This window comes from Xanthomonas sp. GPE 39 (assembly GCF_000963005.1).
GTDB lineage: Bacteria > Pseudomonadota > Gammaproteobacteria > Xanthomonadales > Xanthomonadaceae > Xanthomonas_A.
Genome location: NZ_JZHZ01000007.1, coordinates 775042 through 832712, shown reverse-complemented (window position 1 = coordinate 832712; position 57671 = coordinate 775042). Strand labels below are relative to the sequence as shown.

The following is a 57671-nucleotide window of genomic DNA, read 5'->3' as shown; positions in this document are numbered from 1 at the left end:
GCAGCCGGCAACTGGCCGCACCGTTGAGCGAGGAAGACGCCATGGTGCAGAGCATGGACGACGCCAGTCCCGCCAAATGGCATCTGGCGCATACCACGTGGTTCTTCGAACGCTTCGTATTGTCGGCCGACCCCGCCTACCGCCCAGTGGACCCGCAGTGGGATTACCTTTTCAACAGCTACTACCAGAGCCTCGGTCCGGCGCACGCACGGCCGCACCGCGGCCTGTTGTCGCGCCCATCGCTGGCGCAGGTGCTGGACTATCGCAGCGAGATCGAAACGCGCGTGTTGGCACGGCTGCAGCAGGGTGCGCTCGCACCGCAGGCACTGCAAGCGCTGGAATTGGGCTTGCAGCACGAACAACAACATCAGGAATTGCTGCTGACCGATATCAAGCACGCGTTCTGGCGTAACCCGCTGGGGCCGGCATACCGTTCGGATTTGCATATCCAGCGCGCACCTGCCACCAGCTTGCGCTGGGTCCAGCGCGACGAGCAGATCTGCATGATCGGCGCCCCGGCTTGGCCGGCGCATGCGGACTTCGCCTACGACAACGAGTCGCCGCAGCACCGCGTGCTGGTGCCGGCGCACGCGCTGGCCAGTCGTCCGGCCAGCAACGCCGAGTACGCCGAATTCATCGCCGACGGTGGCTATCGCAGCATCGGCCTGTGGCTCAACGACGGCTGGGCGCGGCGCGCCGCCGAGGACTGGCAGCGGCCGCTGTACTGGCACGCCGACGGCGTGCGCGAGTTCACCCTGGGCGGCTGGCGCGAGCGCGATCCGCATGCACCGGTATGCCACCTGAGTCTGTTCGAGGCCGATGCCTACGCACGCTGGGCCGGCGCACGCCTGCCGACCGAGATGGAGTGGGAACAGGCCGCCACCGGCATCGCCATTGCTGGCAACTTCGCCGATGCCGATGCACTGCATCCACAACCATCGACGCCGACGGAAACTGGGCTGCAACAGTTGTTCGGCGATGTGTGGGAGTGGACCGGCAGTGCTTATCTGCCGTATCCGGGGTTTCGCCCGTGGTCGGGCGCGTTGGGCGAATACAACGGCAAGTTCATGAACGCGCAATGGGTGTTGCGTGGCGGTAGCTGCGCCACGCCGCACGACCACATCCGCGCCAGCTACCGCAATTTCTTCCCCTCCGATGCGCGGTGGCAGTTCGCCGGCGTGCGCCTGGCCAAGGACCCCGCATGAATGCCGCAACCGCCCGTGCCCTGACCGAAGCTGCATTGACCGACCTGCATCCACAGCCGGACGATATCCTCGCCGATGCAATCGATGGATTATCGCGTAGCCCCAAACACTTGCCGTCCAAGTATTTCTACGACGCCGAGGGCTCGCGTCTGTTTGAAGCGATCACGCATCAGCCCGAGTATTACCTGACCCGTACCGAGTTGAGCCTGCTGGAAGCACATATGCCATCGATTGCGCAGGCCGTGGGTATCGGCGCGCATGTGGTGGAACTGGGCAGCGGCAGCGGACGCAAAACACAACTGCTGCTGGACGGCCTACGCATGCCGGTGGCCTATACCCCAATCGAAATGGCGCGCGACATCCTGATGTCCAGCACCACGCGCCTGACCGAATGCTTCCCGCACATCCAAATGCTGCCGGTGTGCGCCGACTTCACCGCACCGGTTCCGCTGCCGCAGCCACAACGCGACGCACGCCGCACGCTGGTGTTCTTCCCCGGCTCGACGCTGGGTAACTTCACCCGCGAGGACGGCATCGCACTGCTGCGCTCGATACGCACGACCATGCGCGAGCACGGCTGCGCGCTGATCGGTATCGACCTGATCAAGGAACCAGCAGCACTGGAAGCAGCCTATAACGATGCCGCTGGCGTCACCGTCGCATTCACCTTGAACCTGCTGCGCCGCCTCAACCGCGAAATCGGCAGCGACTTCGACCTGGAGCAATTCCGCCACCGCGCGGTGTACGCACCTGCAGAGCAGCGCATCGAAACCTTCCTGGTCAGCCAATGCGCGCAGCAGGTGCATGTGGGCGGACATCGCTTCGACTTCGCCGCCGGAGAAGCGATGCAGGTGGAATACAGCCACAAATATACCGACCACAGCTTCGGTGCGATGGCCGCCGAAGCCGGCATGCGCGTCAGCCATGGCTGGAACGCGCAGGACGATGCATTCGGATTACGTCTGCTGCAAGCGCTGTGAGGCGAATAGATACACCACGTGCGGCTAGGCGTGGTAGCCGTTGCTGATCGGGTAGCGGCGTTCGCGCCCGAAGGCGCGGCGCGAAACCTTCGGGCCCGGCGCAGCCTGATGACGCTTCCACTCGGTGATGCGCACCAGCCGTATCACCTGATCGACCACCTCCGCCGCATAGCCGGCGGCGACGATCTCATCGCGCGATGCTTCCTGATCGACGTAGCGATACAGGATACCGTCGAGCACGTCGTAGGGCGGCAGCGAATCCTGGTCGGTCTGGTTGGCGCGCAGTTCCGCCGACGGTGCCCGCGCGATCACCGCTGGCGGAATCACCGCCGTTGCAGCGAGCGTATTACGCCACGTCGCCAGGGCGAATACCTCGGTCTTGTACAGATCCTTCAGCGGCGCGTAGCCGCCGCACATATCGCCATAGATGGTGGCGTAGCCGACCGCGTACTCGCTCTTGTTGCCGGTGGTCAGCAGCAAGCCGCCGAACTTGTTCGCCAACGCCATCAGGATCAACCCACGGCTGCGCGATTGCAGATTCTCTTCGGTAACGTCGGGTTGAGTGCCTTCGAATAACGGACCGAGCGCCTGCAACACGCCTTCGAACGCCGGCTCGATCGCCACCGTCTCCAACCGTACCCCCAGCGTGCGGCATTGCTCGGCGGCCAGGTCGTTGGATAAATCGGCGGTATAACGCGAGGGCAAGCGCACGGCCGCGACATTCTCCGCACCCAGCGCGTCCACCGCCATCGCCAGCACCAGCGCCGAGTCGATCCCGCCGGACAATCCCAGCCAGACCTTGGAAAAACCGTTCTTGCGACAATAATCTCGCAGCCCACGCACCACTGCGCGCCAGGCCAGCGCTTCCATGCACTCCTCATCGGCACCGTCGCGATTCCAGTGCAAAGGCGCGAAGCGACGTTTACCAGGGTCGTAATCGACGACCAACCATTGGTCGGTAAACGCAGCGGCGGCCGGATGCACCGTGCCGTCGCCGTCGGCCACCACCGAGGCGCCATCGAACACCAGCGCATCCTGACCACCAACCACGTTGAGATACGCCAACGCCGCACCGCTTTCACCGCTGCGCTCGGCCAGCAACGCATCGCGCTGCGCGTGCTTGCCACGCTCGTAGGGCGAGGCATTGGGCACCAACACAAGTTCGGCACCGGCACGCACGGTCGCGGCCAACGGCTCGGGGAACCACAGATCCTCGCAGATCACCAATCCCACCGGCGTGCCCTTGAGGTCGAACACGCAGTGTTCACCATCCGGATCCACATCGAAATAACGGCGCTCGTCGAACACCGCGTAGTTGGGCAATTCGCGCTTGCGGTAGGTAGCGGCGATACGCCCGTCGCGCAGCACGCTAGCGGCGTTATACACCACGCTGCCGACGCTTTGCGGCCAGCCGACCACCGCGACGATGCCATGCACGCGCGCGGCGATACGTTGTACGGCCTGTTCGCAATCAGCGAGAAACCCAGGGCGCAACAGCAGATCTTCCGGGGGATAGCCACTTATTGCCAATTCCGGGAACAGCACGATGTCGGCGCCATGCGTATCGCGCGCCTGCTCGATTAGCGCCAGGATCCGGTCGGTGTTCTGGGTCACGGCACCAACCGGAAAATCGAACTGGGCCATGGCGAGGCGGAGGGAAGAAGACATTGACAACCTTGCAGTTTGGAAGGGAGGCCGGGCAGCGGTCGTCCCATAAATGGTCATGCAAGTCTAGCGAGGATCAGGTGCATCAGCAGCCTGTTAAACCCGAGCCTGCCTCCAACCACTGACAACACGCCCTCTCATACCGGCTTTAGGCGTTGGCAAAAATCGATAGGCTGACCCAGCTTGCGCGTGCGATTGCAGCGGGAAGTCTGCCTGCCGCCCTGAATACAAGCTTGCAGCGTCGATGATGCTGAGATTGCGCTGCCGCCGTTTCAGTCCTCACCTTGATGGCGTTGCGCATAGAACTCTGCCGCCGCCTCGATCAGGTACGTATAACGCTTCAGCATCCCCTGCCAGGCCAGGGCTTGCGCTTGGTGTTCGACGGGTAGATCCGGCGGGATCTCGCTGACCTCATCGATCAGTTATGGGACTTCGTGATTCCACCAACGCAGCATCAGGTCCGGTCGCGGATGCGTGCGAATCAAGGACTCCAGCAACGACTGCATCGCCACCAACTGCCGCACCGTGCGAATGAGCTGACCTTCCAGAAAATGCGTGCGCTGCTGTTGCTCGGCCAGCGCTTTTTCCAGTACCTCCAGCCGCTGGTTGAGGTGAGCGTGGCCTCGGCCGAAAATTCTCATGCGATGACACTTCGACAAGCGCAAGCCGGGACAACTGCGGCACTCTCAGCAATCGCTTTCAAAAAGCATGAGCCTTGATTGAGAACGCGCCGTCTGCGTGTATCGCGTGCGGTGGCGATCATGCCATCGGTCTGGCTATCGGCCATACGAGTGCTGGTATAGCTGTTGTTGCTGTTGCTGCCGCATGGCCGTTAACTCCGCTTCGCGTGTCTGCTGCTGGGTCTGCACCTGCTGGATCGTGGACTGCACCGATGGCGCAGGTTCGCGCAGGTCCAGCATGAAGTGGTTATAAGGGACATCGAGATTGCGGCCATAGAGCTTATCGCCCTTGACCACGAAATCGTTTTTCCCTCCTGTGTTCATTCCTTGGAGCGCCATCTTGCCGACGAGCTGGTGCATGCGTTCCTCGGACACCGAGATGCCCCTGCCCTCCATGGTGGTTTTGGTCTGTGCGTAGAGCGCGTGCAGCGGGGAATTGGGGCTGCTGTAGGGTTCCAGCGCCTTGGGCGCGGCCTGCTGCTGCACAGGGGGCTGGTCACGTTGAGATTGGTTCGGGCGCTCGGCGAAGACATCGGTCGAATGGGAGGGCGCAGGCTTAGCTTGATCGGCCAAATATCGGTCGGTGGCAAGGTCCTGTGTCTTCTGCCGCGCGGCGAATTGGGCATGTGTTTGCAGTGCTTCGAGCGTGCCTGGGTCGGCGATACCGGTCGGCTCGCGGCCAGCCCAACGCTGGAAGTTTTCCACCGCCTGTTGGGTGCGGGGGCCGTAGTCCTTGTCGTCCTGGATGGCCTTGCCATCGTGGTCGGTGGCACCGATGGTCTGCAAGTGTTGTTGCAAGGACTGCACGGCGACGCTGCGGTCGCCAGGCTCCAGGGGATGTGCCGTCATCAGCGGGAGCTGTGGTGCGTGCGCCACTGGCGGGGTATGCAACATCGCCTCGCTAGCCTGACGCTGTTCGTGTTGATGCGAACGGGTGTCTTGGCTGTGGCGCTGGTCGTGTTCGTGTTCGTGTTGCTGTGCATCCATGGCTTGGCGGTGCAACTGCGCGTGTTGCTGCGCAAGCTGATGTTGCTGCTCGCTCACTGCCTGCGCTTGCTGTTCCTGCTGCTTTAATTGCGCGATCCGCGCCTGTTCCTGCATGTCCACGCTGGCTGGTTTTTGCGGAGCCAATGCGTTGTCATGTGACGTCGGCGCATGTGTCTGCGAATGCGCTTGCGCGAGTTGCGGCGCCTGTTGTATGCGTTCGTGGTGCTGTTGGGCGGCGTGGCCTTCCTGCATCGACGTGTGCCTGTCCATGGACAGCGACGGTGTGGAAGCAGCAGAGGATGAAGAGGAGGAGGACGTGTTCGCGTTTGTCGATGTGCTGTGGGTGGACGCTACGCCCGGCACATGCGGCGTTACGCCCTGTTGCAAATACGCCGGCAACGGCGGTGCCGCTAACGCATGCGGATGCGGTCCCTCCCGAAAGAACGCCGGCAGCGCCGGATCGGTGCGCTCGGGCGACACCGCCACCGGGCGCAAGGGCAAGTGCGCGCGCAACCCGGCATCTAAGGATTGCGCATCGTTTGGGGCCTGGGTCATGCCCGTGCCATCCAGGTTATGCACATGCACGCGATGCCCGAGCGTCGTCGCCATGCCGGTGGTGTAATAGGATTCGTGCTGTTCGGAGCGGTGGATGACGTTCATTTCCGGCGCGCTGGGCACAGTGCGCGGTTGCAGGAACGGTTTATCGCTGAGGCTGTTGACATAATCGGTCAACAGATTGCCGTTACGCACGGACAAACCATTGAGTCGGTAGGAACCGCCGATATCCGAATGCGCGCCGGGATGGGTCAGATTGAGAAAGCGTCCGTCGTGGGAATGGCCGGGATGCAGGATGTCCTTGGCGGGGAAAGCATCGCGGCGCTCGTCGCGGGCGCTGAGCTGCAAACCCGACACCACCGAAGGCGGCAAGCGCACGTCGTGGAAATTCATGTCGCCGGTAGCGACCGGGTCCAGCAAGCCGACGGTCTGCGCGGTGCGGCCGGGTGGCACGAGGGGCGGATGCGTGGGGGTGAGTTTGAGGATTTCGCCGTGTGGCCCCTGTTCGATGTTCATGCCGACTGGGCTCTGGATGCCGCGCTCGTGAACCATGCGGGTGAACATGGCCGCAGTGACCGCGCCACGACTGAAGCCGGTGGACACAATGCTGATTTCGACTTGCGGATCTTGGTCGCGCCATTGTTTAGCTTGACGGATGAACTCCAAGTACATCTTTTCCATCCGTGGGCCGTAGCTATAGCCCAGGGCACCGTCGGCAATGCGGCTCAAGGCATCATCCTGGGTGCCTACGCCGGGGACGTAATAGCCCCTGATGTTGTTGATGCCCTTCGAGCGTGCCAAGTCCAGTTGATCGCTCAATATGCCGATATTGGTGATGTGCTGAGGATCCTTGTACTTGTCGTTGCCAGTGCCATCGAAGCAAGCCACGAACAAACGGGTATGTGGGTTTTGTTGGCTGACCAGTAGTGGCGCTTGGAACTGCGCCAGCGCATGGCGACTGTGTGCATATGCCGCCAAGTCTTGCGCCGTCACCGGATACGTTTCCACCTCATCCGGCCATGTCTTTGCATCGGTATGCTCGTTGCTCATTACATGCTCCCTGGCGAGGACGCCATCAGTACGTTTTGGTGTAGGCGAGGATCAGGTCGTTGCGGAAATCGCTGTCTGGGTTGCCTGGCCTCTGTAACACAGCAGTCTCCACAAACGCCCGCATATACACATTGATGGTGCGGTCGTTCACTTCCAAGATGATATGAGGAGAGATATCCGCATGCAGTATTGGCGGCAACTGATTCTGCGGCACGTGGTGCAGGACCACCTTATCCTTGAAGATGGCTTCGAGATCGACCAGGGCATGGTGCGGCTGGCCGTCCTTGGACCGCCAAGTCACCTCCGCAGGAGGCGGAAAGTGTGGAAAGTTGCGGATGCCGATATGCGATGCATCCAATGTATCATTCGGATACTTGTCTCCCAACGACGCCGATGAAATCGTCTTGGTATCATCCGGGATGTTAAGTAAAGACATGTCGTCATAAATAACCGTGCAGCCATAAGTGTCGTAGCAGGCTGCCCCGAATGCATGGTCAGCGAATGGAATCGGCTTACGGGTATCGATATGCACGGTGCCATGAGCATCGACGGGAAGATTCCCGACTAGGTGGATGCCGGGAGGGAGATTGGTCGGAGCGTTGGTCGGCGTATTCATGCGCGAACATCCAGTCAGGGAGTGGGCGAAGACGGCGGTCAGCAGAAGGGGGAGCGCTGCACGGGACGGCGTGGCAAAAGAAGGTCGCACAGCCATGGTTTCACCTGTGGGAAGGGAGAGAGACAGCCTACTGCCCAGGGCGTGATCGCGATAGCGCGGTGTCAGTTTGATTGACCAGCAGCGGCGCTTGGAACTGCGCCAATGCATGGCGGCTGTGTGCATATGTCGCCAAGTCTTGCGCCATCGCCGGATACGTTTCCACCTCATCCGGCCATGTCTTTGCATCGGTATGCTCGTTGCTCATTACATGCTCCCTGGCAAGAACGCCATCAGTAGGTTTTGGTGTAGGCGAGGATCAGGTCGTTGCGTGCATCACTATATTCATTGTCAGGGTTCTGTAGTACGGTCGTCTGCACCATCGCCTTCATATACACATTGATGGTGCGGTCGTTCACTTCTAGGATGATGTCCGGAGAGATATCGGCCTGCAGGATCGGCGGCAACTGATTCTGCGGCACGTGATGCAGGATCACCTTATCCTTGAAGATGGCTTCGAGATCGACCAGGGCATGGTGCGGCTGGCCGTCCTTTGAGCGCCACGTCACCTCGGCAGGCGGGGGGAAGTGTGGGAAGTTGCGGATGCCGATGGTGCCGGAGTCAAGGTTGCCGGGGTAGCCATCCCCTAGTGACGCCGATGAGATTTGTTTGACATCGTCGGGATCGTTAGCTTCGTACCTGCCGTCATACAGCACCTTGCAGCCATAGGTGTCGTAACACATCGCCCCGAATGCATGGTCGGCGAATGGTATCGGCTTACTGGTATCGATATGCACGGTGCCATGAGCATCGACGGGAAGATTCCCGATCAGGTGGATGCCGGGCGGGAGATTGGTCGGAGCGTTGGTCGGCGTATTCATGCGCGAACATCCTGTCAGAGAGTGGGCGAAGACGGCAGTGAGCAGAAGAGGAAACGCTGCACGGGACGGCATGGCAAAGGAAGGTCGCACAGCCATAGTTCCACCTGCGGGAAGGGAGAGAAACAGCCTACTACCCAGGGCGTGATCGCGATAGCGCGGTGCTGGCTTGGCGCTACTTAAGCGCCACGCGGGCCGAGCGGCCATCATGGCGCCGCATCCGGCATACGCAGCATCGCGTAGGTGGTAATCGATGGACATCAGCAGTTCGGCAGGAATTTCCCTAAAGCGTCATTTGGCATCAGCACAACACAACAACCCGGCTCTTGCGTGTCCGACGGCCTGATTGAGACATTCTTGTGTTGTATTGGCAGCGTCGGGCGATCTGTGTGTAGGCAGGCAGCAACCTCGCAAGCAGGCCATTGGACACCGTGGCGACACGATGCCTACGCAAGTCAGTTCGAGCAGGCTGATGGGCATTCATTGATCCCATCTGTGCATACCATCAGCCATATAGCGAATCGATTATGTGGAACGCGGCATGCACAAACGAAAAAGGCCTCGCATACGCGAGGCCTTCTCGAAATCGTTACCGCACCGTCGCCGCAATCGGTTTGCGACGACGACACAGCAGTGGCGACTTATTTCACTAGCGAAGCGATCGCAGCGCCCAGATCACCAGGCGAACGCACGGTCTTGACGCCAGCGGCTTCCATCGCCGCGAACTTGCCTTCAGCCGTACCCGAACCGCCGGAGGCAATCGCGCCGGCATGGCCCATACGCTTGCCCTTCGGTGCGGAAGCGCCGGCGATGAAACCGACCACCGGCTTCTTGACGTACTGCTTGATGTACGCGGCACCAGCTTCCTCGGCAGCACCGCCGATTTCGCCGACCATGATGATGCCTTCGGTCTGCGGATCTTCGTTGAACAGCTTGAGGCAGTCGACGAAGTTCAGGCCGTTGATCGGGTCGCCGCCGATGCCGATGACGGTGGACTGGCCCAGGCCGGCAGCGGTGGTCTGCTTGACCGCTTCATAGGTCAGCGTGCCAGAACGCGAGACGATGCCGATCTTGCCCTTCTGGTGAATATGGCCGGGCATGATGCCGATCTTGCACTCGCCCGGGGTGATGATGCCGGGGCAGTTCGGGCCGACCAGCACAACGTCCGGATGCTGCTTCAGCACATTCTTGACCCGCAGCATGTCCAGCACCGGGATGCCCTCGGTGATGCAGACGATGACCTTGATACCGGCCGCTGCCGCTTCCAGGATCGCGTCGGCCGCGAACGGCGGCGGCACGTAGATCACCGAAGCGTCGGCGCCGGTACTCTGGACCGCTTCGCGCACGGTGTTGAACACCGGCAGGCCAATGTGGGTGCTGCCACCCTTGCCGGGGGTCACGCCGCCGACGACCTGGGTGCCGTATTCCACCATCTGGGTGGCATGGAAGGTGCCCTGCTGGCCGGTGAAGCCCTGCACGATGACCTTCGTCTTCTTGTTGATCAAAACAGACATGATTCTTCCTAAGTCTCGTGGAGGGTTCAGGCGGCGACCGCAGCGACGGCCTTCTTGGCACCGTCGTTGATGTCGTCGGCGGGAGTGATGGCCAGGCCGGAGTCGGCCAGCAGCTTCTTGCCCGCTTCCACATTGGTGCCTTCCAGACGCACCACCACCGGCACCTTGACGTCCACTTCCTTGACCGCCGCGATGATGCCCTCGGCAATCATGTCGCAGCGGACGATGCCGCCGAAGATGTTGACGAAGATGGCCTTGACCTTATCGCTGGACAGAATGAGCTTGAACGCCTCGGTCACGCGTTCCTTGGTGGCGCCGCCGCCCACATCGAGGAAGTTGGCCGGCGCACCGCCGTTGAGCGCGATCACATCCATCGTGGCCATCGCCAGACCCGCGCCGTTGACCATGCAGCCGATGTTGCCGTCCATGGTGACGTAGTTGAGGTCGTGCTCGCTGGCCTTCACCTCGGTCTCGTCTTCCTGCGTGGTGTCGCGCATGGCGGCAAGGTCCTTGCGGCGGAAGGTGGCGTTGTCATCGGAGTTGACCTTGCCATCCAGCGCGTAGAGGTTCTGGTCGTCCAGAATCGCCAGCGGGTTCAGTTCCACCAGCGACAGATCCTTGTCGTTGAACAGCGCGTACAGCCCGCCCATGATGTTGGCCAACTGATTGGCCTGCTTGGCGGTCAACCCCATCTTGAAGCCGATTTCACGGCCCTGGTAGGGCTGCACGCCTTCGGCGTAGTCGACCACGAGGGTGTGGATCTTCTCGGGCGTGGTGGCGGCGACTTCCTCGATGTCCACGCCGCCTTCGCTGGAGACGATATACGTGATCGACTTCTGATCGCGATCAACCAGCAGCGACAGGTACAGTTCCTTGACAATCTCACCAGCGGTGGTCACCAGCACCAGATTGACCGGCAGGGCCACGCCCGCAGACTGGTAGGTGGCCATCTTGGTACCGAGCATCTTGGCCGCAGCGGCTTTGACATCGTCGGTGGTCTTGCAGAACTTCACGCCGCCGGCTTTGCCGCGGCCGCCCGCATGGATCTGAGCCTTGACCATCCAGGGGCCATCGCCCAAGGCATTGGCCGCGTCGACGGCTTCTTCGGGCGTGGACGCGATGCGTCCGGCCGGAACCGGGATGCCGTAGTTGGCAAACAGTTGTTTCGCCTGGTATTCGTGGAAATTCATGCGTCACCGTGGGAGAAGGAACGACCGTCCCGCAGCGACCCGGAGCCTGAATGGCAGCCGGAGACGGTACGGACGGGACGCCTATTGTCGCCGACCCTGGGCGGCGGCGCAAAAGCGCCAGTGCGCCGCCCTCCCATCGGCCGAGCGCCACGCATGCGCTTGCGCCATCCGCCGGGCTGGCGCGCCCGCACCACGACGACGGGATCGCCATCCCGAAGCCTGCGCCCTCTGCCATCGGCCACGGCAGCGACCCCCTATACTCGCGCCGTCCACCGCCCGTCTGGAGTTCAGCTTGGCCACCAGCGCCTCGCTCATCGATCGCATCAAGTCCATCCCCCGCCGCGAACTGTATTTTTTTGCGTTGTACCGGACTCTGGTGTCGGGGTTGATCGCGGCATTGGTGTTCAGCCCACTCAGCACACTGATCGGCGAGCCGCGTTTCCCGCAACTGGCCGAGGAACTGGCCACGCTCTATGTCGTCGTGGCAATGGCGCTGTTGCTATGGGGACGTAACGAACGCTATCTGACCCAAATCGTCTGTTTCAGCACCTTCGTCGATATCGTCGCGGCGACCGTGGCCGCGCATGCGCTGCCCAGCGCCAGCGCCGGCATCGCCATGATGCTGCTGTTCAATATCGCCGCCGCCGCCATGATGTTGCACTTGAGCTGGAGCATGGCGATCGCGCTGACCGCCTCAGTGGCGCTACTGGCGGAATATCTGTGGACCATCCTGGATAGCGGCAACAACAGCCGCAGCCTGGCCGAATTGGCGATGTTCGCCACCAGCTACCTTGCGGTGGCGTACTTCTGCAATCGCATCGGGCGACGCGCGCGCATCAATCAAAGTCTGGCCGAACAGCGCGGTGCGGAGGTGGCGAACCTCTACGAAATCAACGAGCTAATCATCCGCCGCATGCGCACAGGTGTGTTGGTGGTAGACGGCCAGAATCGCGTCACGCTGGTGAACGAGGCAGCCTCGTTCCTGCTCGGCGATCACGACAGTCACAGCGATAACGGCCGACTCAATCTGCTCAGTGCCGCGCCGGAGTTGGCGCGTCGCCTGCAACGCTGGCGCAATGGCTCCAACCACGAGGAAAGTCCACTACAACTCTCCCCGGACCAGCCGGAAGTACAGCCGCGCTTCGCCCGGTTATTAGCCGAAGGCGAACTCACACTGGTGTTTCTCGACGACGCCACAGTGGTCTCGCGACGCGCCGAATCGCTGACCCTGTCGGCCATGGGCCGCTTCTCGGCGAGCCTGGCCCACGAAATCCGTAATCCACTGGCGGCCATCAACTACGCCTCGCAGTTATTGGAGGAATCCACGGCAATCGACGATGCCGACCGCCGCCTGCTGCAAATCATCCATCAGCAGTGCCAGCGCACCAACGGCATTGTCGAGAGTGTGTTGGGCTTGGCCCGACGCGAGCGCTCCAATCCGGAGAATCTTGACCTGGGCGCATTCTTGCGCCGCTTCGTGCTGGACTATCAACAAAGCCTGTCCATCGAAACCGACAGCATCGAGGCAATCCTCCCGCAGCACCCCGTGCATGCGTTGGTCGACCCCAAGCATCTGCATCAAATCCTCAGTGCGCTGGTACACAACGCGCTCAAATACGGCCGGGTGATGGAGGAACCGGCACGGGTGCGGCTGCGCGTGTGCATGCACGAACGCAATGCCATCGTCGACGTGATGGACCGAGGCCCCGGCATTCCCGAGACAGTGGCGGCACAACTGTTCCGCCCGTTCTTCACCACCAGCGAGCACGGCACTGGACTGGGCCTGTATATCGCCCGCGAACTGTGCCGGGCCAACCAAGCGCGCCTGGAGTACGTTCCGGTCCCGGCCGGAGGTGCCTGCTTTCGCGTCGCCCTGCCCGGACCGCACGCGATGCTGGCACGGTGAAAGGAAAGGAAAGGTGAGAATCGCTTCGCCAGCACACCACCAACGCCGCTAAATTGGCAGACTCGCTCTACCTCCACCATCAACACTCTTTTTGCGCATGAACGAAACACGAAGCGCCCTGATCGTCGACGACGAGCGCGACATCCGCGAGCTACTGGTCCTGACCCTGGGCAGGATGGGCCTGCGCATCAGCACCGCCGCCAATTTGGCCGAAGCGCGCGAATTGCTGTCGAGCAATCACTACGACCTGTGCATCACCGACATGCGCCTGCCCGACGGCAACGGCATCGAACTGGTCAGCGAGATTGCCAAGCATCACCCGCGCACACCAGTGGCGATGATCACCGCCTTCGGCAGCATGGACCTGGCGGTGGAGGCGCTGAAGGCCGGCGCGTTCGACTTCGTCAGCAAGCCAGTCGATATCCAGATTCTACGCGGCCTGGTCAAGCACGCGCTGGAACTCAACAACGCAACGCGCGCCGCCGCACCCGCCCCGGCGCCCGAACATGCCAACCGCCTGCTCGGCGCATCGGCGGCGATGGAGGCGCTGCGTACCACCATCGCCAAGGTGGCGCGCAACCAGGCGCCGGTCTATATCCTCGGCGAATCGGGCGTGGGGAAGGAGCTGGTGGCCCGCACCATCCACGAACAAGGCGGGCGCGCGGCCGGCCCGTTCGTCCCGGTGAACTGCGGCGCGATCCCGGCCGAATTGATGGAAAGCGAGTTCTTCGGCCATAAAAAAGGCAGCTTCACCGGCGCGCATGCCGATCAAGCCGGCCTGTTCCAAGCCGCGCACGGCGGCACCTTGTTTCTGGACGAAGTGGCCGAGCTGCCATTGCAGATGCAGGTCAAGTTGCTGCGCGCGATCCAGGAAAAATCGGTGCGCCCGGTCGGTGCCGCCACCGAAGTGCCTGTGGACGTGCGCATCCTCTCGGCCACACATCGGGATCTGGCCGACTTGGTCGCCGAGGGCCGCTTCCGCCACGACCTGTACTACCGCATCAACGTGATCGAACTACGCGTGCCACCGCTGCGCGAGCGCGCCGACGACCTGCCGCACCTGGCCGCAGCAATCCTGTCGCGGCTGGCCAAGAGCCATGGCCGCCCGCCCCCGTTACTCTCATCCTCGGCACTGGATGCCCTGAGCGGCTATGCCTTCCCCGGCAATGTGCGCGAATTGGAGAACATCCTCGAACGCGCCCTGGCAATGGCCGACGACGATCAGATCGATGTCGCCGACCTGCGCTTGCCACAGCCTGGCAACAGCGCCCGGGCGGCGGCCGAAGCCGCCCCAGCACTGCCGCCCGGCGTGGTCGACATCGACCCCGGCTCCTCGGCGCTGCCCTCCTATATCGAGCAACTCGAACGTGCGGCGATCCAAAAAGCGCTGGAAGAAAACCGCTGGAACAAGACCCGCACTGCCGCGCAACTCGGCATCACCTTCCGCGCACTGCGCTACAAACTGAAAAAGCTGGGCATGGAATAGACCCAGCGAGCCGATCCTCGCAACACAACAGCATCGACACGACGCCGCGCGTTGTCATCGACGCTATCAGGCATCGCAGAGGTGCAACGCGTGTTGCGCAAATAAGAGGTCGGAGCGGCGCAATGTCGCGCACCGCCCCACTGCGCATCAATCCTTGGTGACGCGGTTGATCTCGGCCAAACTGGTGATGCCGTTGCGCGCTTTGAGCAAGGCCGACTGGCGCAGATCCTTGACTCCGATCTTCTGCGCGGCAGTGGCGATATCCATCGCGTTGCCACCCTGCAGCACGATCGCGGCGATCTCGTCGTTCATCGGCATCACCTGATAGATGCCGGTGCGGCCCTTGTAGCCTTCGGTGCATTCTTCGCAACCGACCGGCTCGTACAACTGGACCCCCTCGGCAATGTCCGCTTCGGTGAAGCCTTCGGCCAGCAAGGCTTTTTCCGGCAATTTGACTGGGCGTTTGCAGTTATTGCACAGCCGCCGCGCCAGACGCTGCGCGATCACCAGGGTCACCGAACTGGTGATGTTATAGGGCGCGATGCCCATGTTCATCAGACGCGCGATGGTCTGCGGCGCATCGTTGGTGTGCAGCGTGGACAGCACCATGTGGCCGGTCTGCGCGGCCTTGATCGCGATCTCGGCGGTCTCCAGGTCGCGGATTTCGCCGACCATGATGATGTCCGGGTCCTGGCGCAAGAACGAACGCAAGGCCGCGGCGAAGGTCATGCCGCGCTTGTTGTTCTGCTGTACCTGATTGACGCCCGGCAGACGGATTTCCACCGGATCCTCGGCAGTGGAAATGTTGCGGGTTTCGTCGTTGAGAATGCCCAGCGCGGTATACAGCGAGACTGTCTTGCCCGAGCCGGTTGGGCCGGTCACCAGCACCATGCCGTAGGGCTTGTGGATCGCGTCCAGGAACAACTGCTGCTGTTCCGGCTCGTAGCCGAGCTTGTCGATGCCCAACTTGGCCGCACTGCCGTCGAGAATACGCAGCACGATCTTCTCACCGAACAACGTCGGCAGCGTGCTGACGCGGAAGTCGATCTGCTTGTTCTTGGACAAGTTGAGCTTGATGCGCCCGTCCTGCGGCACGCGCTTCTCGGCGATGTCCAACTGCGCCATCACCTTCAAGCGTGCGGCGATGCGCTGATTGAGCTTGACCGGCGCCTTGGCCACGTTCTTGAGCAGGCCATCGATGCGCAGGCGCACCCGGTAATCCTCCTCGTAGGGCTCGAAATGGATATCAGAAGCGCCGCGGCGGATCGCATCGACAAGCACCTTGTTGACGAACTTCACCACCGGCGTGTCTTCGCTCTTGGTGTCGATGCTGGTGTCGCCGTTGCCGTCCTCGTCGCCGCCCACATCGAGGTTGTCCATGCCCTCGTCATCGCCACCCAACGCACTGCCGAGCGCATCGTTGCTGGAATGCCACTGCTCCAGCGTGCGGCGGATCTGGTCCTCGTCGACCAGGATCGGCTCCACCGTGAGATTGGTATGGAACTTGATGTCGTCCAGCGCACGGGTCTGGGTGGGATTGCTGATCCCCACGAACAGACGGCTACCGCGCTTGAACAGCGGTAGCACCTGGTGCTTGTGCAGCAGTTCCTCGCTGACCAGCTTCATCGCGTTCTGGCTGGCGTCGAACACCGAGGCATCCAGCAACGGCACACCGAACTCCACCGCATTGGCGGCGGCCAACTGCGCAGCGGTGACCAGCTTCTTCTCGGCGAACCATTGCGGCAACGGGACCCGGGCCTCGCTCGCCTGGGCCATGGCGGTCCGCGCCGCAGCCTCTTCTAGGACTCCATCCTGAACGAGACGGCGGGCGATGCCGGTGATGCCGACGAGATTGGCTGATATGGCGCTCATGACCGGGACCCTGTATCCAGAGACACTATCTTAACGGTATCCAGCAGAGGACTGATGCCACGCCATTGCCACAAAAAACAAACCCGCCTGATGGCGGGCTTGTCGTGACTGGAATGAGGGTTACCCATTCAGATGGTCACACTGTCGATCAGTTGGCGGCACCAGTACAGGTATTTGGCACATACTTCTGCTTGGCCGTCGTCGCGCAGCCCCAGTTCAAAGTACCGCCACCGTTGACACCAGTCAAAGTCACTGTCGTGCTTTGTAGGTTGGCATTGACACCCGTAGCATTAAAAGCCGCCTGGATGGTGCAAGCACCACCAGTGCCAGTACCCAATGTGAGGCTTGCAATGTACTTGCCAGCATAAGAAGTAGCTGCTTCAAATCCGGGCGAAGTATTCAGTGGGCATTGGCCTTGGCTGGCATAGAACTCTGCCACCTGGGTCTTGAGTCCGTCGCTGACCGCCAGCGCTTCCGAGAACTGAGCGCGCGCCAAGTAATTTTGGTACTGCGGGATAGCAATCGCGGCCAGGATGGCAATGATCGCGACCACGATCATCAGTTCGATCAGGGTAAAGCCCTGCTGCTTCTTCATAACAAACCCCTAGTGTATGGCGTAATTAATGTGTAGGCACTCGCCCGCGGAGCGTTCTCCCCGAGCGCCGCGGCGAAGCGCCACGTACAAGGATCCAAGCAGACTGCGTGCCAACTTTTCGCACTTCGCCGCATGACTCCCCTTACATATAATGCACTATTAGGGCAAACGGGAAGTAGCCAAGATCCCGATCCGCGACAGGATGGGCAGGACGCCGCACAGGGGCAAAAACTGACGCGCTGCGTCACTTGGCAATAAATAGCGACGTCCAGCAGCGCACGGATGCCAGACGCCACGGAAACCGATACCATGCCGTGCATGTCCGCCCGGGGATGGCCGGACGGGGGAGACGACCTGATGTCCGCAACTCGCAGCGCAGTCAAGAGCGCAGTCAAAAAACAACCGGTCGCGCGCGCTACCAGCCAGCAACTGCAGTTCGTCTGGGAAGGCACCGACAAGCGCGGCGTCAAGATGAAGGGCGAACAGACGGCCAAGAACGCCAATCTGTTGCGCGCGGAACTGCGTCGCCAGGGGATCACCCCCACTGCGGTCAAACCCAAGCCCAAGCCCTTGTTCGGCGCGGCGGGCAGCAAGGTCTCCCCGAAGGACATCGCTTTCTTCAGCCGGCAAATGGCAACGATGATGAAGTCCGGCGTGCCCATCGTGGGGTCACTGGAGATCATCGCCAGCGGGCATAAGAACCCGCGCATGAAAAAGATGGTCGAGCAGATCCGCACCGATATCGAAGGCGGCTCCTCGCTCTACGAGGCGATCAGCCGGCATCCGGTGCAGTTCGACGAGTTGTACCGCAACTTGGTCAAGGCCGGCGAAGGCGCTGGCGTGCTGGAAACCGTGCTGGAAACGGTAGCGACCTACAAGGAGAACATCGAGGCGCTGAAGGGCAAGATCAAGAAGGCGCTGTTCTATCCGGCCATGGTGATGGCCGTAGCAGTGATCGTCAGCTGCATCCTGCTGGTGTGGGTGGTGCCGCAGTTCGAGGACGTGTTCAAGGGCTTCGGCGCGGAATTACCGGCCTTCACCCAGATGATCGTGACGGCCTCGCGCTTCATGGTGGCGTATTGGTGGATGATGCTGATCGTGGTGATCGGCAGCATCGTTGGCTTCACCTTCGCCTACAAGCGCTCGCCGGCGATGCAGCATGGCATGGACCGGTTGATCCTGAAGGTGCCGATCATCGGCCAGATCATGCATAACAGTTCGGTAGCGCGCTTCTCGCGCACCCTGGCGGTAACCTTCCGCGCCGGCGTGCCGCTGGTAGAGGCGCTGGATATCGTCGCCGGCGCCACCGGCAACAGCGTCTACGAAAAGTCGGTGCTGCGCATGCGCGACGACGTCTCGGTCGGTTACCCGGTGAACGTGGCGATGAAACAGACCAATCTGTTTCCGCACATGGTGATCCAGATGACCGCCATCGGCGAGGAAGCCGGCGCGCTGGACGCGATGCTGTTCAAGGTGGCCGAATACTTCGAACAGGAAGTCAACAACGCGGTCGATGCCTTGAGCAGCCTGATGGAACCGCTGATCATGGTGTTCATCGGCACCATCGTCGGCGGCATGGTCATCGGCATGTATCTGCCGATCTTCAAGCTGGCCTCGGTGGTGGGATAAGGCGCAATGGCATTTCTCGATCAACACCCCGGCCTGGGCTACCCGGCCGCGGCGGGGCTAGGCCTGCTGGTGGGCAGTTTTCTCAACGTGGTGATCCTGCGCCTGCCCAAGCGCATGGAGTGGCAATGGAAGCGCGATTCGCGCGAGATTCTGGAGCTACCGGACCTCTACGATCCACCGCCCCCAGGCATCGTGGTGGAGCCGTCGCACTGCCCGCAGTGCAAGCACCGGCTGGCCTGGTACGAGAACATTCCGCTGTTCAGTTGGCTGGCGCTGCGCGGCAAGTGCCGGCATTGCCATACCCCGATTTCGGTCCAGTATCCGCTGGTGGAGTTGTTGACCAGCCTGCTGGTGGTCGCCAGCGTGTGGCGCTTCGGCTTCGGCTGGCAGGGCTTCGGTGCCATCGTGCTCAGTTGCTTCCTGGTCGCGTTGTCGGGCATCGACCTGCGCACCCGCCTGCTGCCGGACCAACTGACCTTGCCGCTGATGTGGCTGGGCCTGATCGGCAGTATGGACAATCTGTACATGCCGGCCAAACCAGCCCTGCTCGGCGCGGCGGTCGGCTATGTGTCGCTGTGGTCGGTGTGGTGGCTGTTCAAGCAGATCACCGGCAAGGAAGGAATGGGCCATGGCGACTTCAAGCTGCTGGCCGCCATCGGCGCCTGGTGCGGGCTGAAGGGCATCCTGCCGGTCATCCTGATCTCCTCGCTAGTGGGCGCGATCCTGGGTTCGGCCTGGCTCGCGGCCAAGGGCCGCGACCGGGCCACGCCGATCCCGTTCGGCCCCTATCTGGCCATCGCCGGGTGGATCACTTTCTTCTGGGGCAGGCAGATCGTGGACACCTATCTGCACTGGTCCGGGCTGCGTTGACGGGGCGGCGGCTTGACTGAGTTCATCGTCGGCCTGACCGGTGGTGTCGCCTCGGGCAAGAGCGAACTCGGCCGCCACTTCGAAGCCAAGGGCATTGTCGTCGCCGACGCCGACGTGGCCGCGCGCACTGTGGTCGCCCCCGATCACCCGGCACTGGCGCAGATCGTGGCGCGGTTCGGCCCGCAGCTTCTGCGCGAGGATGGGCAACTCGACCGCGCCGCCTTGCGCGAACGGATCTTCGCCGATGCGGCCGCGCGGCGCGACCTCGAAGCAATCACCCATCCGGCCATTCGCCTGCTGTTGCAGCAAACCTGTCGCGAAGCCGCTGGCCCGTATGCCATCGCCGCCATTCCCTTGCTGACCGAGGTGGGCGCGCGGACGGCCTACCCCTGGCTGGACCGGATCCTCGTGGTGGATGCACCCGAAGCGTTACAGCACACGCGGCTGACCCAGCGCGATGGCATCACCGCCGATCTCGCCCAACGGATGCTGGCCGCGCAGGCCACCCGCGCGGCGCGGCTGGCGATTGCCGACGATGTGGTGGTCAACGACAGCGCGGCGGCACAGTTGCAGGAGGCCGTGGACGCACTGGATCGGCGATACCGGGCATTGGCGGCGATCAAGGCGGCACGATAGAAGCAGCGCGCGCTGCGCTATAGGCCGTTCGTGACTGCAAAAGCAGCCACCGGCCCATCACCGTGTTACGCCGGCTTGAACCACAGCGTCGCGACCACGCCCTTGACCGCGCCCGGACGCACGTTGACCTGCCAGCCATACAGATCGCACAAACGGCTGACGATCGACAGACCGATGCCGCCACCCTGCGAATGACCCGCGTGGGTGCCGCGATAGCCGCGCTGGAATAGCTTGGCGGCGTCTTCTTCGCTGAGGCCGGGACCGGAGTCGATCACCTGCACCGCATCGCTCAACACCCGCACCAACACCTGGCCTTCCTGGGTGTACTTGACCGCGTTGCCGATCAGATTGCCCAGCGCCACCGAGAGCGCCGACTCGGGCGCGTCGATGGTCAACCCACGCTCGCCCTCCAGCAGCAACTGCAGTGGTTTACCGCCCAATTGAGCCCGATGCGACTCGATCAGTTGCTCGGCGACCTTGGCGACGTTGCTATGTCCCTGCCCGCGTTCGTTGCGCGACAACAGCAACAACGAACCAATCAAGTCGCTGCACTGCTGTTCGGCGCGCTGGATACGCTGCAGCCGTTGCAACACCTTGTCGTCGAGATTGGGACGGGTCAACAGCAGCTCCGTGGCGCCACGGATCACCGCCAACGGAGTCCGCAGTTCATGGCTGACGTCGGCGTTGAACTCACGGTCGCGCTGCACCACTTCAGTCAAGCGCGCCGAGTAATTGTCCAGCGCCTCGGCCAACTGGCCGACCTCGTCGTCGGGGAAGTGCGGCGCCAACGGCTTGGGATCGCTACTACCGCGATAGGCGCGCAAGCGTGCGGCCAGATCCGACACCGGACGCATCACCCGCGACGCCGACCACCAGCCGATCACCAGCGACAGCGCGCTGAACACCAGCACGGACAGGATCAGCGTGCGCTTGAGCTGCACCTCGCCCTGGATCGTCTGGGTCATATCGTAGGCGAGGAAGAACCACACGTTCGGCGTCTTGCGCACCGCCACTTTGTAGGCGAACGCTTTGCCGGTCTCGTCGCGACCGGACACAGGATGGATGCCGTCAGAGAAGTTGTACCACTCCGGCTGCTCGCGCCTGAGCGCCTCGAAACGGTCGCTCTTGACCACCCGGCCGACCATCTGCTGCACCGGCAGATCGGGATTTTTGGACGGATCGGAGAAGAAACGGTGCGAATATTCGTCGATATTGCGGTTCAACACCACTTCGACCAGTTGATTCTCCACCCGCTCACGCGCCCAAATGGTGGCGAACGCGAACAGCGCCGTCAGGCAGAAACCCAACAGCACGAAGGACAGAATGATGCGGCTGCGGAGGCGACGACGATAACGCCCGTGCCGCCGCATCACCCGAGGCAACACACCGGCTTCAGGCATCGGGCGCGGCGATGCGGTAGCCGATGCCGTGACGGGTCTGGATCATCGGCACGCCGAACGGCTTGTCCACTACCGCACGCAGGCCATGGATGTGCACACGCAAGGAGTCCGAATCCGGCAGCTCCTCGCCCCACACTCGGGTTTCCAGCTCCTGCCGGGTGACCACGGCGGGAGAAGCTTCCATCAATGCCTGCAGGATCTTCAACGCGGTGGGATTGAGCTGCAACAGCTTGCTCTGGCGTCGCACTTCCAACGTGTCCAGGTTGTACTCCAGATCGCCTGTCACCAGAACTCGGGTGTGCACCCCTTTTCCACGCCGCGACAGCGCATTGAGCCGTACTTCCACTTCCTGCAGCGCGAACGGCTTGATCAGATAGTCGTCGGCACCGGAATCGAAGCCGGCGAGCTTGTTGTCCAGCGAATCGCGGGCGGTGAGCATCAGCACCGGGGTTTGCTTGCGCGCTTCGTTGCGCAGCTTGCGGCAAACTTCGATGCCATCCATGCCGGGCAGGTTGAGGTCGAGCACGATCGCATCGAACTCGTGCACGACCGCAAGGTGCAGGCCGGTGACACCGTCGGCGGCGAAATCGACGGTGTGGCCACGGTCTTCGAGGTAATCGCCCAGATTGGCGGCGATGTCGCTGTTGTCTTCGATCACTAAAATTCGCACCAACATTTACCCCGTCAGTCGTACTTGCCATTTGGATTGCGCTACATCACGTCCGGCGCACCCTCGTTCTCGCGACGGCGTTGCGCCGCAGCCTGCGCATTGCGCGGTAACGCGCAACGAAGCCGCAGCGCACACCACATTGGTCGCGCTCAAACACTCAGCTCGATTGTACGGAGTTCCCGCGCGAACGCCTCGTTCACGTTCATGAGCGCCTCACCTTTCATCTCCGGCATCGCTCCACGGGCACTGGCCTCGCCTGCCACCCCACCCTCTCCAGGCACCTCAAATGCCTCCAGTCCGGTCGCACTGTCGTCGCGCGCCGCAGGCATGGCCGCACCCAATGCCACTACACGCTGATTGCGCCCAAGAAAAAGGCCCAGGGGACGATGCCACCTGGGCCAAAAGTATCTATCCCGATTACCGTTCCTGCTGAGGAGGGCAGAGCTGCGGTAAGGGGAAGCATACGCAGCACGGAATTAAACCGGCGTTAAGTCAGAAATGATGATCACAAATAAAGATAATTAATTGATTTAATTAACTAATTTTCGACTTCGAGATGCGCGATGATCTTGTCGGCGATATCCCGTCCGCACACCGATTCGATGCCCTCCAGGCCCGGCGTGGAATTGACCTCCAGAACCAGCGGCCCCCGCTGCGAGCGGATCAGATCGACCCCGGCCACCCCAAGCCCCAGTGCCTTGACCGAGCGGATCGCGACCTCCTGTTCGCTGCGGCTGGGGCTGTAGCGCTCGGCCGTGCCGCCTAGATGCAGGTTGGAACGGAAGTCGCCTTCCGGCGCGGTCCGACGCATCGCGGCCACGACCTGATCGCCCACCACGAAACAGCGCAGATCGGCACCCTCGGCCTCGGCGATGAATTCCTGCACCAGGAAATTGGCGTACAGCCCGCGCAACGCCTCGACCACCCCCCGCGAGGCGCTGGCCTTTTCGGTCAGGATCACCCCGGTGCCCTGGGTACCTTCGTTCAACTTCACCACGTGCGGCGGAGGCCCCAGCATGGAGAGCAGATCGCCGGTGTCGTCGGGGTTGTCGCCAAACACGGTCATCGGCATGTCGATGCCCTTGGCAGCCAACAACTGGTGCGCACGCAACTTGTCGCGTGCGCGCAAGATCGCATCGGATGGATTGGGAGTACGCACCCCCATCATTTCCAGTTGCCGCAACACGGCGGTGCCATAGCGGGTCACGGAATTGCCCAGGCGCGGGATCACCGCGTCGTAGCCGGTGATCGGTTTGCCTTTGTAGTGCATGGTGAAGGCACCCGGCGCGATGCGCATGTAGCAGCGTAACGGATCCAACACCCGCACCGTGTGCCCGCGCTCACGCGCAGCCTCGACCAGGCGCCGCGTCGAATACAACTTACTGTTGCGGGACAGAATGGCGAGTTTCATCGAGGCACGGTGACAGTGGCAGGCCGGGCATCATAACGTCGCGCCGACAACACTGTGACCGCCGCAACCAGGGCACAGCCAGGACACGCAGCATCGGCCGCCCTCATCCGCTGAACTTCGCCCGCTGTCCTGAAGGCGACACAGAACAGTCCCGAAACTTTCACAGAATCCGTTCACCGTAACGTGCCAGCCGTATGTCGGCATGGCACGGGCTGCCCGCGCATCACGCAACAAGCCCGGCACGTCTTTCTCTACATGATTGGTGACTCTCGATGCTGTCCACTTCCCGATCCTTGCGCCCGCATGCGCTGGTGCTCGCCGTCGCGTCCGCTCTGCCGGCTTTCGCCGCGCTTGCAGATACCGCGCCAGCACCAGCCACCGCCACCGCAGATGCCTCCACCAACGTGGACAGCGGCAGCGATGCGAAGATGCTCGATGCGATCACCGTCGCCTCCACCGGCACCACCCGCCAGGTGCAGCGCATCACCCGCCAGGACATCCAAATTTCCACGCCCGGCACCAGCGCACTGAAGGTGCTGGACAAGCTGCCCGGCGTGCAGTTCCAGTCGGCCGACGCATGGGGTGCCTACGAGTGGTCCACCACGATCAGCCTGCACGGTTTCGACCAGAGCCGCCTGGGCTTCACCCTGGACGGGGTACCGCTGGGCAACATGAGCTACGGGGTCACCGACGGCCTGCAAGTGACTCGCGCGATCATCTCCGAAAACGTGGCATCGGTGGAACTGGCGCAGGGCGCTGGCGCGCTGGGCACCGCGTCGAGCAGTAATCTCGGCGGCACCGTGCGTTACTTCTCCGCCGATCCAGACGCCGAGGCCGGCATCCGCTTCAGCCAGACCATCGGCTCGGACAGTACCCGCCGCACCTACCTGCGTGGCGACACCGGCGACCTCCATGGGTTCTCGCTGTACACCTCGGTGGTACACGGCGAAGCAGACAAATGGAAAGGCTACGGCAATAACGAATACAACCAGGCTAACGCCAAGGCGCTGTACCAGTGGGGCGACGGCAACCGGGTCAGCCTGTTCCTGGACAGCTCGCACCGCAAGGAATACGACATCATGGATTTGTCGCTGACCTCGCAAAAAGTGCTTGGCTGGAACTGGGACTACCTGATGCCGGACTGGAACAGCGCCGTGCAGATCGCCAACGCACTCAACGGCCAGGGCAGCTACCCGGCTTCACTCAATGGCCTGCCTGCCGACTACGACAAGGCCGATGCGTCCTATTACTCCGGCGCCGGCCTGCGCCGCGATAACCTGGCCGCGCTCAGCGGTAGTTTCAACCTGGGCGGCAGCACCACGCTAAACCTCACCGGCTATGCGCATAACAACAATGGCGAAGGCCAATGGACAACGCCATACGCGGCGTCCTCGGCGACCATCCCGCTATCGATGCGCACCACCGACTACCATCTCAACCGACGCGGTGTCACCGGCTCGCTCAACTTCACCGTGAGCGGCAACGAGATCGAGATCGGCGGCTGGTATCAGAACGCCAAGACCGTGCAGGAACGCAATTACTTCCTGCTCAATGGTCCATTCACCGACCTGTATTACTTCAACCAGCACGGCACGCCGTTTGCGCGCGGCTTCGACCAGCACTACGACACCGACACTCGCATGGTCTACGCGCAGGATACGCTGCACCTGCTCGACGAACGCCTGACTCTGAACTTCGGTGCCAAGAAACTGATCGTGGACACCACCGCGCATTCGTTGGTGCCGTCCAAGGCCAACGCCGCTGGCGAGATCAAGGCAGACTCGAACTTGCTGCCGCAAGTCGGTGCGAACTTCAAGATCGACGATCACCAGGAGGTCTACGCCTCCTACAACAAGAACATGGCCGGCTTCGGCTTCACCCCATTCCAGGAATCGCAGAACGCGTTCAATGCCATCAAGGGATCGCTGAAACCGGAAACCGCGCAGACCTATGAAATGGGCTACCGCGTGCGCGGTGACGGCGTCGAAGCATCGCTGGCGCTGTATCGCACCATGTTCGACAACCGCTTGCTGGTGACCTCGCCGTGCAGCGCGATCCAGACCTGCTCGGCCACGCTCAACAACGTCGGTTCGGTACGCAGCCAGGGCGCTGACCTGGCGGTGATCTGGCGTCCGATCGAGCAATTGCGCTGGCTGAACTCGCTGTCTTACGACAACTCTACTTATCAGGACGACTACCTCAACGGTGGAGTGGTGGCGACCTCCGGTAAGCACGTGGTCGGCATCCCCGAATGGATGTTCTCCAGCAGCCTTGCCTACGAGAACGCCGGCTGGCATGCGTCGCTGGACGGCAAATACACCAGCCGCCGCTACATCAGCTACCTCAACGATTCGTCAGTCCCCAGCTACTGGCGCTTCGACATGAGCGTCGGTTACGACTTCGGCCAAGTCGGCATGTTCCAGAACCTGGGGCTGAGCGCCAACGTCACCAATCTGTTGGACAAGCGCTACTTCGCCACCGTCGGCACCAACGGCTACGTAGTCTCCGACCCCAATGGCTATAACCAGACCTTGATGGCCGGCGCACCGAGGCAGCTCTTCGTCACCTTCAACGGCAAGTTCTAAGCGATACGCACAACACCAAGGAGGGCGATACCGCCGCCGTTGCGCAAGCAGCGGCGGCGTTTCATTTGCATGGGGACGGATGACGGCGCACATGCGACTGCAACTGCGCAATGTTGATCGCCGTGCGGATCACGACACGCACCAACACAATCACCACGCCCACCACGGGCACCATCGTCCATCGTCCATCGTCCCGGCTTTTACGCAGACGCACCGACACATCACAAACACTCGGCCATGGCATCCCTGCCCGCGTCGCACGGCGCACCAGCGGTGCGTCAGGCGACGGCAACGCGCCCGATTGCCGGATCGCTCATGCTCGGATGTCCGGTTTCGATATGCCCGGCCAAACGTCGCCGCCACGCTGGCATGACCTCGCTGGTGACCAGCAGGTCGTACCAATGGTGCTGCGCCTGCAACGGGAAACGCAGCACGCGGCGCTCACCCAGAGCCAGCACATAGGTTTGCTGCGCACCATCCCGATAGCCATCGCGAACCCGCAACGTGCTCGACTGCGCGCACGCATTGCCCAACTCCAACAGCAGACATTGTGCCGCGACGTCGTAATCGATCTCGGCATGCAAACCGGCATCGGTGAGGCCGTCGCCATGGAACTCGCGCAGAAAACCGTTCGGGCCATGGACGCGCAGCGCATACCCGGCATCGGCGACATCGCCGCGCCACGCGCGCGTGTCCTGCAACTCGCTAGCGGCGGCCAAGGTGTAGAACCAGGGGCCGGCAACACCGTCATCGGCATAGACATTGAGCGCCACGCCGGCGGCACCCCGGTTACGCATGCGTAACACCTGAGCATGCGCTTGCACCTGCAAGCGCACATCGACATCGTAGGGCAGCGCGCGCGCCGGGCGCTGCCCCGGCTCCTGCACCGGCAGCGCCTGCTGCGCAGGACGTTGCGGCGGCGGCAGCGTCGCAGTGGCATCAATCCGGGCGATGAAGTCGCGCGTTTGCGGCAACGCGACCGGTGCCGCATCGTGACCGGCAAAGTCCAACGTCGAAGTCAGATCGCCAGCGACCGCGCGACGCCAGGGATTGATGTTGGGTTCCATGACACCGAAACGACGCTCCAGGAAGCGGATCACCGAGGTGTGGTCGAACACCTGCGAATTCACCCAGCCACCGCGGCTCCACGGCGACACCACCAACATCGGCACGCGCGGCCCCAGTCCAACCGGAACACCGTGATAGTCCTCGCCATGCAGGTCCACATTGCTGGCCCCAAGCTCGGCACGGATCGCAGGCAATGCCGGCGGCACGTGGTCGAAGAAGCCATCGTTCTCGTCGTAGTTGATCAGGAAGACCGTCTTGGACCAGACCTCGGGCGATCCGGCCAGAATCTCCAGCAGACGCGCACTCAACGATTGGCCATACGCCGGCGTGGATTCTGGATGTTCGCTAAGCAGATACGGCGCGACGATCCAGGACACCTGCGGCAAAGTGCCGGCGCGCACATCGCGTGCGAACGCGGCGAGCAGATGCTCGCCACGCGACGCCTTGGCGTTGTCGGCACTGGAACCTGGCACCCAGGCACGCCCGCGACGGTACAACGACGAAGCACGATCCAGGTTGCGGAAGCTGGCGAAATACGCGTGACTGTTGTCGCCGTAGTTGTCGAACTCCTGATACACCTGCCAACGAATGCCGGCCTGCTGCAAGCGTTCGGCGTAGGTGGTCCAGGTGTAGCCGGGAAAGCGCGGATTGTCGCGCGCCATATCCGCGGTCCAGTTGCCATCGTCGCGATTGTTCACCGCCTGCTCGCCATCGTTGCCGACGCTCAGGCCGCTGGTGCCGGTGAACATGTACATGCGGTTGGGATTGGTCGGACCAAACAAAGAGGCGTGGTAGCCATCGCAAATGGTGAAGGCGTCAGCCAGCGCGTAGTAGAACGGCAAGTCCTCGCGCTGGAAATGGCCCATGCTCATCGCGCTCTTCTGCGCGATCCAGGCATCGTGATGTTTCCAGGTTTCGTGCGCCCCCTTCCAGTCGTGATTGAGATCCTTCATCCACTGTGCGCTGGTGGTCTGGCTGTTGAGACGAAATGGCAGCACATGGCGGTCCGTAGCACCCGGCTCGGGCTGGTACCAGACCGGCCGGCCACTGGGCAGGCGCAGCGGCCGTGGATCGCCATAACCACGCACTCCGCGCAAGCAGCCGAAGTAATGGTCGAAGGAGCGGTTCTCCTGCATCAGGATCACCACATGCTGCACGTCCTGCAACGTGCCGGTGACCCGCGCTGGCGGCACCGCCAACGCACTGCGGATGGCTCCAGGCAACAGCGGCATGGCCGCTCCGGCCCCCAGGGCCAGGGACGCACGCGCAAGGAAACGACGACGGCTGTATTCGACCACGGCAACGCATACCGACAACGAGCAAACGCTCAGGCATCGGCCAGCTTAGTGGCGGCGGATGAAATAACGTTGACAGTGAGCAGATGCACAGTGGAACGACCGCATCGGCCGTCGAAGAACGTGGCCGGCATGGGCAAACCCGCGCGACGCGTCGCCCGCATCCTCACGCTTTGCGCACAGAGGGATCGCCACTCACACCGCGCTGCGCATCTGCGGCGCGGTCGATGCAGCGCAGCCCCGCAGACGCGGGGCGCGTGGTGTCGCGCTGATCCGCGCGCGGATCAGGCGAACAGATCAGGCGAACGGATCCTGCAATACCATCGTGTGGTCGCGATCCGGGCCGGTGGAGACGATTGAGATCGGGCAGCCCGCCAGTTCTTCCAGCGCGCGCAGATAGGCACGGGCGGCAGGCGGCAGTTCTTCCCACACGGTGATGCCGTGGGTGTTCTCGTTCCAGCCTGGAAACTCCAGATATACCGGAGTGCACTCTTCCCAGCCCTGAGCGTCCAACGGTGCATACTCGGTACGCTTGCCGTGATATTCGTAGGCGATACAGATCTTGAGCTTGTCCATGCCGTCGAGCACATCGAGCTTGGTGATGCACAGGCCGGAGATTCCGTTGATGGCCACGGCACGCTTCAGCGCGACGATGTCCATCCAACCGCAACGGCGCGGACGGCCGGTGGAGGCACCGTACTCGGCACCGCGGTCGCGGATCCCCTGGCCAATTGCGTCGTCCAGTTCGGTCGGGAATGGACCACCGCCGACGCGCGTGGCGTAGGCCTTGGCGATCCCCAACACGTAGTCGATGTCCTGCGCGCCCACACCAGTGCCGGCCAGCGCACCGCCCACCGTGGTGTTGGAGCTGGTGACGTAGGGGTAGGTGCCGTGGTCGATATCCAGCAACGCGCCCTGCGCCCCCTCGAACAACACGCGCTTGCCCTGCTTGCGCAGGTCGTGGAGGATGCCGGCGACGTCGGACTTCATCGGCTGCACGTACTCGCCAAAGGCCAAAGCTTCGTCGAAGGTCTTCTGGAAATCGACCGCTTCCACGCCTAGGTACTTGGTCAGCACGAAGTTGTGGTAATCCAGCGCGGTGCGCAGCAATTCCTCCAGTTGCGGCCTGTAATGCAGGTCGGCGATGCGAATGCCGCGACGCGCCACCTTATCTTCGTAGGCCGGACCGATACCACGGCCGGTGGTGCCGATAGCCTTGCCGCCAGCGGCCTTCTCGCGGGCCTGATCCAGGGCGATGTGATAGGGCATGATCAGCGGCGCGGCCGGGGAGATCTTCAACCGCGACCGCACTTCCACGCCAGAGGTCTCCAGCTCTTCGATCTCCTTGCGCAACGCCGCCGGGGAGATCACCACACCGTTGCCGATCAGGCACAGCGCGTCTTCGCGCAGGATGCCGGACGGAATCAGGTGCAGAACGGTCTTCTTGCCGTTGATGACCAGGGTATGGCCAGCATTGTGGCCGCCTTGGAAACGGACAACGGCACCGATTTCCTCGGTGAGAAGATCGACGATCTTGCCTTTGCCTTCATCGCCCCACTGGGCGCCGAGCACGACAACTGACTGACCCATGGCTGGGTAACTCCTGGTTTGCGGCACGGCCAGCGGGGCCGCGCGAATGTAGTGGCCGCACGGGGCAGTGACCGCCACCGGCACGACCGCTCCATCGGGAAGCGATCCGGCAACGACTGACCCACACACGGAAAAAGCCGGTCGAGGCGCTCGTCATGGAGCGAGCCCGGCCGGCTTTTGTGCATTATCCGGGTTTCGGGTGACGCTCACCAGCCCCTCGCCCGGGACATTCAGCCCCAACGCAGACGCGATCAAAACGTCCAATCCGCGCCTGCACTGGCCGAGGCGGGATTGCGTCGCTCAGTGATCGCTCTTGAGGTACTGCAGGAAGGGATCGTTCTTGTCCAACACAATCACCCCATTCCCGTCGGCCATGGCGCCACGGTAAGCCTCCAGGCTGCGGTAGAAGGCATAGAACGCCGGATCGGCCGCGCCGGCCTTGCCATAAAGGCTGGCGGCCTGCGCATCGCCCTCGCCACGCAGTTTCTGCGCGTCGCGCTCGGCTTCGGCAACCAACACCGTGCTCTCGCGGTCGGCCTGGGCACGAATGGTCAGCGCTTGCTCTTCGCCTTCGGCACGCAACTTCGCCGCTTCCTGCTTGCGCTGCGCGCGCATGCGCTCGTAGACATCGTTGATGACCCGGCTATCGGTCGGCAGATCGATCTGCTTGATGCGCAGGTCGACGATCTGCATGCCCAGCGTTTTGCTCGCCGCGTTGATCGCCACCAATTGCTTGGCGATCAGTTCGCTACGATCACCCGACACCAATTGCTGCAAGGTGCGCGAGTTGATCTGATTGCGCAGCGAATCGGTGATGATCGGCGCCAGCAAGGTGTTGGCCACTTTTTCATCGCCACCAGTGGTGGCGCGGTAGAACGCACGCACATCGGAGATATAGCCGATGGCGAAGAAGCTGACGCTGACATCCTTCTGCTCGGCGGTGAAATAACGCGCTGGGGTGGTATCGAGCACCTGGAAACGGCGATCGAACATGCGCACCGATTCCACCAGCGGCAGCTTGAAGTGCAACCCCGGCGTGAGATCGGAGCGAACCACCCGGCCCAGGTTCAGCACCATCGCGGTCTTATCTTCGGGCACCACGAACACCGCGCTGAACAACGCGAACAGCGCAATCACGGCGACACCCGCCCACACTGAGATTTTCATTGCTGCATCTCCCCATCCTCACGGCCAGCCGGACGCGGCGTGCGCTCCGGATCGCGGATGCTCTCGGCCGAACGAGTGTTCACCGTCGGCATCAGGAATTCCTGCGGTAGCGTGGTCGGCTGCGCTGCCGGCACCGGCGCCGATGCCGCCGTGGCCGCAGCCGCCTTGCCAGCTTCGGCTGGCATGGGCAGGTAGACCATCGGGCGAACATCGCCACCGATGACCTTGCGGTTCTCCGCCAGCACCTGCTGCACCGTCTCCAGCCACAACCGCTTGCGGGTGACCTCGGGAGCATTCTGATACTGCTTCTGCAACAGGGTGAAGCGATCAGCATCGCCCTGTGCGCGGGCAATCGCCGCGTCCTTGTCGCCTTCGGCCACGGTCCGAGTGCGCGCGGCCAAGCCGCGCGCCTCCGGCACTACCTTGGCGGCGTAGGCCTGGGCTTCGTTGATGAGCCGCTCCTTCACCTGCTGGGCGCCGTTGACCTCGTCGAAGGCCGGCTTCACCGCTTCCGGCGGACGCGCATCGGGCATGGTCAGGCCGGTCACGATCAGGCCGGTATGGTAGGCCTTCAGCGCCAACTGCAGGCGATCACGCGCAGCGACGGCCATCGGCCCACGGTTGTTGAGTACGGTATTGAGGTCCGAATGTCCAACCTGCTCGCGTACTGCGCTCTGCGCGGCCTGCTGCAGCACCTGATCGGCATCGCGCGCGCCGAACACGTAGGTCCGTGGATCCTCGACCCGATACTGCACGTTGAGCGACACATTGACGATGTTCTCGTCACCGGTCAGCACCGGCAACTGGCTGTCGAAGGTCTTGATCCGGGTCGCATCGACCTTGCGCACTGTCTCGATTGGCCAGGGCAGCTTGAAGTTGGGGCCGGGCAGCAGGATCCGCGAGAACTGACCGAAGCGCAGCACCACGCCGCGCTGCTGCTCGCCAATCAACTGGAAGCTGCTGAACAACAGCGCCACCACCGCCACACCCAGCACCCAACGGCCGATACCGATACCGCCGCCGTCGCCGAACAGCTCCTTCAACGGACCGGGCAACCCACCCCACTTACGCCCGCCATTGCCGCCACGCGGTGCCCAGTGACCGCGCCCACGATTGTCCGGGCCGTCTCCGCCGTTGCCGCCAGGTGTATTCCAGGCCATGCATGCTCCAAAAAGGAAGGTGCCGGCGGGTCGGTCCGCGCCGCTCACCGGTGATCAGGCGCTGATTCTACAAGATGCGGCAGAACCGGCATTACCAGAAGGTATCTTGGTGCATTCCTGCGGACCGACCGAGGTGCTCCATGCCCATTCCCACTCAGTTCTCCGCCTTCCGCATCCACCAGGACGCGGCCGGCCACCGCGCCGGCATTGCCTCGCTCGCGCTGGACCAGCTCAACCCCGGCGATGTGGTGATCCGCACCGCCTGGTCCTCGGTGAACTTCAAGGACGCGCTCGCCGGTACCGGCCAGGGCAAGATCCTGCGGCGCTTTCCGCTGGTCGGCGGCATCGACGTGGCCGGATACGTGGTTGCTTCCAACGACCCGGCGTTCAAAGAGGGCGATGCGGTGTTGGCCACCGGCTGCGGCCTGAGCGAAACCCGCGACGGCGGCTACAGCGAATATGCACGCCTGGAGTCCAAGTGGGTGGTGCCGCTGCCGGCGGGACTGAGCCTGCGCGAAAGCATGGTACTGGGAACCGCAGGCTTCACCGCGGCGCTGGCGCTGCTGCGCCTACTCGACAACCGGCAGACCCCGGCGCACGGCCCGCTGTGCGTGACCGGCGCCAGCGGCGGGGTCGGCTCGCTGGCGATCGACATCTTCAGCCGCGCCGGCTTCGAGGTGCACGCGGTCAGCGGTAAAGCCGAGCGCGCCGATGCGCTGAAAGCCCTCGGCGCCACCCAGGTTCTCGACCGCGATGTCCTGCAGACCACCCGCCCGCTGGAATCGGCACGCTTCGGCGGCGGCCTTGACAACGTCGGCGGAGCGATGCTGACCAGCCTGCTGGCGCAAACCGTACCCTACGGCAATGTCGCCTGCGCCGGCTTGGCGGCGGCCGCGGAGCTAAACATGACGGTGATGCCCTTCATCCTGCGTGGCGTCTCGCTGCTGGGCATCGGCTCGGCCGGTACCGCACGCGACCTACGCGAGCGCATCTGGCAGCACCTGGGCAGCGACTGGAAGCCGCGCCACCTGGATACTATCTGCACCCGCGAGGTGGAGCTGACCGAGCTGCCGGAAGTATTCGCGACGATGCTCGCCGGCCAGTCGTTCGGACGCACGGTGGTACGGCTGGATCCAACAGCGTGAGCGCAGGTTTGTGACGAAGCAGGCTTTCCGCATCCGCGCCGCCACCACTACACTCGGACCATCCAAGGGGGAGCAACATGGCACGTATTTTGATCGTCGACGACTCGCCATCGCAGTTGTTGGGCATTCAGCGCATCGTCGAAAAATTGGGCCACGAGACGATCACAGCTCCCGACGGCGCCGCCGGAGTGGACGTGGCCAAAGCGACACTGCCAGACTTGGTGCTGATGGACGTGGTGATGCCCAACCTCAACGGCTTCCAGGCCACCCGCATGTTACGTCGCGAGCCGACCACGCAGAACATCCCGGTCATCCTGGTCACCACCAAAGACCAGGACACCGACCGCCTGTGGGGGATGCGCCAAGGTGCGCGCGGCTACATCACCAAACCGTTCTCCGAGCACGAGTTGCATGACGTGATCGAACAGGTCTTCAGCGGCGAGGATGCCCCCCAGCGGTGAGCGCACGCACTGGTGACGTTACCGGTTACGTCACCAGTAGATAGCAGGGCTGTCGCGCGAGCTGGCGAAAATTTCCGCGCCTGATTTTTGAACAAAGGCAACACGGCACTGCCTGCGGTTATCCGCCCTTCTTTTCTTGCAACGGCAACGTTGCCGCATGCGAGAAGAAAAACGCGAGCGGGTCGCGCAGTCGGTGAACATCCCGAATCGTCAGCATCAGGCATGCACACGCACGCACAACCCAATCGCGTGTGCCGGCGATTACGCCTTCTCGCCGAACGCCTTGGCCAACGCGCGATAGGCCTTGCGCTGGGCTTCGGTTTCCGGCGTCGGCGCGGACACTTCCAATTCGACGATCTGGTCGCCCGGCGGCGTCCCCGGTAAACCGCGACCGCGCAAGCGCAGCTTGCGTCCTGCATCCGAGTCGGGCGGAATTTTCAACTCCACCGCGCCGCCGAGCGTCGGCACGCTGATGCTGGTCCCCAGCGCCGCCTGCCACGGCGTCACCTGCAAGGTGTGCAGGATATTGCGCCCATCCACCTCGAACTGCGGATGCGCTGCATACTCGATCTCCAGCAACAGGTTGCTGCCGCCGTTACCCTGACCGCTCAAGCGGATCACCTGACCGGGGCGCACGCCCTTGGGCACGCGCACGTCCAATTGCTTGCCGTTGATGGTGATACGCACGCTATCGCCGGCATGCACGGCCTCCAGCGGCACCGCCAGTTTGGCGCGGGTATCGCCACGCGGTGCGCCCGGACCTGGCCCAGCGCCGCCCTGGCGTGCGCGCTGCTGGCGAGCAAATAGACTCTCGAAGAAATCACTGAAACCGCCAGCTGCTCCGCCATTGCCGAATACTTCATCGACATCGAAGCCGGCACCACCACCGTAGTGAGGCGGCGCATGGAATTCCTGACCCGGCCGGTAGCCCTGGGCACGCAACTGGTCGTAGGCGGCGCGTTTGGGCGGATCGCGCAAGGCTTCGAAGGCTTCGTTGATCGCCTTGAACTTTTCCTCCGCTCCGGGCTCCTTGCTGACGTCGGGATGATATTTGCGCGCCAGCCGCCGGTATGCGGTCTTGATCTCGGCATCGCCCGCGCTGGGCTCAACGCCCAGGGTCGCGTAGTAATCCTTGAATTGCATCTATCACCTCAAAAAGAGTCGGCCCGCCGCCTTGCGGCAACGGGCCGGTTGCATACGTTGCGTCATCGCCCGGCCATTCTACTGGCCGAGCGCAGCAGCGCGGCGACGCCGTCGCGACGCCAACGTGCGCATGCGCTTACTGCATGATCGTGGCCCCGGTATCGACCTGGATACGGCGCGGCGTACTCGCCGGACGCTTGGGAATGCGCACTTCCAGCACACCATGGTAGCCGCTGGCGGAGATGCCGTCGGGATCGGCACTGTCTGGCAGTGCGAAGCGACGGTGGAAGCTGCCATAGCGGCGCTCGATCCGCGAGAAATGCTCGCTGTCGGCAGCCGATTCACTCTTGCGCTCGCCCTTGATGGAAAGGATGCCCTTGTCCATCGACACCTCGATCTCCGACGGGTCCATGCCTGGCAAATCGGCGTACAGCACAAAGCGCTCCGGCTCCTCCTTGATGTCCACGCGCGGCACCCACTGCGCGGTGACGACGGCCGATTCATCGGTACCGCCATTAGGATCGAAGAAACGGTCGAATACCTGCTTGATCTCGTTCTGGAATGCGGCCTGGGCCGGCCACTGGCGATAACGGACAATGCTCATCGTGGTCTCCTGAAACGTGAATAAGGCACACCCCAAGGGGGCGGTTCGGGGAGACGGGACAAGCCCGCTTCCCATGCACCTCAGGTAAGTGTGCGTGGCGGTTTTTCAAGCCGTTGACACCGCTTTCCCATCTGCATTTCTAGACTCGGTTCATCTTAAGGAGGCTGCCATGACCATACAAACTGGAGAACGCATTCCCGACGCAGTGCTACAGCGCACCCGCGATGGCGTCGAACAGGTCGATACCCGCACACTCTTCGATGCACGCCGCGTGCTGTTGTTCGCCGTCCCCGGTGCGTTCACTCCAACCTGCTCGGAAAAGCATCTGCCCGGCTATGTGGAGCATTTCGAAGAGTTCCGCAAACGCGGCATCGAGGTCTACTGCATGGCGGTCAACGATCCGTTCGTGATGCAAGCCTGGGGCAAGAGCCAATTGGTCCCGGACGGGCTGCAGATGCTCTCCGATGGCAACGGTGACTTCACCAAAGCGCTGGGCCTGGAATTGGACGCCAGCCATTACGGCATGGGCGTGCGTGCACGCCGCTTCGCCTTGTATGCCGAAAACGGCGTGGTGCGCTCGCTGTTCGTCGAGGCACCGGCCGAGTTCAAAGTCTCCGCTGCGGACTACGTGCTGCAGCATCTTCCGGAGTGATTCTCGCTGCCCGCATCGGCGACACACCATCGCGCCGATGTGGGGTGGCCTCCTGCGTCAGCTTGACGCTGCCGCGCATCACCATGGCATCGCTCGCGCACGGCGGCTGTTGTACACCCCACCACGCGTGTGACGCTCGTTCGTCTACGCAGGCGGGATGGCGCGCTGGAACGACCCCTTCCCACGCCTCCCCGTCAGACACTCCGCCGCGAACTATCCCGCGGCGGTCAATGTCGCAAATGCTCAGTGCGGCTTGAGCGAGGCGCGATAACGCAGCAACGCTTCCGGCTCGTCGGTTTGCAGCGCACCCACGCCGGCGCGGTACAGCCGTCCCCAGACAGCATCGGGATCGCGCAACGCATCGGCATCGCCGCCGACGCCGGCCACAAAGCCGTCCCACAAGCTATTGACCAGCAAGCGCACGCGCTGCTGCTTGGCCAGCGCCGCCAGCGGCGTCAATTGCTCGACCGACATGCGCGGCAGCTCAATGGCCACCGGACGCACCTTGCCACCGATCTGGGTGCGCATGGTCTGCAGCAGATCGTCGGTACCAGGTGGATTGAGCAGCACCGGAGTGAAGTTCACCCGATCAAACGGCGGTAGCGAGGCCAGCGGCTGGCTATGCACGCCAACCTCGGTCTTGAGCACCACCTCGCGCTCCATGCCAGCGCGTCGCACTGCATCGGCAACCTCGGCATAGATCGGCGCCTTGACGTCGAGATTGAGCATGATCCGGCCTTTGGCTGCAGCCAACATCTGCTCCAGCGTCACCGGATGCTGATCGGTGAGCGCGGCATCGGCACCGCCTTCGTCGTCGCGCAAGCGTAACTTGGACAGTTGCGGCCAGGTCATCTCGGCGACCTTGCCGCTCCCGTTGGTGGTCCGATCCACCGTGGCGTCATGAAACATCACCAAGGTGCCATCGCCAGCGCGACGGATATCGGTTTCGAGCATGTCCACGCCCACCTTCACGCAACGCTCCAGACCGCTGAGCGAGTTTTCCGGCGCATGGCCGGCGAAGCCGTGCTCGGGCGCGGGGTTATGGCACCCCCGATGGGCGACGACGAAGATGCCGCCTTCCGGATTGGCTAGGCGTGCCTGGATCGGCGCGATACCGCCGGCCACGGCCGGAACGGTGGCGGTCAGCAGGGCGGCCAACAGGCCGCCACGGAAAACATGAGCTTTCATTGAGAATCTCCGACCAGCATCAGAACGATGGGGTAAAGCGCAGGCCAATCCAGTACGTGGTCGGCATCGAATAGCTGTCCTTCAACAGGTTTTCGCTTGGACCGGTGAAACTGGTGAGGCGGCTGTGGGTGACGTTGCTGACCTGCCCCACCACGCTGAGTTGCTTGTTGACCGCCCACGTCGCCGACAGATCCAACTGCGAGCGCGGCGCCCAGTACAGATCCTGCCAAGGAATGTTGCTGACGATCGAACGCAACGCCTTGCCCTGACGGTTGTAGGCTGCGCGCAATTCCAGGCCGCCGACGGTGTAGAACAGCGAGGCGTTAGCGGTGTAGTCGGGCTGGCCGACCATGTTATCGACCGAGCGCTTGCTCTGCATGATGTTCGGTGCGGTGCCGGTGTTGAACGGCACATCCATGCCGCCATTGAGCAATGCCAGGTTGGCACTGGCGCCCAGGCCGGACAACGCTGGCACGCCCGGCAACAAGGTATTCAACACTGCGCTCAGTTCCAGGCCACGCACATGCGCCTTGGACGCGTTGGCCGGCGTGCTAATCAGCACGTTGGAATACGTGGTGCCATTGAAGGTGAACTGGTCGATGCGCGAGAGAGTGAAGATCTCGTCCTGGATGCGTTTATCGAACACGGCGGCGGCGAGCATGCCGTCGTAGTCGTCAGGCAGGCTCCATTCCAGCGACAGGTCCAGATTGGTCGAGATGCGCGGTTTGATATTGGGATTACCGATGGTCACCGTCACGCCCTGGGCATTGGGATTGCCCATGTCGTTGCTATTGACGAAGCCGATCGAGGTACGCGCGGCGTAGGCGTCGTAAGGCGGGCGACCGAGCGTGCGGCTGGCGCCGGCACGCAGATCCAGGCGATCACTGAGGTGGTAGGTCATGATCGCCGACGGCAACAAATAGCCGTAGTGCGAATTCGTCGGCGCATCCACATAGACGTACTTGCCGCTGGCCGCATCCAATTCGCGCTCGCGACCGACGGTGGCTTGGTTGGTATGGTCGTAATGCAGGCCCGCTTCCACGTCGAACGCATCGGCGCGATAACTCACCAAGCCGTAGGTTCCGAAGATCTTTTCGCTATGGCTGAAATTATCCTGGTTGCTGAAAGCGCTCTGGTCGGTGCTGTTGAACGCGCTCAGCGGCGTCGATTTCAGGATACTGTTTGCCTTGACCGGATCGATGGCGATCAAATTCAGGCCAAGGTAGCGCATCGGCGCGTTGGACGGGGCCAGCACGTCGGAAATCTTCAGCGGCGGCGCTGTGCGATTAGGCTGGTATTCGTCGCGGTAGATGTTGAAGCCCGGTTCGTCGCGGGTATAGCTCACACCGGTGCCGAAACCGAATCCACGATCCATTTCACCGCGATTGAAGGCATAGTCCAGACGCCCGGTGATCACCTTGTCGCGCGCATTGCGCTGGTAATCAGGACGCCAATACAGCAGGCTGTAGTTGTTGTAGTTGTAGTACGACTGCGGCGCGATCGGGAAGCGCTGATTCAAGCCCGAGGTATCGTAGTTGAAGCCATACGCCGCATTCGGCACCACCGTCACGCCAGGGCCAGTCTGCCCCGTGGGCACGGCGGCCGGACGCGAAGCACCGGTGACGTACTTGATCATGCTGATCGGCTCGGCATAGGTCGCATCGGACCAGGAGCCGCGCGCAGACAGCACCTGTCGATCATCCGGACGCCACTCGAAACCGGTCTGGCCGAGTTTGGTGCGGGTGGTGGTGATCTGATTGGAGTAACCGACCTCCACGTCACCCACCGGATACGTACCGGACGTGGCGGTCTGGTTGTACACGTTGTTGCGGTTGCGCGGGTCGATGATGACCTCGTTGCGCTCCATGTTGTCGCGGAAATAGTAATAGCCGGCCAGCGCGTAAGCCTGCAGCGACTCGCTCACATGCGCCTCGAACTTGCCGGTGAGGCCGTAGCGGTCGCGCTTGTCCATCACGTACCAGTATTTGTCCTGCTGCGGCACGGCCCAGCCATTGCCCAGATTGGTGCCGCTTTGCAGTACGCCATTGCTGTCGTAGAACCCGTAATGCACCGTGTCGGTGGTCATATGGGTTTCGGTGTAGCTGCTCAGGGTCTGGTAGTTGCCCGACAGGGTCAGGCCGTACTGCCCTTCGCTGCCGAAGGTGCGGCTGCCCGTTGCGAGCAGGCGATACCCTGGATCGTCCTGATCGCGCGGCTTGCCCACGTCGTTGGCATGCCCCAGCGACGCCTCGGCGGTGAAGAACGGCTTGCCGCCGTTTTCGAACGCACTGCGGGTCTTGAGGTTGATCGCACCGCCGGTGGCGTTAGGATCCAGGTCGGGAGTGAAGGTCTTGATAACCTGCAATTCGCTGACCATCGAAGCCGGCAGAATATCCAGGCGCACACCGCGGGTGATCGAACCGAGCGTTCCATTCGGCGTGCCCGGGGAGGCCACGGTCAAGCCATCGATGGTGACGTTGTTGTAGGACGGACCGAGACCGCGCAGCACCGGCGTGGCGGCTTCGTCACGCGGATGCTCGTTGTCAGTCGCCGGCAACACGGACAAGCCAGGAATACGGCGCAGCGCTTCGACGATGGTGGTATCCGGCAGTGCACGCACATCGGTGGAACTGACCACGTCGGTGATGTTGGTGGCCTCGCGCTTACTCTCGATGGCGGCGGCGTTGGCCTTGCGCACGCCGGTCACCACGACGCTGGACAGGGTCTTGGTTGCGTCGGACGCGGGTGCGGCAGCGGTATTGCCAGCAGCATCGTGGGCGGTGGTCGCATCCGCCGAGACAGGCCCTGCTGGAGTGTCACCGAGCACCTCCGCCGCGAGCGCGGCGTGGCAACTGGCGGCGAGCACACAAACGAAGAATACCCGTTGCCGGTGGTGGAGTGATGTCATTGCAGGGCCCCTGAAAATCAGAATCTGATCAAGTAAAACCCGGCATTTAATTCCAAAAACATGACAGTTTGATATCGCCAAGCACATACCCAACCGCACGGACCACTGCCAAGCACGGGCTGAAGCACGCGATCAGCAGCGCGACAGGGTCAGTGACTTACCCTCCCGGCTCGCGGCAAGCCTCCGCGATCCCTCAGGCGATCGGGTCGCAGGCGCGCAGCGGCAAGCCCAATGCGATCAACGCAGCACGCAGCGTGGCCGCATCGCGAAATTGCAGCGCCTGCATCCCGATCTTGGTCGCGGCCTGTACGTTGCGCGGCGCGTCGTCGATGAATACCGTGCGCGACGGCGTGATCGCATAGCGTTCGCACAGCAGCGCGAAAATCGCCGGATCCGGCTTCACCAGCCGCTCCTCGCCGGACACCAGCACGCCCTCGAACCAGTCCAGGAACGGATAACGTTCGCGCGCAATCGGGAAGGTCTCGTGCGACCAGTTGGTCAGCGCATACAGGCGCACACCGCAGCCACGCAACTCCTCCAGCACCGCCACCGTGCCTTCCAGCGCGCCACCCAGCATTTCCGGCCAGCGTGCGTGGTAAGCCGCGATCATGGGCGCATGTGCCGGATGCAACGCGCTGAGTTCGGCGACCGCCTCGCGCCACGACCGGCCCGCATCCTGACGCTCGTTCCACTGCGGGCTGCAGATCTCGCGCAGGAAATGCTCCATCTGCGCCTCCTGCGCAAACAGACGCCGGTAGAGATAGCGCGGGTTCCAATCGATCAGGACACCCCCAAGATCGAACACGACCGTGTCGATACCGGACGCAGCGGACACAACAGATGACGACATGACAAACTCCAGAAATGAATAAGGATACCCACACATCAGCGACGCACGGGCGACATCAGCGCACGCCACAACCTTGCCCAGGCCAGCGACACGCCTGCGGCCAAGGCTAGGCAAGCAAGCCACAGCACCACCGCGGCGGATGCGATCAGTGCAGCATGCGTTGCATGTACAACGCGATCAGCCGCGAGCGATCCAGCGCTAGACACACCTGCGCATTAGCCGTGCCGCCAGCGGATCCGGCAGCGGCCGTTGCACTGGTCACCGGCATCTGCCGCGTATTGCCCTGATCGTCGATGACCACGCGCAGCGGCACGGTCGGGCACAACTCCGGCGCCAGCAACTGCGCCACCGGCACCACGTCGAACAGCGTCGGTGTGGCGCTGGACCATGGTTGGTCGGTATCGCGCCACTGGTAGTAAAGCTGAGTCAGCGCATCGGTCAACGGCGAGCCATGCGCGAACAACGCGATCCGCTCCGGCTCTTCCAACGTCACCTGGGTGGCATCCAACGGCAGCATGATGATCGGCACGCCCGCAGCAAATACGCGCTGCGCGGCACCGATGTCAGAGGCGATATTGTATTCGGGCACCGGCGGATTGGGCGCACGGTAACGCGATTTGCCGTAGCCCACGCGCAACGACCCTCCCATCAACACCACTTGTTTGAGTTGAGCGAAACCCGCCGGATCGCGCTGCAACGCACGCGCCGCATCGGTCAATGGCCCGAGCACCAGCAAGGTGACTTCACCGGGATAGCGTCGCGCCTGCGCCAGGATGAACTGTGCCGCATCCGGCGCAGCGCGCGGCAGCGTTCCCTTGGCCGCCCAACGCGCCTGACTGAAGGCAACCGTGCTGGTGGTGCGCTGCCCGATCGCCAGCGGAATATCGCTGCGGCCGGCCTGCCGCAGCAGCCGTTGCAACAGTTGCGCGCGCAAGCTGGTATCGCCCCCGGCCGAAGCGATGCCGAGCACTTGCAACTCCGGACTTTGCAACAGTAGTGCCAGTGCGAATGCATCGTCGATGTCGTCACCGATATCGGTGGACACGAGCACTTTCTGCACCGGCGCTGCCGTGGCAACCGACACCGCAATGGGACACGCCACCACGCTTAGCAGCGCCAGCGCCGCCCATTGTTTCAGAACACGCATACGCGTCTGTCCTCAATAAAAGTGGCTCACAAAACGACGGCGTCACACATCAAAAGTTGGCGCGGAACTGTGCGCCGACGATGCGCGGGTCGTTGATGAAGCCGGTGAGGTTATTGAAATCGATCGCACCGGTAGCGCGGATCTGGTTGGTGCAGTTGCGACAGAACACCGAAGCTTCGTAGGCGCCACCCTCCCAGCGATATCCAACCTTGATGCCGCCCTCCAATAGCGGCTGACCGACGAACTCGCGCGAGTCGTAGAGAAAAAAGTTGATCGCACTGCGATAGGACCAGTCGGTGAAGAAGAAAACCTCGGCGTCATCGCCAACCGGGATACCGTAGCGCAAGGTAGCATTGCCCATCCATTTGGCCGCTTGTGGCAGCACATTCCCGTTGATCAACGCACGCCCGGCAGCATTGAGCGGATCGGTGACGGTGCAGGTGCGGCACACGCCGACCGACAGCGTCGGATCTTCGATGCGTATCCAGTTGTAAGCCCCCCCCAGAGTCACACGCAGGTTCTGGCCCAACATCGCCTCGCTATCGAACTCGGCACCACGCGCCTTGGAGGTATTGGCGTTGAGCAAGCGGATGTCGTTGGAAGTACCGCCTACCGCAGTCAATTGCTGGTTTTTTACGTTGAAATCGTAAATATCGAAACTCAAGCGCGCACGCTTGTCGAACAGATCGGACTTGATACCGACCTCGTAAGAATCCACGGTTTCCGGTGCGGCCACGGTCAATGGCGCCGTCGCCGATGGCACGCCGAAACTGGCACCGCGAAAACCACGCGCGGCACGCGCGTAGACGTTGACGTCCTCGTCAATCGCGTAGGTGGCACTGAGGTCGCCGGTGAGCTTGGCGTTGTCGGTGCTGCCGCTGGACGGCTGCTGGAGGACAACGCGGTCCAGTGCGAGAACGTCGAACCGCTTCTTGTCGTCGGTGTAACGCAGGCCGGCGCGCACATCCAGGCGTTCGGTGACGGCATCATGCAACGAACCGAACACCGCCCACGAATTGTTGCGCTGACGGGTCAATTGGTAACTGGATAAAGAACCGCCAGCCAGCGTGTCGTAGGTGTAGTTCTCGCCTTCCACCGCATCCTGGAAGTAGTACAGGCCCGCTTGCCAATTGAGCGGACCGGCGTACTGCGATTCGGCACGCAGCTCCTGCGTGTACTGGTCCAGGCGCTTGATACCACCGGCGGTCTCCACCGGGAACGGAATCGCCCCTGGACCGGATGGCGGCGCGAACACCGCGCCATAGCCGCCATCGATGTCGCCACGGCTGTAGTACTTGCCGATACCCTCGTAGCCGGTGATCGCATGCAGCACCAGGTCGCCCAGGGTCCAGGTCAGATTGGCGCTGCCGCCGTCGGTCTGCAATTGCTGGGTGTTCTTGCCGTCGATGGACACCTTGTCCGGGTCGAAACCGGCGATCAACCTGTTGCTGCCCGGTTGGAAGATATTGGCGCGGAACAGCCGCGCACTGCCATCGAGATGGCGCGCATGCGCGTTGAACAGCGCACTGAATGCTTCGCCTGGCTGAAACAGCAGTTGCAGGCGCACAGCCGAATCCATGTAGCCTTCGAACGAACGGTCATCGATGGTGTTGTCGACCCAGTCGCCGCGACGCTGGTCCAATAGCGAGATGCGCGCGGCCCACCGCTCGCCCAGCGCGACACTCAAGCCGGTCTCCATGGTCATGGTGCCGTAGGTGCCATAGGACAGACTGGCATAGCCATCGTTGGCGCCGAGGGTCGGTTTGACCGAATTGAACTTCACCACGCCAGCAGGCGTGTTGCGGCCGAACAGCGTGCCCTGTGGACCGCGCAGCACTTCCAGGCTTTGCAGATCGAAGATCGGAAAGCCCTTCAGCAATGCGTTCTCGGCAACCACGTCGTCGTAGATCAACGATACCGGCTGCGAGGCATAGATATTGAAATCGGTGTTGCCGTAGCCACGGATGTAAAACCGCGGGAACACGCGGCCACTGGAGGACTCGACGTTGAGGCTGGGCGCCTTGCCCGCCAACACGCGCACGTCCGAGCCACTGGTGGCGATCGTATCCAGGTACTCAGGGCGCAGCACGCTGGCCGACACCGGCACATCCTTGGCATCCTCGCTACGCCGCTCGACGGTGACCTTGACCGCATCCAAGCGCGCAACCCCATCGCTGTTGTCCGCCTGCTGCGCGGAAGCAGAGAACGAAAAAGCGGAAACGACAAGTGCGCTGGCGCGCAGCGAACGACTGGCGGACATGGAAACTCCGGAGTGGGGGACGGGAGCGCGTCGCCGAGCTTGGTCGCGCCGCACAACAATTAACACAACGCACAGGTGATGCGCATCTGCCTGCTATTAGACAGGATTGCCGCAGGTCCACACGTCCCTGTAGCCACCCTTGTCCCATGCTTGGTCGGTAGACACCTGCGACGACGCCGCTATGCCGCTGGCAGCGACACCTCACTGAACACAATCGCGCGCCCATGCGCTACTGCGACCTTAGTTGGCCTTGACCGTGTCTGGACGCGGAACAGGTCAAACTCAGCTATAAGTTCACCGACCCAGGTCATGACTTGAGAAGTCAACTCCGCGCCCACTACCATGGGTCGGGCCAGGATGCGTATATGGTCCAATTGAGCGCACCGTACTCGAAATCGTATGGTGCGAACCGCCAAAATGGATTGAATAAAGGATCGTCAATATGGGAATGAAGGCCCGTTTCGGAACCGCCCTGGCCCTGCTTCTGCTGGCCGCATACGCTGGCCTGTACCTCTCCGGCTACGTCACCATCCTGCTGCTCAAGCTCAACATCCCGCTGGCGTGGAACACCTATCTCCAGTACGTCCGCGCCCTGGATCTGCCTCAGGTCCAACCGTATGCGACGAAAATCAAACTCGGCGGGATGCTGGGGTTCGGCCTGACGTTTATCGTGTGGCTGCCGTTGACCGTCATGCTGCTGCGATTGAACCGCCGGGATGAATCCCTGCATGGCGATGCCGGTTTTGCCAGCCTGCACGACATGAAGCGCGCCGGTCTGCTGGAGAAAAAACCCGAAAGCATCATCGTCGGCAAGTACCGGGGACGCCATCTCTACATCAACGGCGCACTCCACGTGATCGTGGTGGCGCCGACGCGCAGCGGCAAAACCACCTGCATCGCCATTCCGGTACTGCTGACCTACGAGCACTCGATGTGCGTGCTCGACATCAAAGGCGAATTGTTCAAGGAAACCAGCGGCTGGCGCGCCTCGCAGGGACAGCGCATTTACAAGTTCGCCCCCTATGCCACTGATGGCAAAACCCACCGATTCAATCCGCTGTCCTTTGTCCGGCCGAACCAGTACATCGCCGACCTGCAAACCATCGCCGCCATCCTCTACCCCGACGAGCCTGCAAAGGACCCGTTCTGGGCGACCCAGGCACGCGCCATCTTCGTTGCCTTCGCCTCCTTCATGTTCGAAAAATGGGAAGATATGGAGCGCAATGGTTTCCCAGGATCTGACGCACAAGGCAAGCTCGACCTCCAAGCCCCTCTCGATCCCAACGTAGACCCTGCGTTCCCTAGCTTCGAACGCATCCTGCGGCTCTCTTCCGGTGCGGGGAGCCAGAGTGTCAAGGAGATCGTCGAAGACTGGCTGTCGGAGCCAGGCCAGCAGGAATTTTCCTTCATCAGCGAGCAGACCCGTACCACTCTGCGCAATCTGGTCGGGATGGCCGAGCAGACCTTCTCCAGCGTCGTCGCCACCATGCAGGCGCCGTTGCAGCAGTTCCTGAATCCGATTTTGGCGGCGGCCACCAATGCCACCGACTTTGACGTCACCGCCATCCGCAAGCGGAAGACCACCATTTACACAGTCATTCCCGCGCAGAAACTCGACGAGAGCGGCAAGTTGTTGAACATCTTCTTCAGCACTGTAATCGGCAGCAATTTGGACAAGCAACTAGGCGAGGAGCCCGCACTCAAATACCAAATGTTGATGTTGATGGACGAATTCACCGCGATGGGGCGCGTGGACGTATGGGCCAAGCGGATTTCGATTTCGGCCAGCTATGGGGTACGCGACCTGTGCATCATTCAGAGCAACGCCCAACTGCGCTCGGTCTATGGCGAACACGATGCGCAGAACTTCACCACCAACCACGCCGGCAGCGTGGTCTACACCCCGCGCGAACAGGCGGACGCCAACGCCTACAGCGAGCAGTTGGGATTCAAGACCATCCGTCGCAAGCACCGCTCTCACAGTAGCGGCGCGCAAGGCAGCAGCTACAACATCAATTACACCGAAGAAAAACGCGCGCTGATGCTGCCGCAGGAACTCAAGAAACTGTCCAGCGACGACGCGCTGTTATTCCTCGAAGGATGCAAGCCGATCCGCTGCAAGAAGAACTGGTTCTTCAAGGATATTTTCTTCAAGAAGCGCATTCTGCCGCCGGTAGAGATTGTGCCGATAACGGCGATACTTGATAAAGGCAGACTGGAGCAAATTAACCCACCACAGACGGAGGCGAAAACGTGATGAATGTTTCAAAAATGACAGCAATTTCCATGCTTTTTATTGCCAGCACATTGGTGACAGCTTCCTGCAAGCCTAGCAATGGAATTAATACGAACGCCAACGCCAACGCCAACGCCAACGCCAATCCTACAACACAAGCAGAATCACCCAAGAAGACAGCATCTTATAATCAAGAAAAAAAAGATAATAACGCGCGCCAACTTGATCCGAAATACAAAGAAGGTATGCCATATCACTCTTTTCGAAAAATGCTCATTTCTGACAATTGGAGCCCGGCAGCAGAACCCAATGAATGCTTAAGCATGTCGATTGGCGACAACTATAAAGATCACTGCGCAAAAGAGGAAAAATCAGGAATGTGCGGCATCTGCACGGATTTCAGAGAAATTAACGCTTGCACAGATGATGGCTATTGCTACATGGCCTTCTCAAATGGCAAAAAAAATCTAAACATCAAAACATATGGCGACATTTTGCGCATTCGCGAAAATGGGCCCGAGCCAGCTGTCCGCAGCTGGAACATATCAAATAAATAAAAAATTATAACCATATTGGAGAATTAGAGATGAGCAATCCTTTAGGAGAACTAATCAGCAGAGGCGAAGGAAACTATAACTCCTAAAACAAGGGAACTGTCAACGGGAAGATTATAGGCGGAAATGAACCAATTGATTTATCAGAGACTACAATCAGTCAAATTATGGCCCGCCAGGCATTACCTCCTGGAGACTCACAAAGAATATTCGCAGTTGGCAAATTCCAAATTATCCCGAAGACGATGCAAGGAATTGTCTCAGACTTAAATATTGATCGATCAGAAAAATTTACCCCGGAAATTCAGGAAAAAATATTTGCAAATCATTTAATAAAAATAAAACACCCTGTGATGTATGCATATATCACAGGGAAAGAAGGAGCCACCCTACATGCTGCTCAAGTGGCTGCAAGCAGAGAATGGGCAAGCGTAGAAGACCCCGATAGACCAGGGCACGTATTTGCGCTTTATGAAAAATCTGGCAACAAAATGCATACGCACGCATCAGACATTGCCACTGCCTTAAATGAAATGAGAAATGAGTACAAGAAAAACATAGACAAAGGGCTGACCGCAGATCAAGCATGGGAAGCTACTATCAGCATGGGGCCTGGATCATTTCAGTCACACAAACACGACAAGACCGATCCTGGTGTCAAATCCCTTCAAGAGAACCTCAACTCCCTCGGCATCCAAGACGCTCGAGGACATGAGCTGATCGTAGACGGCCACCGCGGCGGTCACAATAGCCACACCAACGAAGCGATCTCGGCGTTCCAGCAACGCTACGGCATTGAGGGACAACTGACCAATGCCGAACTACTCACGGCTACACAGGTCGCATTAAATGCGCAGCGTGAGCGCACCCACGATCACTCTCCTCCCGGCCCCCCAACCGCAGCGCACCCGCAGACTGGCGCACGGCACGACACTCCGGTTGTAAGCGGGCCAACAACAGGCCATGTACCGCTCACCCCAGCGACAGCAAAAGCACCCCACCCGCTGACGACGACCCATCCGCTGGAACCCGGCGACCGTGGCGCCGCCGTGCAAGCGTTGCAACAACACTTGCAAGCCATCGGCGCCACCGACCGCGATGGCAACGCCATCAAGGACGACAAGCACTACGGTCCGCGCACCCAAGAGGCAGTGGAGAACTTCCAGCGTTTGGCTGGCCGCGAGCCCACCGGCATCGCCGATCCAGGCACACTCGAAGCACTGCAAACGCAGGCCCAGTTCGCCGNTTTGGCCGATCACGCCCAGCCTGCTCCTTCCCGTTCGACCGATGCTGTCGCCGAGCACCCGACCCAGCCTCAACGTGACCAGCCCCCTGCGCAGCAGCAGGCCACGCCCAAGATGCTGGAACCCTACAGCAGCCCCACATCCCCGCTGCACGCGCTCTACGCACAGACCAAAACCACCATGGAGGGCAGGGGCATCTCGGTGTCCGAGGAACGCATGCACCAGCTCGTCGGCAAGATGGCGCTCCAAGGAATGAACACAGGAGGGAAAAACGATTTCGTGGTCAAGGGCGATACGCTCTATGGCCGCAATCTCGATGTCCCTTATAACCACTTCATGCTGGACCTGCGCGAACCTGCGCCATCTGTGCAGTCCACGCTCCAGCAAGTGCAGAACCAGCAGCAGACACGCGAAGCGGAGTTAACGGCCATGCGGCAGCAACAGCAACAACAGCAGCCGTATGGCCGATAGCCAGACCAATAGCATGAGCGCCGCCGCAAACAACACACGCGGACGGCGCCTTGTTCAATAAACGCAAGACCGCCCACCCGCAAGAGGCGCGCAGCCGCGCAAGCGCGCCAGCACCGCGCGCGTCACTGGGTCGGTGACCTCGCTGGCTTCCCCCTGCAACGCCGCTATGATTGACTCGGCATCAATGCACTTGAATCAACTCGTGCCGCGCTTGGCGCAACAGCTTTCTCATGTCGGTTGCTTCCATCGTTCCTACATGTCACCCACTCAAGCATTTCAAGTTAAAAACTTCCGGATAGATAACACGGCCTAGCGACTCTCAGCCGAGTGCGACATCCGGCACCCGCACCCAGCCCTCCATCAGCACCCGCGCACTACGGCTCATCAGCGCCTTGGTGACCGTCCACTGCCCATCCACCTGACGCGCTTGGGCACCGACCCGCAAGGTGCCTGAGGGATGACCGAAACGCACCGCATTGCGCGTGCCACCGCCAGCGGCACGGTTCACCAGCGTGCCCGGGATGGCGGCGGCGGTACCAATCGCCACCGCCGCAGTCCCCATCATCGCGTGGTGCAATTTACCCATCGACATGGCCCGGACCAGCAGGTCGATGTCGGCGGCGGCGACCGCTTTGCCGCTGGAGGCCACGTAGTCGGCTGGCGGTGCGACAAAGGCCAGTTTGGGCGTGTGCTGGCGCGTGGCCGCTTCCTCCAAGGTGGCGATCAGCCCCATGCGCAGCGCGCCGTAAGCACGGATGGTCTCCAATCGGGCCAACGCGGTTGGATCGTCGTTGATCGCCTGCTGCAACTCGGTACCGCGATACCCCAGCGCCTGCGCGTCGAGGAAGATGGTCGGAATACCAGCGTTGATCAGCGTTGCCGCAAACGCACCAACTCCCGGCACTTCCAACGTCTCGATCAGATGACCGCTGGGAAACATCGCGCCATCGGCACCGTCTTCGTCGGCCGCCGGATCGAGGAATTCGAGCGCAATCTCCGCTGCGGGGAAGGTGACGCCGTCCAGTTCGAAATCGCCGGTTTCCTGGACGCCACCGCCTGCCATCGGCACATGCGCCAAGATGGTCTTGCCGATGTTGGCCTGCCAGATCCGCACCGTGGCGATGCCATCGCGCGGAACCCGCGCCGGATCGAGCATGCCCGCGGCAATGGCGAATGGTCCCACCGCCGCCGAGAGATTGCCGCAGTTGCCGCTCCAATCCACGAACGCGCGGTCAATCGCCACCTGACCGAACAGATAATCCACGTCATGATCCGCACGCGTACTCGGCGCCACGATGACCGTCTTGCTGGTGCTGGAGGTGGCCCCGCCCATGCCATCAATCTGTTTGGCGTAGGGATCGGGACTGCCGATCACGCGCAGCAGCAGCGCGTCGCGTGCTGGGCCAGGCACCTGCGCCGCCGCAGGCAAATCCTGCAGCCGGAAAAACACGCCCTTGGAAGTGCCGCCGCGTAAATACGTGGCGGGAATACGGAGTTGTGCCGCGTAAGCCATGACAATTCCAGTCGGAGAGAACGAATCGATTTAGAAAACCACACACAGCGCGAGCACGGCTGCCTGCACTGGAATGCGCAGGCCGCCATCGCGTTCGATGGCGCAATAGCACCGCATCATCAGGCCGCCGACGCGTCGAGAAAATCTTGGGCGAAGCGTTGCAAAACCCCACCCGCTTCGTAGATGGACACATCCTCGTCGCTATCCAGGCGACACAGCACCGGCACGTCCACCGGATCTCCATGCGTGCGCTCGATACGCAGCGACAGGGTCGCGCCGGGGCGGCGTTCGCCGAGCACCGCGAAGACCTCGCGACCATCGATACCCAAGGTCTTGCGTGTGGTTCCCGGCAGAAACTGCAGCGGCAACACGCCCATACCGATCAAATTGGTACGGTGGATGCGCTCAAATCCCTCCGCGACGATGGCCTCCACGCCCGCAAGACGGACCCCCTTGGCTGCCCAATCGCGCGAAGACCCCTGGCCATAATCGGCACCGGCGATGACGATCAACGGCTGCTTGCGCGCCATGTAAGTCTCGATCGCCTCCCACATGCGCAGCACCTGCCCTTCCGGTTCCAGGCGGGTCAGCGCGCCTTGCCGGACCACCCCATCCACCACCGCCATTTCGTTGCGCAGCGTCGGGTTAGCGAACGTGGCGCGCTGTGCAGTGAGGTGGTCGCCACGATGCGTGGCGTAAGAATTGAAGTCCTCTTCCGGCACACCCATGCGTGCCAGGTATTGACCTGCGGCGCTGTCGGCGAGGATCGCGTTGGACGGGGATAGATGATCGGTGGTGATGTTGTCGCCGAGCACCGCCAGCGCACGCATGCCGCGCAATGTGCGCTCGCCGGCCAGTACACCCTCCCAGTACGGTGGACGGCGGATGTAGGTGCTGTGCGGGCGCCACGCATACAGCGGACTGACCGGCGCGGCGTGCTCCACACGCACGTTGAACATCGGCGCATACACGCGGCGGAACTGCTCCGGCGTCACCGCCGCCCGCACCACCGCATCGATTTCGGCATCGCTGGGCCAGATGTCCTGCAAGCGCACTGGATTGCCGTCGGCATCCACGCCGAGCACGTCTTTCTCGATATCAAAGCGCACCGTGCCGGCGATGGCATAGGCAATCACCAGCGGCGGCGAGGCCAGGAACGCCTGTTTGGCGTAAGGGTGGATGCGGCCATCGAAGTTGCGGTTGCCCGACAGCACCGCAGTGACGTACAGGTCGCGGTCGATGATCTCCTGCTGGATGTGCGGGTCCAGCGCGCCGCTCATGCCGTTGCAGGTGGTGCAGGCAAAGCCGACGATGCCGAAGCCGAGCCGCTCCAACTCCGATAGCAAACCGGCTTCTTCCAGATATAGCTGCACGGCCTTGGAACCGGGCGCCAATGAGGTCTTCACCCACGGTTTGCGGGTCAGCCCACGCGCGTTGGCGTTACGCGCCAGCAGCGCGGCGGCAATGACGTTGCGCGGGTTGGAGGTATTGGTGCAACTGGTGATGGCGGCGATGATCACAGCGCCATCGGGCATCCGCCCCTGCGCCTGCTCGGCCTTGCCAGCCTGCAACTTGGCAACATCGGCGATACCGCGCGCGGTCAGTTGCGTGGTCGCCACGCGCGCGTGTGGGTTGCTCGGGCCGGCCATGTTGCGCACCACGCTGGCAAGATCGAAGCGCAGCACGCGCTCATACTGCACGTCAGCCAAGGCATCGGCCCACAAGCCGGTCGTGCGCGCGTAGGTTTCCACCAGCGCGATCTGCGCTTGCTCGCGCCCGGTCAGGCGCAGATAGTCGATGGTCTGCGCATCGATATAGAACATCGCCGCAGTGGCACCGTATTCGGGGCACATATTGGAGATAGTGGCGCGATCACCGATGGTCAGCGCCGCAGCACCGGGGCCAAAAAACTCCAGATACGCGCCGACCACGCGTTGTGCGCGCAGGAACTCGGTCAGCGCCAGCACGACGTCGGTGGCGGTGATACCCGGCTGCGGTTTTCCACTGAGTTCGACCCCGACAATCTCCGGCAAGCGCATCCACGTCGCGCGCCCGAGCATGACGCTCTCGGCCTCCAGCCCACCGACGCCAATCGCGATGACACCCAACGCATCCACATGCGGAGTGTGGCTGTCGGTGCCCACGCAAGTATCCGGAAATGCGATCCCATCCTGCACGCAAACTACCTGCGACATTTTCTCCAGGTTGATCTGGTGCATGATCCCGTTACCTGGCGGAATCACCTCCATATTGCGGAAGGCATGTTTGCTCCAGTCGATGAAATGGAAACGATCTGCGTTGCGACGCTCCTCAATGGCGCGGTTTTTCGCGAACGCCTGCGGATCGTCGCCGCCGCATTCCACCGCCAGAGAGTGATCGACGATCAGTTGCACCGGCACCACCGGATTGACCTGGGCAGGATCACCGCCCTTGTCGGCGATGGCATCGCGCAGCCCGGCCAGATCCACCAGCGCGGTCTGGCCGAGAATGTCGTGGCACACCACCCGCGCCGGAAACCAAGGAAAATCCAGATCGCGGCGGCGCTCGATCAGTTGCAACAGGGCATCGCGCAACAATGTCGGATCACAGCGGCGCACCAGATTCTCGGCGAAGACCCGCGCGACATACGGCAAGCCGGCATAGGCGCCTGGGCGAATCGCATCAACTGCCGCGCGCGCATCGAAATACTCCAGCGACGTGCCGGGCAGGGAAAGACGATAGTGGCTATTCATGTCTGGCTGACTTGGCCTAGCTGAAAAAACAAAAGCGAACCGGCTCTCGCAGCGCGGGAAAGCGCTGCTCAAGATCTGCGCACGCTCGCCTGGGCTCCATGCTCAAGCACAAGGCAAGCAAGCGTCGACAGATAGCAGTGCCGCCCCCCCGCCTCAGCGCTGATCGATCGGCACGAATGGCCGATCTTCTGGCCCTATGTAATGTGCGCTGGGACGAATGATCTTGCCGTCGAGACGCTGCTCGATGATATGCGCGCTCCAGCCGGCGGTGCGGGCGATAACGAACAACGGCGTGAACATCGCCGGCGGCACACCCATCATGTGATAGCTGACCGCACTGAACCAATCCAGATTGGGGAACATCTTCTTGACGTCCCACATCACGCTCTCCAGGCGCTCGGCGATCTGATACATCTTGCGATTGCCCTGCACTTCGGACAATTCGCGCGCCACGTCCTTGATGATCTGATTACGCGGGTCCGACACCGTGTATACCGGATGACCAAAGCCCATGATGACCTCCTTGCGTTGCACACGCGCCCGGATGTCCGCCTCCGCCTCGTCCGGGCTGTCGTAACGTTTTTGCACCTCGAACGAAACTTCGTTGGCGCCACCGTGTTTCGCACCGCGCAGCGCGCCAATACCACCGGCGATGGCGCTGTACATATCACTGGCGGTGCCAGCGATGACCCGACAGGCGAAGGTGGAGGCGTTGAACTCGTGCTCGGCGTACAGAATCAAGCTAGTGTGCATCGCCTGAACCCACTCCTCGTGCGGCTTGGAGCCGTGCAACAAGCGCAGGAAATGCCCACCGATTGAATCGTCCTCGGTCTCCACCTCGATGCGCCGCCCGTTATGGCTGTAGTGATACCAGTACAACAACATCGAGTTGAGGCTGGCCAGCAGCTTGTCGGCGATATCCCGCGCACCGGGCGGATGATGGCCTTCCTTCTCCGGCTGCACGCAACCCAACACCGACACGCCGGTGCGCATCACATCCATCGGATGCGCCGACGGCGGCAATTGCTCCAACGCGGTCTTGACCGCAGCCGGGATCCCGCGCAACGAACGCAGCTTGGTCTTGTACATCAGCAATTCGGAGTTGCTGGGCAACTTGCCGTGCACCAGCAGATAAGCGATTTCTTCGAACTGGCTGTTGCGCGCCAGATCCACGATATCGTAGCCACGGTAGTGCAAATCATTGCCGCTGCGACCCACCGTGGACAGCGCGGTGTTGCCGGCGGGAGTGCCGGACAGCGCCACCGACTTTTTCGGTTTGAAGGCGGAGGCGGTCTGCGGAGCGGTGCTGTCGTTCATAGCGAAATCTCCAAGGTGTTACGTTCGGATGGACGCAAGTGAATCAGAGTATCCACGGCGCTGGCGACCAGGCACCGACACGTGCGAGCGGCCATGCAGCGTGACGGCAATCTAATCCCGTCTGTTAGACCGGCGTGCACGCGCATGGACATGCTCAGGCTTGGAAGCCGCCGTCCATCATGCACCTTTACCGGCGAACAACGCATCCAGACGCTGTTCGAAGGCGTGATAGCCGATGCGCTCGTACAGCTCCTCGCGGGTCTGCATGTGATCGAGCACTGCCTGCTGGTGACCGTCGCGCCGGATCGCCGCGTACACCGCCTCGGCGGCCTTGTTGGCCGCGCGGAACGCCGACAGCGGGAACAACTGGATCGCCACCCCCGCTTGAGCCAATTCATCGCGACTGAATAGCGGGGTCTTGCCGAATTCGGTGATGTTGGCCAGCACCGGCACCTGCACCGCCTGGACAAAACGCCGATAGGTCTCCAAGTCGTAGGCGGCCTCGGCGAAGATGCCGTCGGCACCGGCTTCCACGCAGGCGATGGCGCGCGCGATGGCCGCCTCTACGCCCTCGGCCTGGATCGCATCGGTGCGCGCGATCAGAAAGAAATCGGCATCGGTCTTGGCATCGGCTGCGGCCTTGACCCGATCCACCATCTCCGCCTGGGTGACGATCTCCTTGCCCGGCCGGTGGCCGCAGCGCTTGGCCCCGACCTGATCCTCGATATGACAAGCAGCCGCGCCAGCCTTGATCAGCGCCTTGATCGTGCGCTCGATATTGAACGCACTGGGGCCAAAGCCGGTATCGATGTNGGCGACCTGTCTCCTGTAGAGTTTGAACGGNGAACGCACTGGGGCCAAAGCCGGTATCGATGTCCACCAGCAACGGCAGCGCGCACACATCGGTGATGCGACGCACGTCGATCAGCACATCCTCAAGCGTGTTGATGCCCAGATCGGGCAGGCCCAGCGAACCAGCGGCAACGCCGCCCCCGGAGAGATAGATCGCCCTGTAGCCGGCGCGTTGCGCCAGCAGGGCATGGTTGGCGTTGATCGCGCCGATCACCTGCAGCGGTGCTTCGGCAGCGAGCGCGGCGCGGAAACGAGCACCGGGAGAAACGAGGGACATGATCGACTCCTGAGGTAGAGGCGGCCACCCCGCAGTGGGTTCCGCGCTGGTTACCAATTTTGCACCATCGTCGAGGTCAAGCAATCTTGATTCAATCCAGTACAGGCAGTCCAGGGCAATCCCAGCATTTTTAGCAATCGCTAAAAATTGAGTCAGACAGCAATTGCCTCATCCAGGCGGCAATGCCCAGGACCACCGCCGACTTACCGGCTTTGATCATTGCCGCCATCGCTGATCGCGCAGTTGACCGCTGGCGATGCGATAGCCTAGCAACAGTACCCAGAAGATGCTGGCGGGATGATGTCTTCACTTGGCTTGTCCCATGCCACTTCAAATTTTTGCATCGGCGTGCATTGCTTATGATTTTTGATGTCATAAAAGACCACGCCAGACACATCTTCAAATGGCCCTGGCGCATCTTCGATTTTCATCGTGATGCGGTACGCCTGGGTAGGATGCGGGTTCTTGCGGTAGATGGGGTTACCTTTGGCATCGGCTTGCACGGATCCTGTCGTGCTAGGCGTGGCGCTCATGGGGTTGCATCCAACCAGTAGAAGGGCCGCCAAAAGAATACAGCGCATCTTGCGTTGCATTATCGTACACGCCTGACAATAAAATAGAATTAGAATTTTTGGAAAATCTGCTCAGAGCAAGATTCATATAGTATTTTACATTCAATTCCGCTATTTTTTTTCTGACAATCCGAAATTGCATCATGACTCGCAACCTCAATGGAAGGGCCACGTGAAAAACTTTGAATTATATCGCCCGCGCGATTTGGATTTGCCACCGCTATACATTGATTATTGTAATCCATAACGACACGACATTTACCCTGCTCTGCACTTTCGCATTTATACATTGCATCCTGGTCGGCTTCTGTTTTTTTCAATTTTCCAGTAGATACGCCAAGATTACCGGAGGCGTCAATTGCAATCGCCCCCCAGGTTTTGATCCATTTCCCTGTGGGACGTGGCTGCTGTGGCTCCGGATTATCCTGCGGAATCGGCGCGCAACCAACAGCTCCTTGGCCGCCAATCGGGTACTGCCCGGGGGGACAATTGCCTTCTGCACTAGCATTCATGGAGAAAATAAAAATGGCGATAGAAAAAAATGCCGTGTACTTCATGAGTTTCCCCTTAGTCTGATGTTGATTTTCTATCCACTCGCTTATAGAGAATCAAACATTATCCCGATCTCTTCCAGCTTGTCCGCGTGAGCCAGTTGGCACGGATGGTGTTATCGGTGTTGCGCCCATGACTCTTGGCGTTGCTAATTGACTATGAGAACTGACATCACCAGTCTCTTTGCTTGAACGCGGCGCAGCCTGCGCCGGCACATAAGACCCAGGCGGCTGCCCCTGCGGTCCTGGCGATCCAGAAGAGCCAGTTGGATTGAATACCGTGTAGGCCATAAAGTTG

At 61.8% G+C, this 57671-nt stretch carries 43 protein-coding genes and 2 pseudogenes (1 of these 45 running past the window's edge); 15 read left to right on the top strand and 30 right to left on the bottom strand.

Features of this window, described 5'->3' with window-relative positions; translation table 11 throughout:
• Both egtB and egtD read left to right on the top strand, forming a co-directional pair.
• A protein-coding gene (gene egtB / locus XALGPE39_RS03605; RefSeq protein ID WP_045727023.1) for an ergothioneine biosynthesis protein EgtB crosses the window boundary here: on the top strand, positions 1-1205 show its 3' portion. Its footprint begins 85 nt before the window's first position; the window shows 1205 of its 1290 coding nt (coding positions 86-1290); its start codon lies beyond the left edge, outside the window; it ends in the stop codon at positions 1203-1205.
• Positions 1202-2185 carry an L-histidine N(alpha)-methyltransferase gene (egtD, locus tag XALGPE39_RS03600; RefSeq protein ID WP_045727022.1) on the top strand — a complete coding sequence of 328 codons (984 nt, stop codon included), beginning with the start codon at positions 1202-1204 and terminating at the stop codon, positions 2183-2185. The genes egtB and egtD overlap by 4 nt, the downstream gene beginning before the upstream one ends.
• A 24-nt stretch (positions 2186-2209) precedes the next feature.
• Here egtD and XALGPE39_RS03595 read toward each other — a convergent pair whose 3' ends face one another.
• From XALGPE39_RS03595 to sucC, 8 genes are all read right to left on the bottom strand, one after another.
• On the bottom strand, positions 2210-3853 hold the full coding sequence (locus tag XALGPE39_RS03595) for an NAD+ synthase (protein WP_045727021.1): 1644 nt from the start codon (positions 3851-3853) through the stop codon (positions 2210-2212).
• Between the two features lie 419 nt (positions 3854-4272).
• The gene (locus tag XALGPE39_RS03590) at positions 4273-4491 is read right to left on the bottom strand and encodes a hypothetical protein (protein WP_045727020.1); all 219 of its coding nucleotides are present in this window, start codon (positions 4489-4491) and stop codon (positions 4273-4275) included.
• 135 nt (positions 4492-4626) lie between these two features.
• A complete protein-coding gene (locus XALGPE39_RS15075; RefSeq protein WP_082061815.1) occupies positions 4627-7122 on the bottom strand; it encodes a DUF2235 domain-containing protein in 2496 nt (831 codons plus the stop codon).
• 25 nt (positions 7123-7147) lie between these two features.
• The gene (locus XALGPE39_RS03580) at positions 7148-7738 is read right to left on the bottom strand and encodes a hypothetical protein (protein WP_045727019.1); all 591 of its coding nucleotides are present in this window, start codon (positions 7736-7738) and stop codon (positions 7148-7150) included.
• 127 nt (positions 7739-7865) lie between these two features.
• Entirely contained in the window at positions 7866-8042 is a 177-nt protein-coding gene (locus XALGPE39_RS16030; protein ID WP_162484584.1) for a hypothetical protein, read from the bottom strand.
• A 25-nt stretch (positions 8043-8067) separates the two neighbouring features.
• On the bottom strand, positions 8068-8655 hold the full coding sequence (locus tag XALGPE39_RS03575; RefSeq protein ID WP_045727018.1) for a hypothetical protein: 588 nt from the start codon (positions 8653-8655) through the stop codon (positions 8068-8070).
• Between the two features lie 638 nt (positions 8656-9293).
• Entirely contained in the window at positions 9294-10166 is an 873-nt protein-coding gene (gene sucD, locus XALGPE39_RS03570; protein WP_045727017.1) for a succinate--CoA ligase subunit alpha, read from the bottom strand.
• Between the two features lie 26 nt (positions 10167-10192).
• On the bottom strand, positions 10193-11356 hold the full coding sequence (gene sucC, locus XALGPE39_RS03565; RefSeq protein ID WP_045727016.1) for an ADP-forming succinate--CoA ligase subunit beta: 1164 nt from the start codon (positions 11354-11356) through the stop codon (positions 10193-10195).
• A 292-nt stretch (positions 11357-11648) separates the two neighbouring features.
• Between sucC and XALGPE39_RS03560 the strand changes: the two genes are divergently transcribed.
• Positions 11649-13262, top strand: coding sequence for an ATP-binding protein (locus XALGPE39_RS03560; protein WP_045727015.1), 1614 nt, complete (start codon positions 11649-11651; stop codon positions 13260-13262).
• A gap of 97 nt (positions 13263-13359) precedes the next feature.
• Positions 13360-14748 carry a sigma-54 dependent transcriptional regulator gene (locus XALGPE39_RS03555; protein WP_045727014.1) on the top strand — a complete coding sequence of 463 codons (1389 nt, stop codon included), beginning with the start codon at positions 13360-13362 and terminating at the stop codon, positions 14746-14748.
• 147 nt (positions 14749-14895) lie between these two features.
• Here the strand turns inward: XALGPE39_RS03555 and pilB are convergent, their stop codons facing one another.
• Positions 14896-16620 (bottom strand): type IV-A pilus assembly ATPase PilB, encoded by a 1725-nt coding sequence (pilB, locus tag XALGPE39_RS03550; protein WP_045727013.1) that lies wholly within the window; start codon positions 16618-16620, stop codon positions 14896-14898.
• A 148-nt stretch (positions 16621-16768) separates the two neighbouring features.
• Complete coding sequence (locus XALGPE39_RS03545; RefSeq protein ID WP_045727012.1) at positions 16769-17215, bottom strand: pilin; 447 nt, start codon at positions 17213-17215, stop codon at positions 16769-16771.
• Between the two features lie 357 nt (positions 17216-17572).
• Between XALGPE39_RS03545 and XALGPE39_RS03540 the strand changes: the two genes are divergently transcribed.
• From XALGPE39_RS03540 to coaE, 3 genes are read left to right on the top strand one after another with little or no spacing between them, the layout of a single operon-like run.
• On the top strand, positions 17573-18844 hold the full coding sequence (locus XALGPE39_RS03540) for a type II secretion system F family protein (protein WP_045727011.1): 1272 nt from the start codon (positions 17573-17575) through the stop codon (positions 18842-18844).
• A gap of 6 nt (positions 18845-18850) precedes the next feature.
• Positions 18851-19714 carry an A24 family peptidase gene (locus XALGPE39_RS03535; RefSeq protein WP_045727010.1) on the top strand — a complete coding sequence of 288 codons (864 nt, stop codon included), beginning with the start codon at positions 18851-18853 and terminating at the stop codon, positions 19712-19714.
• A 12-nt stretch (positions 19715-19726) separates the two neighbouring features.
• Positions 19727-20350 (top strand): dephospho-CoA kinase, encoded by a 624-nt coding sequence (coaE, locus tag XALGPE39_RS03530; protein ID WP_045727009.1) that lies wholly within the window; start codon positions 19727-19729, stop codon positions 20348-20350.
• 65 nt (positions 20351-20415) lie between these two features.
• Here the strand turns inward: coaE and XALGPE39_RS03525 are convergent, their stop codons facing one another.
• Together XALGPE39_RS03525 and XALGPE39_RS03520 are read right to left on the bottom strand one after the other, a co-directional pair.
• On the bottom strand, positions 20416-21750 hold the full coding sequence (locus XALGPE39_RS03525) for a HAMP domain-containing sensor histidine kinase (protein WP_045727008.1): 1335 nt from the start codon (positions 21748-21750) through the stop codon (positions 20416-20418).
• A complete protein-coding gene (locus XALGPE39_RS03520) occupies positions 21743-22420 on the bottom strand; it encodes a response regulator transcription factor (protein WP_045728928.1) in 678 nt (225 codons plus the stop codon). The genes XALGPE39_RS03525 and XALGPE39_RS03520 overlap by 8 nt, the downstream gene beginning before the upstream one ends.
• 204 nt (positions 22421-22624) lie before the next feature.
• Here XALGPE39_RS03520 and XALGPE39_RS15910 point away from each other — a divergent pair, with 204 nt between their 5' ends.
• Positions 22625-22777, top strand: a complete 153-nt coding sequence (locus XALGPE39_RS15910) for a hypothetical protein (RefSeq protein ID WP_161795313.1) — start codon at positions 22625-22627, stop codon at positions 22775-22777.
• Positions 22778-22958: 181 nt separating this feature from the next.
• Here XALGPE39_RS15910 and rimK read toward each other — a convergent pair whose 3' ends face one another.
• Entirely contained in the window at positions 22959-23831 is an 873-nt protein-coding gene (gene rimK, locus XALGPE39_RS03510) for a 30S ribosomal protein S6--L-glutamate ligase (RefSeq protein ID WP_045727006.1), read from the bottom strand.
• A 272-nt stretch (positions 23832-24103) separates the two neighbouring features.
• Between rimK and XALGPE39_RS03505 the strand changes: the two genes are divergently transcribed.
• A complete protein-coding gene (locus XALGPE39_RS03505) occupies positions 24104-26416 on the top strand; it encodes a TonB-dependent receptor (RefSeq protein ID WP_045727005.1) in 2313 nt (770 codons plus the stop codon).
• A gap of 278 nt (positions 26417-26694) precedes the next feature.
• Here XALGPE39_RS03505 and XALGPE39_RS03500 read toward each other — a convergent pair whose 3' ends face one another.
• The 4 genes from XALGPE39_RS03500 to hflK all read right to left on the bottom strand — a co-directional run bounded on the left by XALGPE39_RS03500 (position 26695) and on the right by hflK (position 32696).
• A complete protein-coding gene (locus XALGPE39_RS03500; RefSeq protein ID WP_045727004.1) occupies positions 26695-28716 on the bottom strand; it encodes a phospholipase C, phosphocholine-specific in 2022 nt (673 codons plus the stop codon).
• 360 nt (positions 28717-29076) lie between these two features.
• The gene (locus XALGPE39_RS03495; RefSeq protein WP_045728927.1) at positions 29077-30369 is read right to left on the bottom strand and encodes an adenylosuccinate synthase; all 1293 of its coding nucleotides are present in this window, start codon (positions 30367-30369) and stop codon (positions 29077-29079) included.
• A gap of 300 nt (positions 30370-30669) precedes the next feature.
• Entirely contained in the window at positions 30670-31536 is an 867-nt protein-coding gene (locus XALGPE39_RS03490) for a protease modulator HflC (RefSeq protein ID WP_045727003.1), read from the bottom strand.
• Positions 31533-32696 (bottom strand): FtsH protease activity modulator HflK, encoded by a 1164-nt coding sequence (gene hflK / locus XALGPE39_RS03485; protein WP_045727002.1) that lies wholly within the window; start codon positions 32694-32696, stop codon positions 31533-31535. The genes XALGPE39_RS03490 and hflK overlap by 4 nt, the downstream gene beginning before the upstream one ends.
• 140 nt (positions 32697-32836) lie before the next feature.
• On the opposite strand from hflK, the gene XALGPE39_RS03480 reads away from it, so the two are divergent.
• The gene (locus tag XALGPE39_RS03480) at positions 32837-33841 is read left to right on the top strand and encodes an acryloyl-CoA reductase (protein ID WP_045727001.1); all 1005 of its coding nucleotides are present in this window, start codon (positions 32837-32839) and stop codon (positions 33839-33841) included.
• Positions 33842-33918: 77 nt separating this feature from the next.
• The gene (gene pilH / locus XALGPE39_RS03475) at positions 33919-34302 is read left to right on the top strand and encodes a twitching motility response regulator PilH (protein WP_045727000.1); all 384 of its coding nucleotides are present in this window, start codon (positions 33919-33921) and stop codon (positions 34300-34302) included.
• Positions 34303-34563: 261 nt separating this feature from the next.
• Here the strand turns inward: pilH and XALGPE39_RS03470 are convergent, their stop codons facing one another.
• Positions 34564-35445, bottom strand: a complete 882-nt coding sequence (locus tag XALGPE39_RS03470; protein ID WP_045726999.1) for a DnaJ C-terminal domain-containing protein — start codon at positions 35443-35445, stop codon at positions 34564-34566.
• A gap of 136 nt (positions 35446-35581) precedes the next feature.
• Complete coding sequence (locus XALGPE39_RS03465) at positions 35582-36049, bottom strand: Hsp20/alpha crystallin family protein (RefSeq protein WP_012915179.1); 468 nt, start codon at positions 36047-36049, stop codon at positions 35582-35584.
• Between the two features lie 169 nt (positions 36050-36218).
• Here XALGPE39_RS03465 and XALGPE39_RS03460 point away from each other — a divergent pair, with 169 nt between their 5' ends.
• Positions 36219-36701: a peroxiredoxin gene (locus XALGPE39_RS03460; RefSeq protein ID WP_045726998.1), complete on the top strand. Its 483-nt coding sequence runs from the start codon at positions 36219-36221 to the stop codon at positions 36699-36701.
• Between the two features lie 243 nt (positions 36702-36944).
• Here the strand turns inward: XALGPE39_RS03460 and XALGPE39_RS03455 are convergent, their stop codons facing one another.
• The 5 genes from XALGPE39_RS03455 to XALGPE39_RS03435 form a co-directional block, all read right to left on the bottom strand.
• Positions 36945-37889 carry a glycerophosphodiester phosphodiesterase family protein gene (locus XALGPE39_RS03455; RefSeq protein WP_045726997.1) on the bottom strand — a complete coding sequence of 315 codons (945 nt, stop codon included), beginning with the start codon at positions 37887-37889 and terminating at the stop codon, positions 36945-36947.
• A gap of 19 nt (positions 37890-37908) precedes the next feature.
• The gene (locus XALGPE39_RS03450) at positions 37909-40797 is read right to left on the bottom strand and encodes a TonB-dependent receptor (RefSeq protein WP_045726996.1); all 2889 of its coding nucleotides are present in this window, start codon (positions 40795-40797) and stop codon (positions 37909-37911) included.
• A 193-nt stretch (positions 40798-40990) separates the two neighbouring features.
• Positions 40991-41647 carry an HAD family phosphatase gene (locus XALGPE39_RS03445; RefSeq protein WP_045726995.1) on the bottom strand — a complete coding sequence of 219 codons (657 nt, stop codon included), beginning with the start codon at positions 41645-41647 and terminating at the stop codon, positions 40991-40993.
• A gap of 145 nt (positions 41648-41792) precedes the next feature.
• On the bottom strand, positions 41793-42794 hold the full coding sequence (locus XALGPE39_RS03440; RefSeq protein WP_045726994.1) for a nucleoside hydrolase: 1002 nt from the start codon (positions 42792-42794) through the stop codon (positions 41793-41795).
• Positions 42795-42843: 49 nt separating this feature from the next.
• The gene (locus tag XALGPE39_RS03435; RefSeq protein ID WP_045726993.1) at positions 42844-45054 is read right to left on the bottom strand and encodes a TonB-dependent receptor; all 2211 of its coding nucleotides are present in this window, start codon (positions 45052-45054) and stop codon (positions 42844-42846) included.
• A gap of 442 nt (positions 45055-45496) precedes the next feature.
• On the opposite strand from XALGPE39_RS03435, the gene XALGPE39_RS03430 reads away from it, so the two are divergent.
• The 3 genes from XALGPE39_RS03430 to XALGPE39_RS15070 all read left to right on the top strand — a co-directional run bounded on the left by XALGPE39_RS03430 (position 45497) and on the right by XALGPE39_RS15070 (position 49559).
• Positions 45497-47311, top strand: a complete 1815-nt coding sequence (locus XALGPE39_RS03430; RefSeq protein ID WP_045726992.1) for a type IV secretory system conjugative DNA transfer family protein — start codon at positions 45497-45499, stop codon at positions 47309-47311.
• A complete protein-coding gene (locus XALGPE39_RS15445) occupies positions 47311-47847 on the top strand; it encodes a hypothetical protein (protein ID WP_152624808.1) in 537 nt (178 codons plus the stop codon). The genes XALGPE39_RS03430 and XALGPE39_RS15445 overlap by 1 nt, the downstream gene beginning before the upstream one ends.
• 164 nt (positions 47848-48011) lie before the next feature.
• Positions 48012-49559, top strand: a complete 1548-nt coding sequence (locus XALGPE39_RS15070; protein WP_082061813.1) for a peptidoglycan-binding protein — start codon at positions 48012-48014, stop codon at positions 49557-49559.
• Between the two features lie 319 nt (positions 49560-49878).
• Here the strand turns inward: XALGPE39_RS15070 and prpF are convergent, their stop codons facing one another.
• From prpF to XALGPE39_RS15065, 6 genes and pseudogenes are all read right to left on the bottom strand, one after another.
• A complete protein-coding gene (prpF, locus tag XALGPE39_RS03415) occupies positions 49879-51072 on the bottom strand; it encodes a 2-methylaconitate cis-trans isomerase PrpF (RefSeq protein ID WP_045726989.1) in 1194 nt (397 codons plus the stop codon).
• Between the two features lie 119 nt (positions 51073-51191).
• Positions 51192-53804, bottom strand: a complete 2613-nt coding sequence (acnD, locus tag XALGPE39_RS03410; protein WP_045726988.1) for a Fe/S-dependent 2-methylisocitrate dehydratase AcnD — start codon at positions 53802-53804, stop codon at positions 51192-51194.
• A 153-nt stretch (positions 53805-53957) separates the two neighbouring features.
• The gene (gene prpC, locus XALGPE39_RS03405) at positions 53958-55121 is read right to left on the bottom strand and encodes a 2-methylcitrate synthase (RefSeq protein WP_045726987.1); all 1164 of its coding nucleotides are present in this window, start codon (positions 55119-55121) and stop codon (positions 53958-53960) included.
• Between the two features lie 177 nt (positions 55122-55298).
• A pseudogene (locus XALGPE39_RS03400) lies at positions 55299-56250 on the bottom strand (methylisocitrate lyase).
• A 338-nt stretch (positions 56251-56588) separates the two neighbouring features.
• Positions 56589-56783 (bottom strand): annotated as a pseudogene (locus tag XALGPE39_RS15440) (hypothetical protein); the annotation flags it as partial.
• 89 nt (positions 56784-56872) lie between these two features.
• Entirely contained in the window at positions 56873-57379 is a 507-nt protein-coding gene (locus tag XALGPE39_RS15065) for a DUF4189 domain-containing protein (RefSeq protein WP_082061812.1), read from the bottom strand.
• Positions 57380-57671 lie beyond the last annotated feature (292 nt).

Excerpts from the sequence above, each read along its gene's own strand:
- egtD (WP_045727022.1), top strand. The coding sequence starts at position 1,202 with ATGAATGCCGCAACCGCCCGTGCCCTGACCGAAGCTGCATTGACCGAC.
- XALGPE39_RS03595 (WP_045727021.1), bottom strand. The coding sequence starts at position 3,853 with ATGTCTTCTTCCCTCCGCCTCGCCATGGCCCAGTTCGATTTTCCGGTT.
- XALGPE39_RS03590 (WP_045727020.1), bottom strand. The coding sequence starts at position 4,491 with ATGAGAATTTTCGGCCGAGGCCACGCTCACCTCAACCAGCGGCTGGAG.
- XALGPE39_RS15075 (WP_082061815.1), bottom strand. The coding sequence starts at position 7,122 with ATGAGCAACGAGCATACCGATGCAAAGACATGGCCGGATGAGGTGGAA.
- XALGPE39_RS03580 (WP_045727019.1), bottom strand. The coding sequence starts at position 7,738 with ATGAATACGCCGACCAACGCTCCGACCAATCTCCCTCCCGGCATCCAC.
- XALGPE39_RS16030 (WP_162484584.1), bottom strand. The coding sequence starts at position 8,042 with ATGAGCAACGAGCATACCGATGCAAAGACATGGCCGGATGAGGTGGAA.
- XALGPE39_RS03575 (WP_045727018.1), bottom strand. The coding sequence starts at position 8,655 with ATGAATACGCCGACCAACGCTCCGACCAATCTCCCGCCCGGCATCCAC.
- sucD (WP_045727017.1), bottom strand. The coding sequence starts at position 10,166 with ATGTCTGTTTTGATCAACAAGAAGACGAAGGTCATCGTGCAGGGCTTC.
- sucC (WP_045727016.1), bottom strand. The coding sequence starts at position 11,356 with ATGAATTTCCACGAATACCAGGCGAAACAACTGTTTGCCAACTACGGC.
- XALGPE39_RS03555 (WP_045727014.1), top strand. The coding sequence starts at position 13,360 with ATGAACGAAACACGAAGCGCCCTGATCGTCGACGACGAGCGCGACATC.
- pilB (WP_045727013.1), bottom strand. The coding sequence starts at position 16,620 with ATGAGCGCCATATCAGCCAATCTCGTCGGCATCACCGGCATCGCCCGC.
- XALGPE39_RS03545 (WP_045727012.1), bottom strand. The coding sequence starts at position 17,215 with ATGAAGAAGCAGCAGGGCTTTACCCTGATCGAACTGATGATCGTGGTC.
- XALGPE39_RS03540 (WP_045727011.1), top strand. The coding sequence starts at position 17,573 with ATGTCCGCAACTCGCAGCGCAGTCAAGAGCGCAGTCAAAAAACAACCG.
- XALGPE39_RS03535 (WP_045727010.1), top strand. The coding sequence starts at position 18,851 with ATGGCATTTCTCGATCAACACCCCGGCCTGGGCTACCCGGCCGCGGCG.
- XALGPE39_RS03525 (WP_045727008.1), bottom strand. The coding sequence starts at position 21,750 with ATGCCTGAAGCCGGTGTGTTGCCTCGGGTGATGCGGCGGCACGGGCGT.
- XALGPE39_RS15910 (WP_161795313.1), top strand. The coding sequence starts at position 22,625 with ATGAGCGCCTCACCTTTCATCTCCGGCATCGCTCCACGGGCACTGGCC.
- rimK (WP_045727006.1), bottom strand. The coding sequence starts at position 23,831 with ATGAAACTCGCCATTCTGTCCCGCAACAGTAAGTTGTATTCGACGCGG.
- XALGPE39_RS03505 (WP_045727005.1), top strand. The coding sequence starts at position 24,104 with ATGCTGTCCACTTCCCGATCCTTGCGCCCGCATGCGCTGGTGCTCGCC.
- XALGPE39_RS03500 (WP_045727004.1), bottom strand. The coding sequence starts at position 28,716 with ATGCCGCTGTTGCCTGGAGCCATCCGCAGTGCGTTGGCGGTGCCGCCA.
- XALGPE39_RS03495 (WP_045728927.1), bottom strand. The coding sequence starts at position 30,369 with ATGGGTCAGTCAGTTGTCGTGCTCGGCGCCCAGTGGGGCGATGAAGGC.
- XALGPE39_RS03490 (WP_045727003.1), bottom strand. The coding sequence starts at position 31,536 with ATGAAAATCTCAGTGTGGGCGGGTGTCGCCGTGATTGCGCTGTTCGCG.
- hflK (WP_045727002.1), bottom strand. The coding sequence starts at position 32,696 with ATGGCCTGGAATACACCTGGCGGCAACGGCGGAGACGGCCCGGACAAT.
- XALGPE39_RS03480 (WP_045727001.1), top strand. The coding sequence starts at position 32,837 with ATGCCCATTCCCACTCAGTTCTCCGCCTTCCGCATCCACCAGGACGCG.
- pilH (WP_045727000.1), top strand. The coding sequence starts at position 33,919 with ATGGCACGTATTTTGATCGTCGACGACTCGCCATCGCAGTTGTTGGGC.
- XALGPE39_RS03470 (WP_045726999.1), bottom strand. The coding sequence starts at position 35,445 with ATGCAATTCAAGGATTACTACGCGACCCTGGGCGTTGAGCCCAGCGCG.
- XALGPE39_RS03465 (WP_012915179.1), bottom strand. The coding sequence starts at position 36,049 with ATGAGCATTGTCCGTTATCGCCAGTGGCCGGCCCAGGCCGCATTCCAG.
- XALGPE39_RS03460 (WP_045726998.1), top strand. The coding sequence starts at position 36,219 with ATGACCATACAAACTGGAGAACGCATTCCCGACGCAGTGCTACAGCGC.
- XALGPE39_RS03455 (WP_045726997.1), bottom strand. The coding sequence starts at position 37,889 with ATGAAAGCTCATGTTTTCCGTGGCGGCCTGTTGGCCGCCCTGCTGACC.
- XALGPE39_RS03450 (WP_045726996.1), bottom strand. The coding sequence starts at position 40,797 with ATGACATCACTCCACCACCGGCAACGGGTATTCTTCGTTTGTGTGCTC.
- XALGPE39_RS03445 (WP_045726995.1), bottom strand. The coding sequence starts at position 41,647 with ATGTCGTCATCTGTTGTGTCCGCTGCGTCCGGTATCGACACGGTCGTG.
- XALGPE39_RS03440 (WP_045726994.1), bottom strand. The coding sequence starts at position 42,794 with ATGCGTGTTCTGAAACAATGGGCGGCGCTGGCGCTGCTAAGCGTGGTG.
- XALGPE39_RS03435 (WP_045726993.1), bottom strand. The coding sequence starts at position 45,054 with ATGTCCGCCAGTCGTTCGCTGCGCGCCAGCGCACTTGTCGTTTCCGCT.
- XALGPE39_RS03430 (WP_045726992.1), top strand. The coding sequence starts at position 45,497 with ATGGGAATGAAGGCCCGTTTCGGAACCGCCCTGGCCCTGCTTCTGCTG.
- XALGPE39_RS15445 (WP_152624808.1), top strand. The coding sequence starts at position 47,311 with ATGAATGTTTCAAAAATGACAGCAATTTCCATGCTTTTTATTGCCAGC.
- prpF (WP_045726989.1), bottom strand. The coding sequence starts at position 51,072 with ATGGCTTACGCGGCACAACTCCGTATTCCCGCCACGTATTTACGCGGC.
- acnD (WP_045726988.1), bottom strand. The coding sequence starts at position 53,804 with ATGAATAGCCACTATCGTCTTTCCCTGCCCGGCACGTCGCTGGAGTAT.
- prpC (WP_045726987.1), bottom strand. The coding sequence starts at position 55,121 with ATGAACGACAGCACCGCTCCGCAGACCGCCTCCGCCTTCAAACCGAAA.
- XALGPE39_RS15065 (WP_082061812.1), bottom strand. The coding sequence starts at position 57,379 with ATGAAGTACACGGCATTTTTTTCTATCGCCATTTTTATTTTCTCCATG.